The organism is Ideonella sp. FW305-24 (assembly GCF_058788035.1).
On record NZ_JBYTAI010000014.1, the window covers coordinates 53,931 to 110,789 of the forward strand.

The following is a 56,859-nucleotide window of genomic DNA, read 5'->3' on the forward strand; positions in this document are numbered from 1 at the left end:
CGACGGTTTCGGTGCCGATCAGCGCGGCTTGCGCGCTCTGCATCAAGCCGGCAAACGACAGGCTGCTTGCGAGCAGCAGGCACAGCCAACGGGTGGCACGACGGGAAGAGGACATCGGGGACTCCAGTACAGCGGGGTGCAGGCCGTACCGCAGGCCTGCCAGCTCGCCATGCTACCGGCGCCTTGGCGAGGCCGTGTACCGGTCTGTTACCGCCGCCGCACCTATGATCGCGGGTCCTGCCGCCGTGAACTTTTCGAGAGGAAGCTGCCCCGTGATTGCCGTCATCCAGCGTGTCAAGCAGGCCCACGTCGAGGTGGCCGGCCAGACCATTGGCGCCATCGGCCCCGGTTTGCTGGTGCTGCTCTGCGCCGAGCCGGAAGACGGCGAAGTGCAGGCCGCCAAGCTGCTGGACAAGTTGCTGAAGCTGCGCATCTTCAGCGACGACGCCGGCAAGATGAACCGCAGCCTGACCGACCTGGACGGCCACGGCACGCCCGGCGGCTTGCTGGTCGTCTCGCAGTTCACGCTGGCTGCCGACACCCGCGGCGGCAACCGCCCCAGCTTCACCGGCGCCGCGCCTGCAGCGCTGGGCCGCAGCCTCTACGAGGCCTTTGTCACACTGGCCCGCCAGCGCCACGCCATCGTCGCCACCGGCGAGTTTGGTGCCGACATGCAGGTGCACCTCGTCAACGACGGCCCGGTGACGATCCCGATCACGGTGCGCTGACCACACCAAGAAAAAAGCGCCCCGCAGGGCGCTCGGTTGCCGGTCCTGGCCAGGTCAGTCCGCGTACTGGCCTGCGGCCTTGATGGCCGGGCCCCATTTGTTGATCTCGGCCTCGACCCACTTCTTGTGGTCCGCGGCGTTGGTGCGGTTGTCGGTCACGACGACGGCGCCCAGCGCTTCTTCGCGCTTGTGGAACTCGGGGTCCTTCAGTGCGGTCTTCAGTGCGGCATTGAGCTTGTCCACCACTGCTTTGGGCGTGCCCTTGGGTGCGTAGAGGCCGTGCCAGATCGTCACGTTGAAGCCCTTCAGGCCGGCTTCGTCCAGCGTTGGCAGCTTGGACAGCAGGGCGCCTGGCAGGCGGGCCGGCGTGGTCACTGCAAAGGCCTTGACCTTGCCGGACTCGATCTGGCTGGTGGTGTTGGTGGTCTGGTCGCACATGATGTCGACCTGGCCACCCAGCAGGTCGGTCATGGCCGGTGCCGTGCCCTTGTACGGCACGGTGGTCATGTCTTCCTTCAGGCTTTGCTGGAACAGCAGCCCGCACAGGTGCGAGGCCGAACCCAGGCCGGCGTTGGCCAGGTTGACCTTGCCCTTGTTGGCAGTGAGCCACTTGGCCAGTTCGGCGTAGCTGGTTGCCGGCAGCGTGCTGCGGCCGATCAGCGTCATCGGCACTTCGTTGATCAGGCCCAGGTACTCGAAGTCGTCGAGCGTCTTGTAGCCCAGGTTGCGGTACAGCGCGGGCGAGGTCGCCATGCCGATGTGGTGCAGCAGCAGCGTGTAGCCATCGGGTGCCGCCTTGCTGACCTTGGTCGCGCCCAGCGTGCCACCGGCACCGCCGACGTTCTCGATCACGATCGCCTGGTTGCCCAGCGGCTTGCGCAGCGCCTCGGCAAAGTCGCGTGCGACCTTGTCGGTCGGTCCGCCCGCGGCGAACGGCACCACGATGGTGATGGCATGGTCCGGGTATTCGGCATGGGCGCTCTGCGCGCCGAGCGCAGCCAGCAACGCGGACAACGCGGCGCCGAACAAACGACGGTTCATGGAGGTGCTCCTTCTGTGGGGGCGTGAGGATGGGATGGGCGGGATGCTAGGCGCAGCAGGGGGCTGCGCCATCGCGGTTACTACGTAAGCTGACGCTACCATCTGCAGCCCCGTGAACCTCTGCGCCTTGTCATGCCCGCCATGCCCACCGTCATCCCTTTTTCGCTTGCTGAGCAGCCACCGGTGATCGACCAGCCGCGCGAATCCCGGCGCGAAGTGGGCGCACCGCAGCGCAGCACCTGGACGCTGTATGAAAGCGCGGCCGAAGGTGTGTCGGCCGGCATCTGGGACTGCGAACCCGGTCGCTGGCGGATCGAGTTCGGCCCGCACGAGCACGAGTATTTCCACGTGCTGCACGGCCGTGCTCGGGTGCATGAAGAAGGCGCCGGCTTCACCGAAGTCGGCCCCGGGCAGGCGCTCATGATCCCGCCAAATTTCCGCGGCTCCTTCGAGGTGCTGGAAGCCTTGCGCAAGCACTTCGTGATCGTCGAAAAATGAGCTGATCGCGGCGCTTGGCGCGCTGGCCGCATGGCGAAAAATACTTGGCTGGAAAAACGCACCGCAGGCGATTACGCTTGCAGCCCGCCGGCCCGAGATTGTTCAACCTGAAGGAGACACCATGTCCCTGCGCATCAACGACACTGCCCCGAATTTCACTGCCCAGACCACCCAGGGCGTCATCGATTTCCACCAGTGGATCGGCGACAGCTGGGCCATCCTGTTCTCGCACCCCAAGGACTTCACGCCGGTCTGCACCACCGAGCTGGGCTACATGGCCAAGATCGAGCCAGAGTTCACCGAGCGCAATGCCAAACTGATCGGCCTGAGCGCCGACACGGTGGACCGCCACGGCGAATGGGCCAAGGACATCGAGGAGACCCAGGGCGCTGCGGTCAAGTACCCGATGATCGGCGACAGCGACCTGGCGGTGGCCAAGCTCTACAACATGCTGCCGGCCGACGAGGTGGGCGCCGACGGCCGCACCGCGGCCAACAACGCCACGGTGCGCTCGGTCTTCATCATCGGCCCGGACAAGAAGATCAAGCTGATGCTGACCTACCCGATGACCACTGGCCGCAACTTCGACGAGATCCTTCGCGTGCTGGACTCGATGCAGCTCACCGCCAAGCACAAGGTCGCCACGCCGGTGAACTGGAAGCACGGCGACGACGTGATCATCACGCCGGCCGTCTCGAATGAAGACGCCGAGAAGGCCTTCCCCGGCTTCAAGACCATCAAGCCCTACCTGCGCACCACGCCGCAGCCGCAGTGAACGACAGCCGGCAGGCGCGGGCTGTCAGGCCTCCTCGCTCGGCAGGAAGCCTTCGATCGACAGGTAGCGCTCGCCGGTGTCGTAATTGAAGCCCAGGATGCGGCTGCCGGCCGGCAGCTCGGGTAGCTTCTGGGCGATGGCGGCCAGCGTCGCGCCACTGGAAATGCCCACCAGCAGGCCTTCCTGGCTGGCGCTGCGGCGGGCGTAGTCCTTGGCCGCCTCGGCATCGACCTGGATCACGCCGTCCAGCAATTCAGTCAGCAGGTTCTTCGGCACGAAGCCGGCGCCAATGCCCTGGATTGGGTGCGGTGCCGGCTGGCCGCCGCTGATGACCGGCGAGGCGCTGGGCTCGACCGCAAACACCTTCAGCTTCGGCCAGCGCGCCTTCAGCACCTTGGCAGTGCCCGAAAGGTGGCCGCCGGTGCCCACGCCGGTGATGATGGCGTCCAGGCCCTCGGGGAAGTCGGCGGCGATTTCTTCGGCGGTGGTGCGCACATGCACCTCGATGTTGGCCGGGTTCTCGAACTGCTGCGGGATCCACGCGCCGGGTGTCGCGTCGCGCAGTTCCTCGGCCTTGGCGATCGCGCCTTTCATGCCTTGCGCACGCGGCGTCAGCACGAAGCTGGCGCCATAGGCCAGCATCAGCCGGCGGCGTTCCACGCTCATGCTGTCTGGCATCACCAGCACCAGCTTGTAGCCCTTCACGGCCGCGACCATCGCCAGGCCCACGCCGGTGTTGCCCGAGGTGGGTTCGATGATGGTGCCGCCGGCCTTCAGCGCGCCGCTGGCCTCGGCCGCCTCGATCATCGCCAGCGCGATGCGGTCCTTGATCGAGCCGCCGGGGTTGGACCGCTCGGACTTGACCCAGACCTCATGCTGGTCGCCGAACAGGCGGTTGATGCGGATGTGCGGCGTGTTGCCGATGGTGGCGAGGACGTTGGCGGCTTTCATCGAAGAGGTTTCCTTGTTGTGGCATGGCCCAGCGTCTGGGCGACCGGGATGATGCCGCAGCGATCGGTTCCGTGTCGCGCATGAGCTTGCAACCGCGGTGCATGTCGCCAGGGGGCTTTCGCGAACCATGGGAGAATCCGCGCCGTGAAGCCGACCAGACCGCCGCTGGTGCTAGTTGCCGAAAGGCCGCACTGGAGGAAGGTCCGGACTGCACAGAGCAGCGTAGCGGGTAACGCCCGTCCACCGCGAGGTGCGAATCAGAGCCACAGAGACGAGTCAACGGCGGGAGGTCCAAAGCCTTCTTGGGAGACGGCATGCCGCGCTCCGACGCTGTTGGGTGAAACGCGGCAATCTTTACGCGCAGCAACACCAAATAGGCCAGCGATGAAGCGGCTCGCTGAGCTGGCGGGTAGGTGGCATCGAGCCAGGGTGGCAACATCCAGGCCCAGAGGAATGGCGGTCACGTCCGGGACTTCGCAAGAGGCACCGGGCGCACAGAATCCGGCCTATCGGTTGGCTTCACACTTTATTCAACCCCCGTCCGCGCGACCCGCGGGCGGCACCCGGCCCGCGGGCCGCTCGCGATGAATCCCGACGCTTCGACGATCTGGCGCGGCCCGCGCTGGCTGCTGGCCGCGCTGCTGGCCTGCCTGGGCATGCTGGGCCCGTTTTCCATCGACACCTACCTGCCGGCCTTCACCGGCATTGCGCAGTCGCTGGGCGCCACGCCGGTGGAGATGCAGCAAACGCTGTCGGCCTACCTGCTGGGCTTCGCGCTGATGAACCTGTTCCACGGCGCGCTGGCCGACAGCTTCGGCCGCAAACCGGTGGTGCTGGTCGGACTGATGGTCTTCACACTGGCTTCGATCGGCTGCGCGATGAGCCAGTCCATCGGCGCGCTGGTGCTGTTCCGCGCGCTGCAGGGCATGTCGGCCGGCTCGGGCATGGTGGTCTCGCGAGCCATCATCCGCGACATGTTCCCGCCGGCCGAGGCCCAGCGCGTGATGTCGCAGGTCACGATCTACTTCGGCGTGGCGCCGGCCATTGCGCCGTTGTTCGGCGGCTTCCTGTTCGTGCACATCGGCTGGCACGCCATCTTCTGGTTCCTGGTCCTGGTCGGCGCGCTGCTGCTGGGCGTGATGTGGCGCTTGCTGCCCGAGACGCTGTACCCCGGCCAGCGCCAGCCCTTCAATGCCCGCCACCTGATGCGCGGCTACTGGGACATGGTCTCCAGCGCGCGCTTCATGGCACTGGCGTTTGCGTCCGGCGTGCCGTTCAACGGCATGTTCCTGTACGTGCTGTCGGCGCCGGTGTTCCTGGGCGAGCACATGAGGCTCGGGCCCACGCAGTTCTTCTGGTTCTTCCTGATGACGATTGGCGGGATCATGGGCGGCGCCTGGTTCTCGGGCCGGCTGGCCGGCCGCATCACGCCGCAGCGCCAGATCCGCTGGGGCTTCATCGTGATGATCGTCGTCTCGCTGCTCAACCTGGCGCTGAACCTCACGCTGCCGCCGTCGCCGATCTGGCACCTGCCATTGATTGGCCTGTTCTCGCTGGGCTGGGCGCTGATGGTGCCAGTGGTCACGCTGCTGGTGCTGGACGAAGCACCGACCCGGCGTGGCATGGCCTCGTCGCTGCAGGCCTGCATCGGCAGCGTGGCCAATGCGCTGGTGGCCGGTGCCATCGCGCCGTTGGTGATGCATTCGACGGTGCTGCTGGCGGTAGCCTCGTCGCTGATGACGGCAGTCGGTGTGGTCGCCTGGATCTGGGTCCGGCCGCGGCTCACGCTGCCCACGCATGCCGACCTGAAGCGCGCGGCGCTGGATCTGAAGTGAGGTTGCTGGCGGCGCGCTGAAACCCGGATCAGCGCCGGAAAACCGGCCCAAGTTCGCTTCAAGCGGCGGAGGCGGCAGTCGATATCCAGCGAAGGACCTGCCCGGTCCTTGCCTGGAGCTTCGCATGTACCGCCCGATCTTCCCGCGCCACCCGCTGGCCTTCCTGAGTCCCATTTCCCGCACCGCGGGCAACTGCCGCCATGCGTTGCAGCGGCTGGCCGCGCGCATGGGGGTGACGGGCCTGTTCCCGGTCAGCCTGCTGGCCATCGGTGCGCTGGCTGCACTGGCCATGGTGGCGCCGGACGCGCGCGCCAACGAGCCTGCCTCGGCGCCCGCGCCGAAGGAAGCCAAGGCAGAGCCCAAGGCCGAAACCAGGACCGAGGCCAGGCCGGCCGCGACAGCGCAAAAGGGTGAGAAGGCCGAGAAGGCCGAGCCAGCAGACGCACCCCCCGAAGCCATGGACCGCCTGCGCGAAAAGCTGGCCCAGCGCCTGGGTGCCGTGCGCGCGCCTGGCAGCAAGTCGCCCAACGACCTGCAGGTTGCCGGCAAGAACCCCGAAGCGCCTCAGGTGCCCAGGCCGGCCGCCAAGGCCAAGCCGGCCCGTGCGGGCGCAGACGGTGCGCTGGACCCGCACGCGGTGGCACTGCATCCCGCCGGCCCGGCGCACTGGGCCTACAACGGCGCGGGCGGCCCGGACACCTGGGCCAGCCTGAAGCCCGAATTCGCCGCCTGCGGCACTGGCCAGCGCCAGAGCCCGATCGACATCCGCGATGGCATCCAGGTGCAGATGCCTGCCATCCAGTTCGACTACAAGCCCAGCGGCTTCAGCGTGATCGACAACGGCCACACGGTGCAGGTCAACCTGCCGGCCGGCAGCGGCATCACCGTCAATAACCGCCGCTACGACCTGCTGCAGTTCCACTTCCACCGGCCGTCGGAGGAACGCATCAACGGCAAGCCCTTCGACATGGTGGTGCACCTGGTGCACAAGGACCCGGAAGGCAAGCTCGCCGTCGTCGCGGTGCTGCTGGAGCGCGGCAGCGCGCAGCCGGTGGTGCAGGCGGTTTGGAACGCCTTGCCGCTGGAGAAGAACGAGGACACGCCAGCGCCCGGCAGCCTCGACGTGAGCCAGCTGCTCCCGAAGGACCAGCGCTTCTACACCTACATGGGCTCGCTGACCACGCCGCCTTGCAGCGAAGGCGTGTTGTGGCTGGTGATGAAGCAGCCGATGCAGTTGTCGCCCGAGCAGCTGAACATCTTCTCGCGCATGTACCCGATGAATGCGCGGCCGATCCAGCCGAGCGGCGGGCGCATGATCAAGGAGTCCAGCTGAGCCCTTCAGGGCTTGCCTGTCCCACAAGGCTGGCATGGCCTTGGGCGCGGGATTGACAGCGTCGCCAGCTGAGCGATGCTGCCTGTCTGTTCGCGCCTGATATTGCGTGTAGTTTGAACGTAAGGCGGCGTTCAGCACATTCACCGCATATCAAGGGGAGACCTCATGCTGGAATCATTGCGCCCGGACCCGACCTTCCATCCGTCCGCCAAACTCGCCATGGAGGCGCCGCCCGAGCGCCTGGCCTACACCGCCTTGCTGTCGCCCGACGGCTCTCGCCCCGACGCACTGGCCGTCGTCGACGTGGACCCGGCCTCCGAAGCCTATGGCAAGCTGCTGTACCGGCTGGACATGCCGTACCGCGGCGACGAGTTCCACCACTTCGGCTGGAACGCCTGCAGCTCGGCGCTTTCGCCGATGTCCGGCCACAGCTTCCTGCGCCGCCGCTACCTGATCATTCCCGGCATCCGCTCGTCGCGCATCTACGTGATCGACACCCAGCCCGACCCGAAGCGGCCAACCATCCACAAGGTCATCGAGCCCGAGGAGGTGTTCAAGAAGACCGGCTACTCGCGGCCGCACACGGTGCATTGCGGGCCTGAAGGCATCTACGTGAGCACGCTTGGCGGTGGCGGGAAAGACGGCACCGACGGCCCGCCCGGCATCTTCCTGATGGACTGCCAGACCTTTGATGTCATCGGCCGCTGGGAGATCGAGCGCGGCCCGCAGAAGCTGCACTACGACTTCTGGTGGAACCTGCCGCGCGACTACATGGTCAGCAGCGAATGGGGCCTGCCGCCGCAGTTCGAGAACGGCCTGGACGCAGAAGGCCTGCTGGCCAACAAGTACGGCCACGCCATCCATTTCTGGAACCTGCGCGAACGCCGCCATGTGCAGACGCTGGACCTCGGCGCCAACCACCAGATGGCGCTGGAGCTGCGCCCGGCGCACGATCCGACCAAGGAATATGGCTTCCTCGGCGTGGTGGTGGACACCACCAACCTCGAAGGCTCGATCTGGACCTGGTACCGCGAAAACGGCCAGTTCAAGATCGCCAAGACCGCCGTCATCCCGCCCGAGCCGGCACCGGCCGACCAGTTGCCACCGCTGCTGCAAGGCTTTGGCGCCGCGCCGCCGCTGATCAGCGACATCGACCTCTCGCTGGACGACCGTTTCCTCTACGTCGCCTGCTGGGGCACAGGCGAGCTGCGCCAGTACGACGTGAGCGACCCGCTGCACCCCCAACTCACCGGCAGCGTGCGCGCCGGGGGCGTGGCCAAACACACACCGCGCGCCAGCGGCAAGCCCTTTGGCGGCGGCCCGCAAATGACCGAGATCAGCCGCGACGGCAAACGCGTCTACTTCAGCAACTCGCTCTACAGCAGCTGGGACAAGCAGTTTTACCCCGAGGGCGTGCCCGGCCTGCAGCTGATGGCGCACGTCGGCCCGAACGGCGGGCTGACGCTGGACCCGAAGTTCGAAGTCGAGTTCGGTGCCGAGTACGCCTCGCACCAGATCCGCCTCGAAGGCGGCGACTGCTCGACCGACTCGTTCTGCTACCCGTCCGCATGAGCGTTGACCTTGCCACGGCCGGCCTGTGGGCCGCCGTGCTGGGCCTGGGCGCGTACCACGGACTGAACCCGGCCATGGGCTGGCCGCTGGCGGTCGCCAACGGCCTGGCCGAGCGCCGCGGCCACGCCGTCTTCGCCACGCTGCTGCCGCTGGGTGCCGGCCACCTGGCGGCGATGGCGCTGGCGCTGCTGCCGTTTGCGCTGCTCAGCTGGTACGTCGAATGGAGCCGACCGCTGCGCATTGCCGCTGGCCTGCTGCTGGCGCTGTTCGGCCTGGGCCTGCTGATCCTGCGCCGGCACCCGCGCTTCCTGGCGCGCGTGCCACCGTCGCGGCTGGCCTGGTGGTCCTTCCTGGTGGCCAATGCGCATGGCGCCGGGCTGATGCTGCTGCCGATCAGCCTGGGCCTGTGCGGCGCCGCGGGCGGCAGCATGGCCACGCTGCAGGCCAGCGCAGGCACGGCGCTCGCAGTCGCGCTGGTGCACACGCTGGCGATGATGCTGACCGGCCTGGCCATCGCCTGGCTGGTCTACCGCCACCTGGGGCTGCGTTTCCTGAAGCAGGGCTGGTTCAACCTGGACGCGGTGTGGGGCGCGAGCTTGGTGTTGACGGGTGGGCTGAGTGCGGCGCTGGCCTGGTAAGGACGTCCTTTCTCAGGCCAATCTCCCTGGAGCTTGTGGCATGCTTATCGTTCTGTGAACAGAACGAGGTGTGCGATGACCATCCCGATTGAAGTGCTCGAGGCTGAGGCGTTAAGCCTGCCGCAGGCGGACAGGTCGAGGCTTGTAGACCGACTTCTGGCCAGTCTTGGACACGACCCGGAATGGGAGGAAGCTTGGTCCGAGGAGGCTGACCGACGGGAAGCGCGCATCGCTGATGGCCAAGCGCAGTGGGTCAGCGGACCTGATGCGGTAGCGCGTATCCGTGCTTCGCTGAAGTGACCTATGTACTCACGCCGGAAGCTGAAGCCGAGTTGTCAGACGCGGCCTCCTTCTGCAGGCGACAGTTCGGAGCCTTCGCCGCGGAGAACTTCCTCGCCACCTTCGAAGCGAAAGCTTGCCTGATCGCTGAGTTTCCAGGTGTCGGGACAGCAACTTCAAAGGGCCGCTACCTGTTTCCAATCGGACGGTATCCGTTCTCGATGCTTTATCGAGTCGAAGGTGGAGCCGTCCGCATCAGCGCTGTCGCACATCATGGTCGGCGACCAGGATACTGGCGCAAGCGGCGATGATCAGGAAACGCAGGCCCTTCTAGGACAGCGCCATCACGGCTGGCGCCAGGCCGAGTTTCTTGGCCGCCGGGCAAACTTGCGGTCGTCGAATGGGGCGACGTCGCGTCTTGGCACCCGCTTCATCGTTGTTGTCGTGGCGGGCCAGGACGTTGGTGCTAAGGCCGGTCATCGTTTGACCACGCGCTTCGCCAAAGTGGCGAGATCGAAGTCCGTTGGCACGGCAGCGCGCCGGCTCTTGAGCATGCCAAATCCGCTGCTGGCCTCGCCAGGCGGTGAACTGCGGACTCGCATCCCGATGTGATCGTCGACCAGCAGGAACTCGACGAATCAACGCGCAGGTTTCTTCGGCCGACGGTCAAGGCCAGACCCCTAGAACACGCGCTGTTACCGCATCGTCAGGACTTCGACACGGGAGCGTCATCGACACTCGCCAAGCTCGCCGGCTACCCAGACCAAGTGGAGACCGTCCCCGTCATGAAACTCAATCCCATCCTCGCCGCGGCCCTGCTCGCGGCCTCGGCTTCGGCCAGCTTTGCGTCCACCAGCGGCGTCGTCATCAGCCAGGCCTATGGCGGCGGTGGCAACAGCGGTGCCACGCTGAAGAACGACTTCATCGAGCTGTACAACGCCGGCTCGGCAGCGGTCTCGCTGAACGGCTGGTCGGTGCAGTACAACTCCACCACCGGCACCAGCACCTGGCAGACCACGGCGCTCAGCAACATCACGCTGCAGCCCGGCCAGTACTACCTGGTGCAGGAAAGCGCCGGCACCGGCGGCACGCAGAACCTGCCCACGCCTGACGCTACCGGCACGCTGGCGCTGAGCGGCACCGGCGGCAAGGTTGCGCTGGTCAGCAGCACGACGGCGCTGACCGGCGACAAGCCGAGCTCGGCCAGCATCGTCGACCTGGTCGGCTACGGCAGCGCCAATTACTTCGAAGGCAGCGCCGCAGCGCCCGCCACCACCAACACCACCGCCGTGCAGCGCGCGGCCGCCGGCTGCACCGACACCGACCAGAACAGCGCCGACTTCGCCGCCGGCACGCCCGCGCCGCGCAACACCGCCAGTCCGGTCGGCACCTGCACCGTCAGCGGTCCGACGCAGCGCACGATTCCCGAGATCCAGGGCAGCGGCAGTGCCAGCCCGTTTGTCGGCGAGAAGGTGCAGACCAGCGGCGTCGTCACGCTGGTCACCAACAACAGCTTCTACATGCAGGACCTGAACGGCGACGGCAATGCCGCCACGTCCGACGGCATCCTGGTCTACACCGGCAGCGCGCCCACCGTGGTCGTTGGCCAGCTGGTGCAGCTGCAAGGCACCGTCGCCGAGTTCAATGTGGGCGCTGCGAGCAATGCCGACACGCTGGCCCACACCGTGACCGAGCTGACCGGCATCAGCGGCATCACCGTGCTGTCCAGCGGCAATGTCGTCACGCCGACGGTCGTCACGCTGCCCGAGAGCGTGGACGGCGAGCTGGAGCGTTACGAGGGCATGCTGGTCACGATCAACGGCCCGTTGACCGTGCAGCAGAACTACTTCCTCGGCCGCTATGGCCAGCTGTCGCTCGCGGTGAACGGCCGACAGGAACAGCCGACTAACCGCTTCCGTCCGGGCGCAGACGCGCAGGCGCTGAACGACGCCAACAACCGCGCCCGCATCCTGCTGGACGACGGCACGTCCGTGCAGAACCCGAACCCCACGCCCTACATCGGCGCTGACAACACGGTGCGCGCCGGCGACACCATCGCCACGCTGACCGGCGTCATCGACTACGGCCTGGCCACCTCCAGCAACACCGACTACGGCGACTACAAGATCCAGCCGGTCGGCGCGGTGGCCATCACCCGCGCCAACGTCCGCCCCACGGTGCCCGCCACCACCGGCGGCAACCTGCGCGTGGCCAGCTTCAACGTGCTGAACTTCTTCACCACCTTCACCGACGGCACCACCGCCGACGGCCAGAGCGGCCAGGGCTGCACGCTGGGTGACAGCACATCGGCCTCGAACTGCCGCGGTGCCAACAACGTCGCCGAGTTCGAGCGCCAGCGCGCCAAGATCGTCGAAGCCATCGCCGCGATCGACGCCGACGCGCTGGGCCTGATGGAGATGCAGAACAATGGCTCGACGGCAGTGCAGAACCTGGTCGACGCGCTGAACGCCAAGGTCGGCGCCGGCACCTACGCCATCGTGCCGGACCCGGCCGCCGGCACCGGCACCGACGCGATCAAGGTCGCGATGATCTACAAGCCGGCCCGTCTGGCACCGGCCGGCCTGGCCTTGTCGGACACCGATCCTGTCAACAACCGCCCGACGCTGGCGCAGACCCTGGTCGCTGCCAACGGCCAGCGATTCACGTTGGCGGTCAACCACCTGAAGTCCAAGAGCAGCTGCCCGGCGGTGGGCGACGCCAACTACGAAGGCAACTTCGACAGCGGCGACGGCCAGGGCTGCTGGAACGCCCAGCGTGTGCAGCAGGCCCAGCGCCTGATCACCTGGGTCAACAGCCTGAGCGCGGGCGCCGGCACGACCGACGCGGTGCTGCTGGGCGACTTCAATGCCTACGCCCAGGAAGACCCGGTGGCTACGCTGGTGAACGGCGGCTTCCAGGACCAGATCGCGCGCTTCAACAGCTTCGGTTATTCGTACGTGTTCAACGGCGTCTCGGGCCGGCTGGACCACGGCCTTGTCAGCCCGTCGCTGGCGGCGAAGGTGACGGACGCGACCGACTTCCACATCAACGCCGACGAGCCGGCCATCATCGACTACAACACCGAGTTCAAGCAGCCGGCCTGCCCGACCTGCGGCCCGGACTACTACAGCGCCACCGAGTACCGCTCGTCCGACCATGACCCGATGGTGATGGGCCTGTCGCTGCTGACCACCATCCAGGGCACTGACAGCCGCGAGGAGATCATCGGCACCGCGGGTGACGACGTGATCATCGGCGGCGGAAAGATCGACAAGATCACCACCGGCGCTGGCAAGGACCTGGTCGTCATCAACGCCGTGGCCGACGCGATGGACCTGGTGACCGACTTCGTGCCGGGCGAAGACCGCGTCGACCTGCACGGCCTGCTGGCCAGCATCGGCTACACCGGCAGCGACCCGATCGCCGACGGCACGATCCGCGTGGCCGACGGCCAGCGCGGTGCCAAGGTCCAGCTGAAGACCGCGACCAGCCGCACCGGCTACCAGACCATGGTGTTGCTGCAGGGCGTGTCGGCAGCCGACATCGTGCCCTCGCGCGACCTCGTGCTGAGTGGCCCCACGCTGCAGAAAAAGCGCAGCCGCAAGTCGGTGCACTAAGACCCGGCTGAGCCCGGGCGGCGGTGGCAATCCGCCACCCCGCCCCGATGACCCCATGCGACCCACCGGTTACATGGGGTCATCTTCTTGGGGCTTTCCCCTGCGGACAGTGCGGATCGCCAGCCGCGCCGGGCGAGAATTGCGCCAGCGGTGCCCGGCAACGGCGGGCCGGAAGGAACAAGGCAAATGGCGCAGGAAGAACACAAGAGCGGCGTGCTGGAGACGCTGATGCACGGCCTGGTGGCCGGCGTGGCCGAGGGCATGGTGCGCGAGGAAGAGCACGCGCCAGCGACGGCCGTGGCCGGCTATCCGCACCTGGTGGCCGACATTGGCGGCACCAACGCCCGCTTCGGCCTGGTGCACGGCCCCGGCCAGCAGGCGCGGCAGGTCCGCAAGCTGCCGGTGGCCGAGCATGCCGGTCCAGCCGAGGCGGCGCGCGCCTACCTGGACGCGCTGGGCGCCGACAGTGGCGGCAAGGCGCCGAAGCCGCACCGCGCTGCGTTTGCCGTCGCAACGCCCACGCGCGACGATCGCATCGTGCTGACCAACAGCCACTGGAACTTCTCGCGCCGCGAGGTCGAGGCCACGCTGGGCCTGGAGGTGCTGCTGATGCTCAACGACTTCGAGGCGCTGGCGCTCTCGCTGCCGCGCCTGCAGGCGGCGCAGTTGCAGCCCATCGGCCCGCTGGCGCCTTTTGCGGCGTCGGCCCCGGGCGAGGGCGGCACGCTGGCCGTCGTCGGCCCTGGCACCGGCTTGGGCGTGGGTGCGGTGATCGACAGCCGCCATGGCTGGATCGCGCTGCCGGGCGAGGGCGGCCACGTCACGCTGCCGGCGGCAGACGACTTCGAGGCCGCGCTGCTGCAATGGGCGCGCAAGGAATTCCCGCACGTCTCCGCCGAACGCTTCCTGTCGGGCATCGGCCTGCCGGTGCTGTACCGCGCGGTGGCCGGCGTGCTGGGCGTGGCCGACCGTGGCCTGGCCGCCGAGCAGATCGTTGAACAAGGCCTGCTGCCGCCGGACGCCGGGGGCGACGTGGCCTGCGAACGCGTGCTGGACGTGTTCTGCGCGATGCTCGGCGGCGTGGCCGCCAACCTGGCGCTGACGGTGGGCGCCCGCAACGGCGTGTACATCGGCGGCGGCATCGCGCCCCGCCTGGGCGACTACTTCTTCCGCTCGCGTTTCCGCGAACGCTTCGAGGCCAAGGGCCGTTTCCAGGGCTACCTGTCGCAGATCCCGACCGCGCTGATCATCGACACGCTGGCCGCGCTGACTGGCGCGGCGCTGGCGGTGGAACAACACGGGCGCTGAGATCGGCAAGCAATGGCCAAGCTCGGCTGTTGCGTGGCGACGCGCCGAGGTTTCGCACAAATAAATGGGGTCAGAGTCGATTTATCCTCGCAGTGGTCGCGGCAAGACCGCGTTATTGCCTGGATAAATCGACTCTGACCCCATTTATTTGCTGACCCCATTTATTTGAGGCACCGTCGGTGGCAGTGCAGCGGTCAAAAACATGGAAACCGCAATCAAGGCCCCGCCAGCCTCACCACATCGGCCTGCAAGGGCCCGCTGACACTGGCCACCAGCGTGCCGTTCGGCGCCAGCGAAAACGAGCGGAAGCGGCGCAGCCAGCCGGCGGGCAGTGTGAAGGCCAGCGTCTCGTGCTGGCCGTCGGCGTCCAGGCGCACGACGCGGTCCTGCTTCTTGCCGCGCAGCACCAGCCACAGCGCGCCGTCATGCCACTGCCAGTTGCCCCAATCCTCAGGGCTGAGGCCGGCGTGCACGCGCTGTGCGGCGCCGCTGCCGCCTTGCGTGTCCAGCGGGCGGCGCCACAGGCCGGCTTCGTTCTGCCGGGTGTAGTAGAGCCAGCGGCCGTCGGGCGCTTGCACTTCCTGGCCGAACTGGCCGTGGTCGTCGGTCAGGCGCAGGAACTGGTGGCTGGCAAGGTCGAAGCGCCAGAGCTCGCGGCGGCCGCCGCGGTCGCCGGCCAGCAGCAGGCTGCGCTTGTCCAGCGCCCAGGTGACGTTGCCGTAGTTGCCGTCCAGCGGGATGGCCTGCGGCGGTTCGTCGCGATTGAGCCGGCCCAGCAGCAGCAGGTCGGTGGCCGAGCCGGGGGGGCGCAGCGTGGTGGCCCAGCGCGGCTCGTCTGCCGCGCAGCCGGCGGGCTCGGGTGTGCCTGGCGGCAGCGGCAGCTCGCGCGGCGCCTGGCCGGGACGGTCCACGGTCCACAGGCCGATGCGCCCGCTGCGGAACGAAAGAAACAGCACCTGGCCGGCACTGGGACAGGCCTGGGCGTAGAGGTTGCGGCTGCTGGCGGCCAGGATTTCGCGCAGGTGGCCGTCGTGGCCGTCCAGCAGCTCGATGCTGTCGGCGAACTTGTAGACCGAGGCGGCCACCGCGTTGGGCTCGCCCGGCAGCGTGGCCAGGTGGATGGCGGTCTGGGCGCGCGAGAACAGCGTGGGCTCGCCGCCCTGGGGCGAGATGCGCCAGGTCGCCTGGGTGCCGTCGCGGGCGGAGTTGAAGGCGATGCCGCGGTCGTCGGCCAGCCAGGCCATGCCGCCCAGCGGCGCGTCGTCATGGGTCAGGCGGGTGGCTTCGCCCTGGGTCGCATCCGTCACGTCGGCCAGGAAGACGTCGCCCACGGTGATGCTGCCGCGCATGAAGGCGAGCTGCTTGCCGCTGCGCGAGAAGGCGGGTTGCACGTCGGTCTCGCCGCCGCTGGGGTGGGTCAGCTGGCGCTCCTGGCCGGTGGCGATCTCGTGCAGGAAGATCGCACCGCCGCCGGTGTCGTCCTGGCCGCTTGCCTTCAGCGGCCGCGCCAGCGCCAGCCAGCGGCCGTCGGGCGACGCATCCACGAAGCCGATGCGGAACTGGTAGAAGCAGCTGGCCAGCTTCTCGGGTTGGCCTTCAGGCAGCGTCAGCGCGACGATCTCGCAGTCCTCGCCTTCGCGGGCCCTGGCGTAGGCCAGCCGGTCCGGGCCCAGCCACATGGGGCTGGCCAGGTGCATCTCGGCCGGCTCGCGCAGCTCGATCACCGGCGCCTCCGGCCGGTTGCGCTCGACGATGCGCAGCCGCACGTCGCCCTCGCCGCGCGACCAGACAAAGGCCAGGCGCTGGCCGTCCGGGCTGATGGCGGGGTAGTTCTCCACCCCGTCCAGCAGCGTCATCGGCTGCGGCGGCGTGCTGTCCACGCCGGCCGTTGCTTTTTCCTTGCCCGGCTGCAGCCACCAGGCGGCGCCTGCGGCGATGGCCAACACGAGGACCAGCACCAGCGCGCCAGCCATGGCCGCGAGGCGACCGAACGGGGCCTTGTTGGCCGAGGTGACCGGCGCGGCCTGCGCCTCGGGCATCGCGGGTGCCTCGCTGATCGGCAGGGATGCAGCGGCGGGCGCAGGTTCCGCCACGGCCGGCAGCCGCAGCTGGTAGCCGGTCTTGGAAATCGTCTGGATCGCGCTGGCGGCTTCGTCGGCGGGCGCGCCCTGGTCAGCCGGCGCATCGTCCAGTGCCCGGCGCAACTGCCAGACGGCATGCGTCAACGCGCGCGAGCCGGTGTAGGTGTTGCCGTCCCAGACTTCGGTGATCAGCCGCTCGCGCAGCACCACGTCGCCGCCAGCCTCGGCCAGTCGCTGCAGCACGGCCGCGGTCTTGACCGACAGTTGTTCGCCGGCGCCCTGGCCTGAGCTTTCGCTGTCCACCAGGCGACGCGTCGTGGCATCGAAAAGGAAACGGCCGACGCGCCAGCGGCGGTGGGGCAACGCGGCGGCCGGATCGGCTGCGCCCGGCACTGCTGGGCGGGAGTCGAGTTGCACGTCAGGGCCTGTGGAGCAAAGGCAAGGCGGCGCGGCCGCAGGCTGTTGGCGTCACGCAAGTCATTGATTTGAAAGGATCAATTAAACATCGAGAAAAAACCGAGAAAAGCTCGGCAGCCATTCCATTGTGGGGCGGCGCGGCACTCTGTGTAATCGCCGGCAGATCTCATCCCCGCTTTTCATCGGAGTCCTGCCCATGTTGTTGAACTCGCGTTTTTGGCGCCCGGCCTCCCGCCTTGCGTTGACGGCTACCGCCCTCGCTTCGGCGCTGCTCGTGCCCGCCGCACGTGCCGACGTGCTGGGCGTGTTGACCGACGCCGTCACCGGCCAGCCCTTCCCCGAAGGCCTACCCTTTGTGCAGCTGCTGAGCTGCCTGAACACCGGCGACAAGCTTTGCAGCGGCTGGATCGCTGCGGTCAACCCGGACGCTTCGGGCGCCTTCCGCTTCGACGGCAGCACGCTGGCGCCCGGCAGCTACCAGGTCACCGGCTGGTCCGATGGCCATGAGCAGAAGCGCAGCAAGCCCTTCACCATCACCGGCACCGAGGACCACAGCGTGAACCTCGCCCTGGCGATGGTGCCTGTGACGGTGTCCGACATCCAGGGCTGCGAAACGCTGGAAGCGGGCGGTTACTGCACGGTGCATTACCGGTTGACCAGCCAGGCAAGCGAGCAACTGCAGTTGCAGGTCTGGGCCATGGTGGACGCCAGCAGCGCGATTCCAGCCGGCTGGTCCGAGTACGAATGGGGCAACGACAGTGCCAAGCCCATGGTGGTCACGCTGGGCGCCGGCAAGAGCAAGGCACTGAGCCAGCGCATCTACGTCGGCACCGGCATGCCCAGCGGTGCCTACAGCTCGTTGTCGCTGTTCGTTTCGCCCAAAGGCAAGCCCCAGGAGACGCTGATCACCGAGATGCTGCCGACCGTGCTGTTCACGGCCACTGGTGGCGGCGGCAATGGCCTGCGCATCGAGACCGATTCACGCGCCAAAGCGCAGGCGATGGCGGCCATGAAGCAGGCTCGCCTGGTGCGCAAGGGCTGGGAAGGCAAGGCCCAGGTGCAGGCTGCGGCCAGCGGCAAGCTGACGATCTACGGCCAGGTGATCGGTGCCGACACCGGTGCCGCACTGCCGGTGGAAGACAAGCCGCAGGTCGAGCTGATGCGCTGCGAGATGCCCGACGACACCTACTGCCGCTGGCTGCAGAGCGACCCGGCAACGCTGGACGAGACCGGCAAGTTCACGGTGCACATGACCAACGCGCCGGCTGGCCGCTACCAGCTGCATGTGATTGCCGGTGCCCACTACGGGCAGTCGGTGCAGCCGGTGTTCGACCTGCCGGGTGCGGAGGGCACCAAGCTGCTGAAGGTCACGCTGCCGCGCCTGGCGATTGACCTGGACGCGGTGGAGCGCTGCACCGCAGCACCCGCCGACAACTGCCCCATGCGCTACACGCTGCGCAACACCACCAGCCAGGACATCAGCGCCGCGGTGTGGCTCTACACCTATGGGGTGCAGAGCAAGTCGCAGTCGGGCACGCCCATCTACGACATCGGCCAGAACGGCAAGGCCCATGGCCAGAAGATCCTGGTGACGGTACCCGCCGGCCAGACCTACGACCTGGCCAGCAAGCTGGACCTGTCGGACCTGGCGCCGGGCTCTACCGGCTGGATGCGCCTGTTCATTGGTGACCCCAACGACGCGGCCCAGGCCATCTCGTACACCCACATTGGCAACTACACCGTCAGCGCCGGCGCCGAAGGCCGCACGCTGACCGTCGTCCCACGTCCCGACGTGATCATCCACTGAGACCCAGAACCTGCATGAACGCTTCTTTCGCTCTTTCCGCCACGGCCCTTGCCACCACTGTGTTGTTCACCGGCGCAGCCTCCGCCGCCCAGCCCACCGGCCGCCTGAACGATACCGGCGCGTCGATGTGCCTGGACGCCGCTGGCGGCAGCACCTGCAGCAACCACCAGGACGCGCTGGTCGGCCGTGACGTGACCCATCCTGACCCCACCGACGGGCGGCTCGGCTTTTCGTTCCAGAAGTTGGACGCGCAAGGCGGCAAGCTGCCCGCCACGGCCGCCGACTGGGCCTGCGTGCACGACCGCGTGACCGGCCTGATGTGGGAAATGAAGACCGCCGATGGCAGCGTGCACGACGCCACAAAGCAGTTCACCAACCTTGGCGACGGCAGCGCCACCGACAGCAGTGCGCTGGTCGCCCAGGCCAATGCCGAAGGCCTGTGCAGCCGGCACGACTGGCGCCTGCCCACGCGCAACGAGCTGATCAGCATCGTCGACTACAGCACCGTCTACCCCGGCCCCACGGTCGATGCCGACTGGTTCCCGAACAGCACCGCCTACAGCGTCTGGACCTCGAACGAGCAGGTCGGCAACACGGCACGCAGCTGGTACGTGAACTTCATGGACGGCTACAGCGCCACGCTGGACAAGGGCTATGCCTTTGGCCAGGTCCGCCTGGTCAGCGGCACTGCGCCCGCCCCGTCGCCGCGCTTCCAGGTGCTGGACGGTGGCGCCGAGGTGCTGGACGCGTTGACCGGCCTGACCTGGCAGCGCTGCTCGGTGGGCCAGAGCTGGAGCGGCAAGACCTGCACCGGCCAGGCCGCGGCGATGGACTGGTCGACCGCACTGCAGACCGGCACCGACACCGCAAAAAGCAGTGGCAAGGCCTGGCGCGTGCCCAATGTGAAGGAACTGGCCAGCATTTCTTCCGACGACCGCGTCCAGCCGTCGGTCGACACGGCGACCTTCCCGCGCACGCCCAGCGAGCTGTTCTGGACGGCCACGCCGTACACCGCGTCCGGCCCGTTTGGCGCCTATGCCTGGACGGTCTATGGCTACGACGGCTCGGCCACCTCGCAGTTGACCACCGAAGGCTCCCGGCTGCGCCTGGTGCGCAACAAGTAAGCCGGCGGGTTCATGGCTGCACGGTCCGCCGCGGGCGGGCCTTTCGCCCCGGCGCACCGCGTGCGTCGGGGCCTTGTCGCTGGTGGCGGCAAGCGCCACGCGTGAGCTAAAGTAACGGCGCGCTGCACGCGTTCCCGGCTGCGTTTGCCGGAGCTCCCGGCCCCTGGCCGCATGCAACAAAACGGAACAGCTTGCGGGCATGGTTCACGTTTCTCCCGGCGCGCACCAGCCGCTCCCCGCAGGTCCACTTGCGAGAGAGAGCTGAGTATTCACTTTCACTGCCACTCGCAAGCACTTGTTTTTGAAGAGCCTTTTATTTCAGGCTTCTTCACATACACCCCTAAGTACCTGATTTCATTGATTTTTCCCCTTGGGTTTCGTTGACCCGTCCCCGAGTGGTGGGTTAAAGTGGGGTGAAATGCATTTTTGTGGGGTGATGTGTCCGAATTGGTGCTTCAGGGCGAGTCTGAGCTGACGCTGGACGGCAAAGGGCGGGTGACCGTGCCTGCCCGTTTCCGCGACACGCTCAATGCGCTCTGCGGGGGCCAGATGACGGTCACCAAGCACCCCACGCGCTGCCTGCTGCTGTTCCCGCGCCCGGCCTGGATCGATTTCCGCACCAAGCTGCTGGGCCTGCCGATGGACGTCGAGGCCTGGCGCCGGATCTACATCGGCAGCGCGATCGATGTCGACATCGATGGCGGCTCGCGCGTGCAGCTCTCGCCCGAGCTGCGCAAGTGGGCCGGGCTGGACAAGGAGCTGACGCTGGTCGGCATGGGCAGCCGGATGGAAATCTGGGACCGCGAGCGCTACACCGCGCTGGAAGAAGCGACCCTTGCTCAGCCCATGCCCGAGAGCATGCGGCACATGGTGATGTGAGATCTGATCGCCGCCATGAAAGATGTTCTTCAAACCAAGCTGAGCGGGCCGAGCGCCGGGCCGCTCCCAAGCCGGCCCGAATCCCCTTGGGGCATCGCCCGACGTATTCGTCGGTCGAGGGGCTGACATGACTCTTGCCCATACCACCGTGCTGCTTCAGGAAGCAGTCGATGCGCTGCTGCTGCAGCCGCATGAAGACGCGCCCGATCCGGCCGCCGGCACCTATGTCGACGGCACCTTCGGCCGCGGCGGCCATTCGCGTGCCTTGCTGGCCCGCCTGGGCCCGGCCGGCCGGCTGATCGCGTTCGACAAGGACCCGGAAGCGGTGGCCGCGGCCACCACCGGCGACAACGCCATCACCGACCCGCGTTTCGAGATTCATCACGCCAGCTTCGCCAGCATGGCCGAGGTGCTGGCCCAGCGTGCACCGGCCGGAGCCGATGGCGTGCTGATGGACCTGGGCGTCAGCTCGCCGCAGATCGACAACCCCGCCCGCGGCTTCAGCTTCCGCTTCGACGGCCCGCTGGACATGCGCATGGACACCACGCGCGGCGAAAGCGCGGCGGACTTCCTGGCGCGTGCCGACGAGCGCCAGATTGCACAGGTGATCCGCGACTATGGCGAAGAACGGTTTGCTGTCTCGATTGCAAAGGCGCTTGTGGCTCGCCGCGAGGGCGGAAAACCACCGCGAACCACTGCCGAGCTGTCCGAGCTCGTGGCTGGTGCGGTCAAGACCCGCGAAGCCGGCCAGAACCCCGCCACACGCACCTTTCAGGCTCTTCGGATTTTCGTCAACGCCGAGCTTGAAGAGCTTGAGCAAGGCTTGCGGGCTGCGCTGAGCCTGCTGAAGACGGACGGGCGGCTGGCAGTGATCAGCTTCCATTCGCTGGAAGACCGCATCGTCAAGACTTTCATCCAGCACGAGAGCCGGGTGGAGGTGGACCGCCGCGCGCCGTTTGCGCCGCCCAGCCGCGCGCTGCGCCTGCAGCCGCTGGGCCGCATCAAGCCGTCCGAAGGCGAAGTGCGCGAGAACCCGCGCTCGCGCTCGGCCGTGCTGCGCGTGGCACGCCGGCTGTCGGCAGAGGAGAGCGGGCTGTGACGCGGTTGAGCCTCGTTCTTTTGCTGGCGCTGATGGGCAGCGGGCTGTACCTGGTCAAGGTCAGCTACGAAGCGCGCAAGCTGTTTGCCGACATCGAACGCGCCAAGGCCGACGAGCACCAGTTGGCCGCCGAGGCCACTCGGCTGGACGCCGAGCGCCGCAGCGAAGGCACGCACCTGCGTGTCGAACGCGACGCGCGCGAGAAGCTGCAGATGCGCTTGCCCACGCCGGACGCGACGTTGTATGTCGCCGAGACGCGTGCGGCCTCCGGGGGGGCTCGGTGATGGCGAAAAAGGCGACGAACTCGGTTCGTGGGGTGAACTACTCGACCAGCCCGCTGCTGGCCTCGAAGACGCCGCCGTGGCGCAGCCGTTTCCTGGTGCTGCTGGTGGGCGGCGCCTTCCTGGTGCTGATCGCCCGCGCGCTGTACGTGCAGGTGCTGGAAGCCGAGTTTTTCCAGAAGAAGGGCGAGGAGCGTTTTGCCTCCACGCTGAGCCTGTCGGCCAGCCGCGGCCGCATCCTGGACCGCAATGGTCAGATCCTGGCCATCAGCGTCAACGCACCCACGATCTCGATCAACCCGCAGCAGTTCAAGGCCAATGCCGACCAGAAGCGCCAGCTGGTGTCGCTGCTGGGCATGAAGCCGCAGGAGCTGGAGACCAAGCTGGCCGAGGACAGCGCTTATGCGGTGCTGCGCCGGCAGATCGACGGTGGCGTGGCGCAAGAGATCCGCAAGCTCGGCATCAAGGGCATCACGCTGGAGCCGGGCTACCTGCGCCGGTATCCGGAAAACGAATCGGCTGCGCACGTGGTCGGCTTCACCGACATCCAGGACGAAGGCCAGGAAGGCATCGAGCTGACCTTCCAGAAGCAGCTGCAGGGCCATGGCGGTTCGCGCAGCGTGGTCAAGGACAGGCTGGGTCGCATCGTCGAGGACCTGGGGGAGCCGGTGGACCCGCGTGACGGCAGCGACGTGCAGCTGACCATCGACTCCAAGGTCCAGGCCCTGGCCTACCAGCGCATCCGCGATGCCGTGCAGCAGCACCATGCCAAGGCCGGCAGCGTGGTGGTGCTGGACGCGCAGACCGGCGAGATCCTGGCGCTGGCCAACTACCCCAGCTACCTGCCCGAGGAGCGCCACAACCGCACTGGCGCCCAGCTGCGCAACCGCGCGGTGACCGATGTGTTCGAGCCCGGCTCGACGATGAAGCCGTTTGTCGTCTCGAAGGCGCTGGAGCTGGGCCTGGTCAAGCCCGACATGATGATCGACACCAGCCCGTTCATGGTCGGCCCGCTGCGTGTCAACGACGACCCGCACCCGCACCCGGCGCTGACCGTCTCGCAGGTGATCCAGAAGTCCAGCAACGTGGGCACGGTGCGCATCTCGCAGAAGATCGAGGCGCGCGACATGGGCGAGATGTACCAGGCGCTCGGCTTCGGCAGTAAGCCGCAGATCGGCTTCCCCGGCGCCGCTACCGGCAAGCTGCGGCCCTGGCGCAGCTGGAAGCCGGTCGAGAAGGCGACGATGAGCTACGGCTATGGCCTGTCGGCCTCGCTGCTGCAGATTGCCCGCGCCTACACCGCGATTGCCCGCGACGGCGAGCTCGCGCCGCTGACGCTGGTCAAGGGCGAAGAGGCCACCGCTTCGGTGCAGATCTTCCAGCCCGAGACGGTGCGCACCATGCGCCAGATGTTGCGCGGCACCGTGCAGCCCGGTGGCACCGCGCCGCTGGCGCAGCCGCTGGGCTATTCGGCTGGCGGCAAGACCGGCACCGCGGAAAAAATGGAAAACGGCCGCTACAAGAGTGGCAACTACCGCGCCTGGTTCACCGGCATTTCGCCGATCGACAAACCGCGCGTGGTCGTGGCCGTGATGCTGGACGAGCCCAAGCCGATCTATTTCGGTGGCCTGGTCGCCGCGCCGGTGTTCAAGGGCGTGGTCGAGCAGACCTTGCGCACGCTGGGCGTGCCGCCGGACCTGGAAGTCAAGCCGCAGGTGGTCGCCCAGATCGGCGGCACCGAACCCAACAAGACGACGTCCCACTGACATGCCGTTGACCCATCTGAGAAGTGCCGATGCCGCCGCCCGCTGGCTGACCTCCTGGGTCACCGGTGCGCTGCGCACCGACAGCCGCCTGGTGCAGCCCGGCGATGCCTTCATTGCCTGGCCCGGCCAGCGCAGCGATGGGCGGCAGTTCGTCGAGGCCGCGCTGGCGGCAGGCGCTTCCACCTGCCTGGTCGAGCACGAAGGCATTGGGGCCTTTGGCTTTCAGGACGCCCGCGTGGCCACGCTGCCGGGCTTGAAGGCGGCGACGGGCCTGATCGCCGATGCGTTCTACCGCCACCCCAGCCAGGCGCTGAAGGTGGTGGCCGTCACCGGCACCAACGGCAAGACCTCCAGCGCCTGGTGGACCGCGCAGGCGCTCAGTCTGCTGGGCCAGCGCTGCGGCGTGGTCGGCACGCTGGGCGTGGGCGAACCGCCGCGGCCACGCGCGCATGTGGCCGGTGCGGACAACGCAGCGGATGCCGGCAGCATCGAATTCACCGGCCTGACCACGCCGGACCCGGTGGTGCTGCAGGCGGGTTTTCGCCGCATGGCCGACGAGGGCTTTGCCGCCTGCGCAATCGAGGCTTCGTCCATCGGCGTGGTCGAGCAGCGACTGGCCGGCACGCGGCTGGAAGTCGCGCTGTTCACCAACTTCACGCGTGACCACCTGGACTACCACGGCAGCATGGAGGCCTACTGGGCCGCCAAGCGCCTGGTCTTCGCCTGGCCGCACCTGAAGGCCGCGGTGATCAACGTGGACGATCCGCAAGGTGGGCTGCTGGTAGCCGACCTGGCCGGCAAAGGCCCGGCGCTGTGGACCATCTCGGCCCGCGACGAGGCCCGGCTGCAGGCCCAGGACGTGGGCTACACCGGCCAGGGCCTGAGCTTCACGCTGGTCGAATCTTCCGCGCGCGTGCCGGTGCAGACCCGGTTGATCGGCGACTACAACGTGTTGAACCTGCTGGGCGTGATCGGTGGCCTGCGCGCCCTGGGCGTGCCGCTGGCCGATGCCGCCGCCGCCGCGGCCCAGGTCACGCCGGTGCCGGGCCGCATGCAGCGCGTGCCGCTGCCAGCGGGCGCCGTGGCATCACCCGAGGTGGTGGTGGACTACGCCCACACGCCGGACGCACTGGACAAGGCCATCTCGGCGCTTCGCCCACTGGCGCAGGCGCGTGGCGGCCAGCTGTGGTGCGTGTTCGGTTGCGGGGGTGACCGGGATGCGACCAAGCGCCCGCTGATGGGCGAGATCGCCCAGCGCCTGGCCGACCGCGTGGTCGTTACCAGCGACAACCCGCGCGGCGAATCGCCCGAAGCCATCATCGGCCAGATCATCGAAGGCACGGTCGAGGCGCGCAGCCTGGCGCCGGTGCAGACCGAACCGGACCGCCGCGCCGCGATCTTCCAGACCCTGGCCGCTGCCGCACCGCAGGACGTGGTGCTGATCGCCGGCAAGGGCCACGAGGACTACCAGGAGATCAACGGCTTCAAGCATCCGTTCTCCGACGCCGCGGTGGCCACCGCCGCACTGCAATCGCGGAGCGCGAACTGATGATGCCGCTCACGCTCGCCACGGCCCACGGCTTGTTGCCGGACGCCTTGCGCGTTGGCCCGGCCGTGGCTGGCGGCGATGAGCGGCTGGCGCTGCGCCGCGTGCACACCGACACCCGCACGCTGGCCCCGGGTGACCTGTTCGTCGCGCTGAAGGGCGAGCGCTTCGATGCGCACGACTTCCTGCCGCAGGCCGCCGCGGCCGGCGCCGTGGCTGCCATCGCGTCGCACGGTCTGGCCGAAGCCGGCCTGCCCGGCCTGCAGGTGGTCGATCCGTTGCGCGCGCTGCAGCAACTGGCCACCGGCTGGCGCGAGCAGCTGGCGCTGCCGGTGATCGCGGTCACCGGCAGCAACGGCAAGACCACGGTCACGCAGATGATCGCCTGCATCCTGCGCGCGGCGCAGGGCGAAGCCGCGCTGGCCACCGCTGGCAACCTGAACAACCACATTGGCGTGCCGCTGACGGTGCTGCGGCTGACCGCGGCGCACCGCCTCGCGGTCATCGAGCTGGGCATGAACCACCCGGGCGAAATCGCCGAGCTGGCCGCCATCGCGCAGCCCACGGTGGCGCTGGTCAACAACGCGCAGCGCGAGCACCTGGAGTTCATGCAGACGGTGGCCGCCGTGGCGCAGGAAAACGGCAGCGTGATCAGCGCGCTGCCGGACAACGGCGTGGCCGTCTTCCCTGCAGACGACGCGCACAGCGCCACCTGGCAGGCGCTGGCCGGCACGCGCCGCGTGCTGCGCTTCGCACTGGGCAGCAATGAGTGCCCCCAGGGCCGGACTGCGCCCAGCCCGCCCCCCGAGGGGGACAAGAAAACTTGGGACGGCCCGGCGTTTTCTTGCGAGACCGGCGCCGACGTTAGCGGCAACGCGCGCTGGGCGGGTGACCACTGGGTGCTGCAGATGCACACGCCCGTCGGCGAGGCCGGCCTGGCGCTGCGCGTGGCAGGCCGGCACAACGTGAAGAACGCGCTGGCCGCGACGGCCTGCGCGCTGGCAGCCGGCGTGCCGCTGGGCGCGGTGGTCGCCGGGCTGCAGGCCTTCGAGCCGGTCAAGGGCCGCTCGCAGGTCAAGTTGTTGGCCAATGGCCAGACGCTGATCGACGACAGCTACAACGCCAACCCCGATTCCGTGCGCGCCGCCATCGAGGTGCTGGCCGAGCTGCCGGCGCCGCGCTGGCTGGTGCTGGGTGACATGGGCGAGGTCGGCAACGAGGGCCAGTCCTTCCATGCCGAGGTTGGCGCGCTGGCGGCAGAGCGTGGCATCGAGCACTTCTGGAGCACTGGCGAGTTGTGCCTGCACGCCGCGCGGGCCTATGGCCAGTCGGCGCGGCACTTTGCCAGCGTGGCCGAACTGCTGGCCGCGGCGGATCGGCCGGCGGCACGCGCGGTGGTCGTCAAAGGCTCGCGCTTCATGAAGATGGAACAGGTCGTCGCCGCGCTGCAAGCGGCCGGCGCGCAAGACAAAGGGGAGGCCGCATGCTGCTGAGCCTGTCGCAGTGGCTGCAGGGCCTGTACCCGGAGCAATTCGGTTTCCTGCGCGTGTTCCAGTACCTGACCTTCCGCGCAGTGATGGCCGCGTTGACGGCGCTGGTCATCGGCCTGGTGTTCGGCCCGTGGGTCATCCGCCGCCTGACCGAGCTGAAGATCGGCCAGCCGATCCGCGAATACGGCATGCAGAGCCACTTGGCCAAGCGCGGCACGCCGACCATGGGCGGCGCGCTGATCCTGATCGGCATCGGCCTGGCCACGGTGCTGTGGAGCGACTGGAGCAACCGCTTCGTCTGGATCGTGATGCTGGTGACCTTCGGCTTCGGCGCCATCGGCTGGACCGACGACTGGCGCAAGGTGGTCGACAAGAACCCCGAAGGCATGCGCTCGCGCGAGAAGTTCATCTGGCAGTCGCTGATCGGCCTGGTCGCCGCGCTGTACCTCGCGTTCAGCGTGTCCGAGACCAACAACCTGCGCGTGCTGGAGCTGTTCCTGCGCTGGGTACAGAGCGGCTTCTCGAACGACCTGCCGCCCAAGGCCGACCTGATGCTGCCGTTCTTCAAGACCATCAGCTACCCGCTGGGCGTCTTCGGCTTCATCGGCCTGACCTACTTCGTCATCGTCGGCGCCAGCAACGCGGTGAACCTGACCGACGGGCTGGACGGCCTGGCCATCATGCCGGTGGTGCTGGTGGCCGGTGCGCTGGCCATCTTCAGCTACGTGGTCGGCAGCGCGGTCTACAGCAAGTACCTGCTGTTCCCCTACATCCCCGGCGCCGGCGAGCTGATGATCTTCTGCGCCGCGATTGCCGGTGCCGGCCTGGCCTTCCTGTGGTTCAACGCGCACCCGGCGCAGGTCTTCATGGGCGACGTGGGCGCGCTCTCGCTTGGCGGCGCGCTGGGCACGGTTGCGGTCATCACGCGGCAGGAAATCCTGCTGGGCGTGATGGGTGGCGTGTTTGTCGCCGAGGCGCTGTCGGTGATGCTGCAGGTCGGCTGGTTCAAGTACACCAAGAAGAAGTACGGCGAAGGCCGGCGCATCCTGAAGATGGCACCGCTGCACCACCACTTCGAGAAGTCCGGCTGGAACGAGACCCAGGTGGTGATCCGCTTCTGGATCATCACGATGCTGCTGTGCCTGATCGGCTTGGCCAGCCTGAAGCTCAGGTAGTCCATGAATCAGCTGCGCGACCTGTCCATCCTCATCCTCGGGCTCGGTGACTCCGGCCTGGCGATGGCGCGCTGGTGCGCGCGGCACGGTGCCGCGCGCATCCGCGTCTGGGACTCGCGCGAAGCGCCGCCGCAGGCCACTGCTTTGTTGACGGATGTGCCTGCCGCCGAGCGTTTTTCCGGCGCGCTGGACGCCGACCTGGCGACTGGCTCGCTGTCCGACGTGCAACTGGTGCTGAAGAGCCCCGGCCTTGCGCCTGCCGACACGCGCATTGCGCCGCTGCTGGCCGCCGCGCGTGCCAAGGGCCTGGCGCAGCAGAACGAACTGGACTTGTTCGCCCGTGCGCTGGCCGACCTGAAGGCCGACCGCGGCTACGCGCCCAAGGTGCTCGCCATCACCGGCACCAACGGCAAGACGACGACCACCGCGCTGACCTCGATGCTGGTGGAGCGCTGCGGCAAGCGCGTGGGCCTGGCCGGCAACATCGGCCCGACGATGCTGGACACGCTGTCTGCCGCGCTGGACCTGGAGCCGCCGCCGTCTGCTGAGGCCGATGAAGCGGTGCTGGCCGAGCCGGCCGAGGAGCCGAACGCAGCTGCCGAAGCCGAGCCGCTGGACGAGTCCGCGGAACCGGCGGAGGTGGAAGCCGAGGCCGAACCCGAAGCACTGCCGCTCGACGACGAAGATGCGCTGGCACCGCCGGTCGTGCTGGCCCCACCGCCGCCCAAGATGCCGGTGTTCGAGCACCTGCCCGACGTGTGGGTGCTGGAGCTGTCCAGCTTCCAGCTCGATGGCGTGCAAGGCTTCGAGCCCAATGCCGCGACCGTGCTGAACGTCACGCAGGACCACCTGGACTGGCACGGCACGATGGCTGCCTATGCCGCGGCCAAGGCCCGCATCTTCGGCCAGCACGCGCTGATGGTCATCAACCGCGACGACACCCTGGTCGAGGCCATGGTGCCGGCGGCCGTGGTCGTGGCCGGTGGCCGCGGCAAGCCGAAGAAGCTGGTGGGCCGGCCGGTCTGCCGCTTCGGGTTGGACGCACCTCAAAAGCCCGGCGACTTCGGCCTGGTCACCGGCGGCGGCATGGACTGGCTGGTCCGCGCGATGCCCGCCGACGAGACCATCAAGAAGCGCAAGGGCGACGACGAGGAAGAACTGCTGCTGCAGCGCCTGATGCCGGCCGACGCGCTGCGCATCCGTGGTCGGCACAACGCTGCCAACGCGCTGGCCGCGCTGGCGCTGTGCACCGCCATTGGCCTGCCGCTGGCGCCGATGCTGCATGCACTGCGCGAATACCGCGGCGAGCCGCACCGGGTCGAGATGATCGGGCAGATCGGCGGCGTCGAGGCTTTCGACGACAGCAAGGGCACCAATGTCGGCGCCACCGTGGCTGCGCTGGATGGCCTGGGGCAGGACTGCGGCGGCAAGCTGGTCGTCATCCTCGGTGGCGACGGCAAGGGCCAGGACTTTTCGCCGCTGGCCGCACCGGTGGCGCGCCACGCCCGGGCGGTCGCCACCATCGGCCGCGATGCCGGCGCCATCGAAGCCGTGCTGGCCGACAGCGGCGTGCCGCTGCAACGCCACGCCACGCTGGAAGCCGCCACGCGCTGGTGCTTCGAGCAGGCCCAGGCCGGTGATGCCGTGCTGCTCAGCCCGGCCTGCGCCAGCCTGGACATGTTCCGCAACTACGCCCACCGCGCCGAGGTCTTCATCTCGGCAGTGCAGGACCTGGCGGCCGAGCGCGGGGAGATCCTGACGTGAGCTTCGCTGACGCACTCCGTCAACCCTTCGCCGGCCTGCGTGAACGCGCCGGAGCACTGCTGGGCCGCGCCGGTGGCGAGCGTTTGCCCATCCGCGACTGGATCGGCGGCGTGTCGGCCAAGCCGGTGCAACTCTCGGGCTACGACACCGGGCTGATCTGGGTCACCGCGCTGCTCTTGGCGCTGGGCCTGGTGATGGTTTATTCGGCCTCGGTTGCAATGCCGGACAACCCGCGCTTCTCGCGCTACGTGCCGACCTTCTTCCTGAGCCGGCAGGCAATGTTCATCGGCGTGTCCTTCGTGGCCGCGCTGGTCACGCTGCAGATCCCGATCGCCGTCTGGGAAAAGTGGGCGCCGTGGCTGTTCGCCGCCACGCTGGCAATGCTGATCGTCGTGCTGGTGCCTTTCATCGGCAAGGGCGTGAACGGCGCGCGGCGCTGGATTCCGCTGGGCGTGATGAACTTCCAGCCCAGCGAACTGGCCAAGCTGGCAATGGCCATGTACGCCGCGAGCTACATGGTGCGCAAGATGGACGTGAAGGAGAACTTCGTCAAGGCGGTCTGGCCGATGGCGGTCTCGCTGGGCGTCGTGGGCGTGCTGCTGCTGGCCGAGCCGGACATGGGCGCCTTCATGGTCATCGCCGCGGTCGCGCTGGGCATCCTGTTCCTGGGCGGCGTGAATGGCCGCATGTTCTTCCTCAGTGTGGCGGTGCTGGTCGGTGCGTTTGTGCTGATGATCGTCTTCAGCGAGTTCCGCCGCCAGCGCATCTTTGCCTATCTGGACCCTTGGAACCCGGACTATGCCCAGGGCAAGGCCTACCAGCTGACGCACTCCTTGATCGCCTTTGGCCGCGGCGGCGTGTTCGGCCAGGGCCTGGGCGCGTCGATCGAGAAGCTGCACTACCTGCCCGAGGCGCATACCGACTTCCTGCTCGCGGTGATCGGCGAGGAGCTGGGCTTCATCGCCGTGCTCGCGGTGATCCTGGCCTTCTTCTGGCTGACCCGCCGCATCTTCGTGATCGGCCGCCAGGCCATCGCGCTGGATCGGGTTTTTGCCGGGCTGATGACGCAAGGCATCGGCATCTGGTTTGGTGGCCAGGCCTTCATCAACATGGGTGTGAACCTGGGCGTGCTGCCGACCAAGGGGCTGACGCTGCCGCTGCTGAGCTATGGCGGCTCGGGCGTGCTGCTGAACCTGGTGGCGCTGGCCATCGTGCTGCGAGCCGATCTGGAAAACAGGCAGCTCATGCGAGGAGGCCGCGCATGACCGGGACCACCTCGATGGCTTCCACGCGTCACCTGGTCATCATGGCCGCGGGGACCGGCGGGCATGTGATTCCCGGCCTGGCCGTGGCGCGCGAGATGATGACCCGCGGCTGGTCGGTCAGTTGGCTGGGCACCGAGGGCGGCATGGAAAACAGGTTGGTGCCGGCCACCGGCATTCCGATGGACCGGCTGTCGTTTTCCGGCCTGCGCGGCAAAGGCCTGCTGCACACGATGACCGGCGGCCTGCGCCTGCTGAAGGCCTTCTGGGACAGCGCGCGCATCCTGCGCCGCCGGCATGCCGACGCGGTGCTGGGCATGGGCGGCTATGTCTGTTTCCCCGGCGGGCTGATGGCGGCGGCGCTGGGCAAGCCGCTGGTGCTGGTGAATGCCGACGCCGCGCTGCTGATGAGCAACAAGGCCTTGCTGCCGGTGGCCGACAAGGTGGCCTTCGGCTTCGACGGCCCGGCGGCCGACAAGGTCAAGCGCTCGCTGGTGACCGGCAATCCGGTGCGCGCCGAGATCGAGGCGATGCCGCCGCCCGAACAGCGTTTTGCCGGCCGCGAAGGCCCGCTGCGCGTGCTGGTGGTCGGCGGCAGCCTGGGCGCCCGCGTGCTGAACGAAACCGTGCCGGCGGCGCTGTCGCAGATGCCCACCGAGTTGCGACCGCAGGTCACCCACCAGACCGGCGTGAGCAACCTCGATGACGTGCGCAGCCGGTACGCCACGCTGGGCCTGCAGGCCGAGGTGCTGCCTTTCATCGACAACATGGACCAGCGCCTGGCCGACTGCGACCTGATCGTCTGCCGCGCCGGCGCGATCACCGTCAGCGAACTCTGCGCGGCCGGTGTGGCCAGCGTGCTGGTGCCGCTGGTCGTGTCGACCACCTCGCACCAGCGCGACAACGCGGCCTGGATGGCGGAACGTGGCGCCACGCTGCACCTGCCGCAGGCCGAGATGAATCCGCAGCAACTGGCCCAACTGCTGCAGCAACTGAATCGAGACACGCTGCTTGCCATGGCCCAAAAGGCCCGCATGCTGGCGCGTCACGGCGCGGCCGGCAAGGTCGCCGATGAGATTGAAAGGCTGATCAAGCCATGAAACACGCGGTCAAGCACATTCACTTTGTCGGCGTCGGCGGCGCCGGCATGAGCGGCATTGCCGAGATCCTGCACAACCTGGGCTACAAGGTCTCCGGCTCGGACCAGGCCGACAGCGCGACCACGCGGCGGCTGGGCGAGCTGGGCATCCAGATCTTCATCGGGCATGACGCGGCGCACATCGCCGGTGCCGGTGCAGTCGTCACGTCCACCGCGGTGCATGGCGACAACCCGGAGGTGATCGCCGCCCGGTCGCACCGCGTGCCGGTGGTCCCGCGTGCGGTGATGCTGGCCGAGCTGATGCGGCTGAAGAAGGGCATTGCGATTGCCGGCACGCACGGCAAGACGACGACCACTTCGCTGGTGACCTGCGTGCTGGCCGAGGCCGGTGTGGACCCGACCTTCGTGATCGGAGGCAAGCTCAACTCGGCAGGCGCCAACTCGCGACTGGGCTCGGGTGATTTCATCGTCGTCGAAGCCGATGAGTCGGACGCTTCGTTCCTGAACCTGATGCCCATCCTGTCCGTCGTCACCAACATCGACGCCGACCACATGGACACCTACGGCCACGACTTCGCGAAGCTGAAGGGCGCGTTTGTCGACTTCGTGCATCGCATGCCGTTCTACGGTGCGGCCATCCTGTGCGGCGACGACCCTGGCGTGAGAAGCATCATCCCGATGATCTCGCGCCCGGTCATCACCTACGGCATGGGCGAAGACGTGCAGGTGCGTGCGGTCAACGTGCAGGCGCTGCGCGGCGGCCAGATGCGCTTCACCTGCCAGCGGCGCAATGGCAGCGTGATGCCGGACCTGGACATCACGCTGAACCTGCCGGGCGAGCACAACGTGCGCAACGCGCTGGCTGCGATCGCGGTGGCGACCGAGCTGGAGCTGCGCGACGAGCCCATCGTCGCCGCGCTGGCCGGCTTCACCGGCGTGGGCCGCCGCTTCCAGCGTTATGGCGAGCTGCCGGCGAACGGAGGTGGCGCGTTCACGCTGATCGACGACTACGGCCACCACCCGGTCGAGATGGCCGCGGTGCTTGCCGCGGCCCGCGGTGCCTTCCCGGGCCAGCGCCTGGTGCTGGCCTTCCAGCCGCACCGCTACACCCGCACGCGGGACTGCTTCGAGGACTTCGTCAAGGTCATGGGCCAGGCCGACGCGGTGCTGCTGACCGAGGTCTATGCAGCCGGTGAATCGCCCATCGTCGCGGCAGACGGCCGTTCGCTGGCACGCGCCCTGCGTGTGGCCGGCAAGGTCGACCCGGTGTTTGTCGACGAGGTGGCGCTGCTGCCGGAAGAGATCCGGGCCTTTGCACGCGATGGTGATGTCGTGATCGCGATGGGCGCAGGCTCGATTGGCGCAGTGCCGGCGAAGGTTGTCGAGTTGAGCGGAGGCGCGGCATGACCGCCATTGACGTGAAGAGCTTCGGCAAGGTTGCGGTGCTGATGGGCGGGGATTCCGCCGAGCGGCCGGTGTCGCTGATGTCGGGCGAAGGCGTGCTGAAGGCACTGCTGTCGCAGGGCGTGGACGCACATGCCTTCGACCCGTCCGAGCGCGGCCTGCATGAACTGAAGACCGAAGGCTTTGCGCGTTGCTTCATCGCGCTGCATGGCCGACACGGCGAAGACGGCTCGGTGCAGGGCGCGCTCGAATTGCTGGGCATTCCCTACACCGGCTCCGGCGTGATGGCCTCGGCGGTGGCGATGGACAAGGTCATGACCAAGCGCGTGTGGATCGCCGAGGGCTTGCCCACGCCGAAGTTCCGCCGCCTGCGCCGCGGCGAGCATGGCCGCGAGGTCACGCGCGAGGTGCCGGACACGCTGGGCCTGCCGCTGATCGTCAAGCCGGCAAGAGAAGGTTCCTCTTTTGGCGTGACCAAGGTGCCGGGGTATTCAGGGATGCATGAAGCGGTGGCCTTCGCCGCACAATTCGACCCTGACGTGCTGTGCGAAGAATTCATCGAAGGCGACGAAGTCACCTGCCCGGTGCTGGGAGAAGGTGACGCCGCCGTCGCGCTGCCGGTGATCCGCATCCAGGCCCCCGACGGCAAGTACGACTTCGAGCACAAGTACCACTCCGACGAGACGCAGTACCACTGCCCCAGCGGCCTGCCCGAGGCCGAGGAACGCGAGATCCAGCGCATCGTCGTCGAGGCCTATCGCCTGCTGGGCTGCCGCGGCTGGGGTCGCGCGGACCTGATGATCCGCGCCAGCGACCGCCAGCCCTTCCTGCTGGAGATGAACACCTCCCCGGGCATGACCGGCCATTCGCTGGTGCCGCGCTCGGCCCAGGCTGCCGGCATGAGCTACGAGCAACTGTGTGTGCACCTGCTGGCCGGTGCCAGCTTGGACAACCCGCCCGCCAAGGCCTGAACGCTGCCATGAACGCCGCCGCCAACTTCACCGCCCGCTTTGCTCGCAGCCCGCTGCGCGCCGAGTTGCCGCTGGACGTGCGGGTCATGAACTCGACCACTGCCGCCGTGGTGCTGCTGGCGGTGGTGGTGGCCGCGGGTGCGGCGGCCGGCTGGATCGCGCGCCAGCCATATTTCACGATACGCGGCATCCGCCTCGAAGGCGACGTGACGCGCAACAGCGTCGCGACCATCCGCGCCAACGCCGCGCCGCGGTTGGCTGGCAGTTTTTTCACGATGGACCTGCAGGCCGCGCGCCAGGCCTTCGAGGCCGTGCCCTGGGTGCGGCATGCGGTGGTGCACAAGGTCTGGCCGAACCGGCTGCTGGTGCGGCTGGAAGAGCACAAGCCGGTGGCGGTGTGGCTGGGCGACGAGGGCAATGACCGATTGGTGAATTCCCATGGCGAGATCTTCGACGCCAACGTGGGCGATGTGGACGACGAGCGGCTGCCGGAGTTCGATGGCAACGAAGGCCAGGCGCCTGCAATGCTGGCGATGTACCGGCGGCTCACCGCGGTGTTCCGGCCGATGGACCTGAGCCCCGTGCGGCTGGCGCTGTCGGACCGCGGCTCCTGGGAGGTTGAGCTGGACAACGGCGGCGTGGTCGAGGTGGGCCGCGGCTCGGAAGACGAGGTGATCGCGCGCTGCGAGCGCTTCGTGCGCACCGTCTCGCAAGTGGCCACGCGCCAGCACCGGGCCTGGAACCACGCCGACCTGCGCCACGCCGACGGCTATGCGTTGCGACTGAACACAGCGGCCGACACCGGCACGCGCACCAACTGAGGAAGGCATGGCCAAGGAATACAAGGATCTCGTCGTCGGGCTGGACATCGGCACCGCCAAAGTGATGGCGGTGGTGGCCGAGGTCCTGCCCGGTGGCGAGCTGCGTGTGGCCGGCCTGGGGGTGGCGGCGTCACACGGCTTGAAGCGCGGCGTGGTGGTCAACATCGACGCCACGGTGCAAAGCATTCAGCAGGCACTGAAGGAAGCCGAGATGATGGCCGCCTGCAAGATCGAGCGCGTCTACACCGGCATCACAGGCAGCCACATCCGCGGCCAGAACTCGACCGGCATGGTCATCGTGCGCGACAACCGCGAGGTCACGCCGACCGACGTGGCGCGCGTGATCGAGACCGCCAAGGCGATCAACATCCCGAACGACCAGCGCCTGCTGCTGGTCGAGTCGCAGGAGTTCGTGATCGACGGGCACGAGGTCAAGGAGCCCATCGGCATGAGCGGCAGCCGGCTCGAAGTCAAGGTGCACATCGCGACCGGCGCCCAGAGCGCGGCCGAGAACATCCTGAAGTGCGTGCGCCGCTGCGGCCTGGAAGTCGAGCAGCTGGCCTTGAGCCCGACGGCCTCTGCGGCTGCGGTGCTGACCGAAGACGAGATGGACCTGGGCGTGGCGGTGGTCGACATCGGCGCCGGCACGACCGACGTGGCGATCTACACCGGGGGCTCGATCCGCCACACCGCGGTGATCCCGATTGCCGGTGACCTGATCACCAGCGACATCGCGATGGCGCTGCGCACGCCCACCAAGGATGCGGAAGAGATCAAGGTCGAATACGGCGTGGCCAAGCAGCTGCTGGCCGACCCGAGCGAGCAGCTCGAAGTGCCGGGCCTGGGCGACCGCGTGCCGCGCATGCTGTCGCGCCAGGCGCTGGCCGGCGTGATCGAACCGCGGGTCGAGGAGATTTTTTCGCTGGTGCACCAGGTGATCCGAGAGTCCGGCTACGAGGAGCTGCTCTCGTCGGGCATCGTGATCACCGGCGGCACGGCGGTGATGCCGGGCATGGTCGAGCTGGGGGAGGACATCTTCCTCAAGCCGGTCCGCAAGGGCCTGCCGACCTACTCCGGTGCGCTGTTCGACATGGTGGCCAACCCGCGTTCGGCCACCGTGATGGGTTTGCTCGAAGAAGCACGCCTCGCCCACACCCGCGGCCACAAGGCTGCGCAGCAGGCGGGGTCCGTCAAGACAATGTTTGGGAAAGCCCGGGACTGGTTCCTGGGCAACTTCTAGGGATGTGGGTCCCGGATCAAGAGGCTCGCTTGAAGCCTCGCCAGAAGTGATTGAGTGAATTCAGGTTTTTTCAGATAACGGCAACTGCAACGCGACGACGAAGGAGGTTCCAATGGCCATCGAGATGATCGAAGAATTTGACCAGGGCACGCAGATCAAGGTGATCGGCGTGGGCGGCGGCGGCGGCAATGCCGTCGAGCACATGATTGCCCAGGGCGTGCAAGGCGTGGAATTCATCTGCGCCAACACCGACGCCCAGGCGCTGAACCGCAGCGCCGCGGCGCAGCTGGTGCAACTGGGCTCGACTGGCCTGGGCGCGGGCTCCAAGCCCGACGTGGGCAAGACTGCGGCCGAAGAAGCCGAGGACCGCATCCGCGTGGCCATCACCGGCGCGCACATGCTGTTCATCACCGCCGGCATGGGCGGCGGCACCGGCACCGGCGCGGCGCCGGTGATCGCCCGTGTGGCCAAGGAAATGGGCATCCTGACGGTGGGTGTGGTCACCAAGCCCTTCGACTTCGAAGGCGGCCGGCGCTGCAAGCAGGCCGATGCCGGCGTGGCCGAGCTGGAAGCCAACGTCGACTCGCTGATCGTGGTGCTCAACGAGAAGCTGCTGGAAGTGCTGGGCGACGACGTCACGCAGGACCAGGCCTTCGCGCATGCCAACGACGTGCTGAAGAACGCGGTCGGTGGCATCAGCGACATCATTCACATCCCCGGCCTGGTCAACGTCGACTTCGAAGACGTGAAGACCGTGATGAGCGAGCCGGGCAAGGCGATGATGGGCACCGCCATTGCCAGCGGCCCGGACCGCGCGACCAAGGCGGCGGAAGCCGCGGTCGCCTGCCCGCTGCTGGAAGGCATCGACCTGTCCGGCGCGCGCGGCGTGCTGGTGCTGATCGCTGCGTCGCGCAACAACTTCAAGCTCTCCGAGAGCAAGAACGCGATGAACGCGATCAAGCGCTACGCCGCCGATGAAGCCCACATCATCTATGGCACCGCCTACGACGAAAGCCTGGGCGACCAGCTGCGCGTCACGGTGATCGCCACCGGCCTGTCCTCGGCCCGCCGCGCGCAGGCGCCGCTGACGGTGGTGCAGACCCAGCCGGTGCTGCGCACCGGGACCGACAACCTGCCGCTGCTGAACACGCCGATGCAGGCCGGCATGGCCGGTGCGGCGCATGGCATGAGCCACGGTGCAGCGCCCGCGCCCGCGGCGCACGACTACGGCCACCTGGCCACGCCCAGCGTCTGGCGCACTGGCCGCACGCAGGCAGCAGCCAAGGTCGAGGCGCTGAGCTCGAACGGCATGGACGAAATCGAAATCCCGGCCTTCCTGCGCAAGCAGGCCGATTGAATGGGGCACCCGGCTCGGAGGGTACGCCGAGCCACCCTCCGGGAGGGTCGCGGGGCCGCTTGGGAGCGGCCCGGCGCTGGCCCTGCCGGAGGGGGACACCGCGGCTGCGCGGTGGTGTTGTCGTTGTAGAAGTTGCGGTGATGTTTCGGGGCGCTTGGACGCCCCGTTTTTCGTGCGGTCTGCACAGGCCTGGGTCGGAAACTGTCCCTTGAAGCAGTGACGAAGGCGCAGGGCACCGGCACGCCGTCGGCGAGTCCCTACACTGCGCACCATGACTGCATTGACTGTCGTGATCGTTGAGGACGATGAACGCTTCCGCGCCGCGTTCAGCGCAATGGTGGCCCAGGCGCCTGACATGCTGCTGGCCGGCACCGCTGCCGACCTGCCGCAGGGCCTGCAGCTGCTGCAAAGCGTGCGCCCGGACGTGTTGCTGGTCGACCTGGGCCTGCCCAGCGGCAGCGGCATCGAGTTGATCCGCTTCGCGCACGACCACCTGCCGCAGACCGATGTGATGGTCGTCACGGTGTTCGGCGACGAACCGCATGTGATGGCCTCGCTGGAAGCCGGGGCGACCGGCTATCTGCTGAAGGACAGCCGGGCCGAGGACCTGGTCGAGCAGATCCGCGCGCTGCGTGCCGGCGGCAGCCCCATCAGCCCGGTGATCGCGCGCCAGCTGCTGCTGCGCCTGGCGCCCGAGCCGCAGCCCACCGCGGCCGACGACGCCTTGCTGTCGCCGCAGGAGCGGCAGGTGCTGACACTCAGCGCCAAGGGCTTCAATTTCGAAGAGATCGCCCGCATGCTGAATGTTTCGCGGCACACGGTGATGACTTACGTCAAGCGCAGCTATCGCAAGCTGCAGGTGCATTCCAAGACCGAGGCGATCTACGAGGCCCGCAAGCTGGGCCTGGTGCGTGACTGACAGCGCACTGCCGGCGCCGCCCGCCTTGGGGCGACGCCGGGCCTGGTGGGCCGTGGTCGGGATGATCGCGGTGCTGCTCTTGCTCGGCGGTGCGGTGGCGCTGCTGGTGATGGCGGTGGGCGCCGCGCCGTCGCCAGGCCCGCTGCGCGATGCGATGCAGGACAAGGCGCTGCTTCACCGTGAAGCCTTGCCGGCCGACCTGCCTGCCGATTTGCCCGAGGCCCAGTTCGAAGGGCGCGAGCGGTTGCTGCTGCAAAGCCTGCCGTCGCCAGACGCCGCCGGCTGGCAGCCCGCCAGCCTGCCGGCGCTCAAGCAGGCGCCGCTGGGCGATTCGGTTGCGGGCGGCAGCCTGTCGGTCTGGTGGTACAGGGTGCAGGTGGTCGTGCCGGCCCTGCCTGCGGACGGCACCGGCTCGCGCACGCCGATGGTGCTCTATGTGCCGCGCGTCTCGGGTGGCGCGGTGCTGCTGGCGCAATATGGCGGCGAGCTGGGCGGCGAGACCGTCAGCGCCGCGCCGCGCTGGCAGTTGCGTTGGGACGGCAGTGCCGGCTGGCGCGAGCAGTGGAACCGGCCGATCTGGGTCGACCTGGGCGCCCAGGCGCCAGGTACGCGATTGACGCTGGCGCTGGGTATCGTGCGGGCGCCGGAGCGCTCGCACCGGCTCAGCCGGCTCTACGTCGGTCCGCGCGAGCTGCTGACCCGGCGCCTGGAGCTGCGGTTGCTGTTGCAGCAGGCCGCGCCGCAGGTGGCCAGCCTGACCTTCCTTGCGCTCGGCTTGGTGGCGTTGATCTACTGGCTGGGCCGGCGCGGCAACCGGCCTTACCTGTTGTTCGCACTGACCTCGGTGGCCTGGACACTGCGCAACCTGCACTACTACGTGCAGTTCCCCACGAGTGACACCAGCCTGGAGTGGTTCTGGTGGATGAGCAACGCATCGCTGTCGTGGGTCATGGTGCTGATGTACATGTTCGCGATCCGCTTCGACCGGCGGCGCCACCGTGGCCTGGAGCGCGCGCTGGTGGCCTTCGTGGTCATTGCCACCTTGCTGGCCATGCCCGGCTCGCCGCTGCGGGCGGTGTCGCAGGTCCACCTGGTCAATGCGGTGGTGGCGCTGGGCGTGGGCCTGACCATGGGCTGGCTGGCCTGGCACGACGGTGGGCGGGACTTCCGGCTGATCACGCTGGCGCTGTGGGTGACGAATGTGTTCGGCCTGCATGACCTGCTGCTGGTCTCGGGCGCGATCACGCCGGAATCGGTCTACCTGCTGCCGTTTGCGATGCTGCTGATGTTCCTGGCCTTCCTGCATGCGGCGCAGCACCGCTACTCGATGGCGATGGACCAGGTGGCCCAGGCCAACACCATGCTGGAGCAGCAGCTGGCCACGCGCGAGGCCGAGCTGCGCACCAACCACGAGAAGCTGCGGGCGGTCGAGCGCGAGCAGGCGCTGCTGCTGGAGCGCCAGCGCCTGATGCGCGACATGCACGACGGACTGGGCTCGACATTGATGTCCTCGCTGGTGCTGGTCGAGCAGGGCCGGCTGGAGGCGCCGGCGGTGGCCCTGCTGCTGCGCGAGTGCGTGGACGACCTGCGGCTGGTGATCGACTCGCTGGAGCCGATTGGCCACGACCTGATCACCTTGCTGGCGTTGCTGCGCCACCGCCTGGGCCGCCGGCTGGAAGCGGCCGGGCTGCAGCTGGCCTGGGAGGTGGACGACCTGCCGCCGCTGAACTGGCTGTACCCGCCGGATGCGCTGCAGATCCTGCGCGCGGTGCAGGAAGTGCTGACCAATGTGCTCAAGCACGCTGGGGCCCAGCACATCCGCATTGCCACGCTGCAGCTGGGCGACAGGGTGGAGGTGCTGATCGAGGACGACGGCTGCGGTTTCGACACCGAAGAAGCGCCGCGCGGCCGTGGCCTGCGCCACCTGGCCCAGCGCGCCGCCAGGCTGGGCGGCGAGGTGCACATCGACAGCGCACCGGGCCGCGGCACCCGTGTCAGGCTGCACCTTCCTTTACAGCGGGATTTGGCCGCTTGACGGACAATCCAGGGCTGCGCCGCAGTCCGCGATGCACCTTGCCAAGCCCGTCGCCATGCTCAAGCAACGCACCCTGAAGTCCCTCACCCGCGCCGTTGGCGTCGGGCTGCACAGCGGCCAGAAGGTCGAGCTGACGCTTAGGCCGGCGGCGCCCAACACCGGCATCGTCTTTCGCCGGGTCGACCTGCCGCAGCCGGTCGACATCCCCGTGCGGCCCAGCTCGGTCAGCGACACCCGCATGGCCTCGACCATCTCGCCCGGCGGTGATCCGGGCGCGCCCAAGGTCCAGACCATCGAGCACCTGATGTCGGCCTGCGCCGGCCTGGGGCTGGACAATCTTTATGTCGACATCACGGCCGACGAGGTGCCCATCCTCGACGGCTCTTCGGCCGCGTTTGTGTTCCTGTTGCAGAGCGCCGGCATCGAACTGCAGAACGCGCCCAAGCGCTTCCTGAAGGTCAGGAAGGCGGTGGAGATCCGCGAAGGCGAGGGCGCGCGGCTGATGTGGGCCCGGCTGGAGCCGTACCACGGCTTCAAGCTGACCTTCGAGATCGATTTTGGCCACCCTGCGGTGGATGCCACCGGCCAGCAGGTCAGCTTCGACATGGGCTCGGGCCGCTACAAGCAGGAAATCGCCCGCGCCCGCACCTTCGGCTTCACCAAGGATGTGGAGGCCATGCGGGCACGCGGCCTGACGCTGGGCGGCAGCATGGACAACGCCATCGTCATCGACGACTACCGGGTGCTGAACAGCGACGGCCTGCGCTATGACGACGAATTCGCCAAGCACAAGATCCTGGATGCGATTGGCGACCTGTACGTGGCCGGCGCACCGCTGCTGGCGGCCTACACCTCGTTCCGCGGCGGCCATGCGCTGAACAACAAGCTGCTGCGCAAACTGCTGGCCGACGAGACGGCGTTTGAGTACGTCAGCTTCGAGGACGAAACCCGGGCGCCGGCAGGCTTTGCCCAGCTTGCTCCAGCCTGGTAGTCAAGAAAAGATGCTGCTTTTCCGTCTGATCGTCGGCCTGCTGCTGGTCGCTGGCCTGTTGTGCTTCGCCGTCTTCGTTGCCACCGGCCGCCCGATCTGGCGTCGGCGGTCCATCCTCATCATCAAGTGGACGCTGGTGGCGCTGCTGGGTTTTGCGGCAGTGCTGGTGCTGGAGCGGATGACGGTGCTGCTGTAGCCGGCAGCGCAAGGCCGGACAGGAACTGCTGCACCGACGCGTCGCCGACCTCGATCAGCGCAAACGCCGCCGGGTTGCGCGTCCACTGGCGCAGCAGGCCGTCCATCAGGGCCAGCAAGCCCAGCGCGATGGTGCGGGTGTCCAGCGGCGTCTTGATCTGGCCCTTGGCCATGCCGCGTTGCAAGGTGGCTTCGAGCCGGTCCAGGAAGGCATTGAGGCTGGCTTCCTTGCGCTCGCGCACCGGTGCCATGTCCTCGGCGTTGTACTCGGTGGCGTGCATCGCGATCGTGAAGACGCGGCGGCCGTGCTCGTCATGCACGACGGCGTGCAGCGGCATCAGGACCATGCCCCGCAGCTCGCTGACGGTGTCGCCGACGCGCAAGCCCATGGCCACCGCCCAGGGCATCTCCAGCGGCGTTTCCCAGGGCAGGGTCACACGCTCCATCATCGCGCTGAAGAGCTCGGCCTTGTCCTTGAAGTGCCAGTAGATCGCGCCGCGGGTCACGCCAGCGGCCGCCGCCACGTCCTGCAAGGAGGTGCGGGCCACGCCGCGGTCCTGAAACACTTGCTCGGCAGCATCCAGGATCTGATTGCGGGTGATCTGCGCGTCTGCCTTGGTGCGCCGTACCATGTTTGAAAGACCCCGTATAAACCCGGTGATTGGACATACATTCTAGTTTGTATGTAAACTCGTTTCACTCTATTTCAGACAAATCCCTTCCATTGGCGTTGCCAGCTGGTGGAGGGGATTTGCTTGCGTTCATCCAGAAGGACTTTCATGGCCCACACGCCCTCCGCTTCTCTCGATGAGGTTTCGTCTCCGTGCACGCTGAGCAAGGCCTGGCGCTTGGCACCCCAGGCCGCGTGGCCGTTGGTGTCGTTGGGCTCCACTGCGCTGGTGCTGCTGTCGCTGGCAGCCTGCGGTCAAAGCGGTGATGCGGCCCATGCCGGCGGCCAGATGCCGCCGCCGCAAGTGGGTGTGATCACCGTGCAGCCGGCCTCGATCGAACTCGCGACCGAGTTGCCAGGTCGGCTGGAGGCGGTGCGCACCGCCCAGGTCCGTGCGCGAGTCACAGGGGTGGTGCAGAAGCGGCTGTTCACCGAAGGCAGCGTGGTCAAGGCTGGCCAGAGCCTGTTTGCGATCGATGCCGCGCCTTACCGCGCCCAGCTGGACAGCGCTGCCGCAACGCAGGCCCGTGCCGACGCTGCGCTGGCCAACGCCCAGGCCACCTACGACCGCTACAAGCCGCTGGCCGACGCCCGCGCCATCAGCCAGCAGGACTGGGTTGCTGCGCAGGCAGCGCAGAAGCAGGCCGTTGCCGACGTGGCCGCCGCCAAGGCCGGCGTGACGCAGGCCAGGCTGAATGTGGACTACGCTGCGGTGATCTCGCCCATCACCGGCCGCATCGGCCGCGCCGAGGTCACCGAAGGCGCGCTGGTCAGCGCCACCGAAGCCACGCTGCTGGCCACGGTGCAGCAGATCGACTCGCTCTACGTCAACTTCACCCAGTCGGCCACCGAGGCGCTGCGCCTGAAGCGGGCGATGGAAGCCGGCAAGCTGCAGTCCAGCAGCAGCACCAAGATCAAGGTGCTGCTGGACGACGGCAGCGAGTATCCGCTGCCGGGCAAGCTGCTGTTCAGCGACCTGACGGTGGACCCGACCTCCGGCCAGGTCACGCTGCGCGCCGAGCTGCCCAATCCCAAGGGTGAGCTGCTGCCAGGCTTGTATGTGAAAGTCCGCATCGAGCAGGCGCGCAGCGACGCCGCCATCCTGGTGCCGCAGCAGGCGGTGACCCGCGGCACTGCCGGCGACACCGTGCTGGTGGTCAATGCCGAGAAGCAGACCGAGCCGCGCCCGGTGCAGCTGAGCGGCACGCATGGCAACCAGTGGGTGGTGCTGAGCGGCCTGAAGGCTGGTGAGCAAGTCGTCGTTGACGGCTTCCAGAAGATCCGCCCCAAGACACCCGTGAGCCCCGTGCCTTGGACGCCAGCGGGCGCAGCCTCCGGCGCCCCGGCGGCACCAGCGGCATCCGGTGCCGCGCCGGCCGCCTCGGCTGCAAGCCATTGAGCGGAGTGCCCAGCGCATGAATTCCCGCTTCTTCATCGACCGACCCATCTTCGCGTGGGTCCTCGCCTTGTTCATCGTGGTCATCGGCGCGGCAGCCATCACCCGGCTGCCGGTCGCCCAGTACCCCACGGTGGCCCCTCCGTCCATCGTCATTTCGGCCGCCTATCCCGGCGCTTCGGCCCAGGTGCTGGAAGACAGCGTGCTGACCGTCATCGAGCAGGAGCTCAATGGCGCGCCGGGCATGATTTACATGGAGTCCAGCGCTGAAGCCACCGGCGCCGGCACCATCACCGTCACCTTCGAGCCGGGCACGGACGTGTCCATTGCCCAGATCGAAGTGCAGAACCGCCTGAGCCGCGCCACGCCGCGTCTGCCCAGCGCGGTCACGCAGCAGGGCGTGCGCGTCGACAAGGCGCGCTCGAACTTCCTGCTGTTCGTGATGCTGACGTCCAAGAACCCGGCCTATGACCCGGTGGCGCTGGGCGATTACGCGGCCCGCAACATCGTGCCCGAGCTGCTGCGGGTGCAGGGCGTCGGCCAGGCCCAGCTGTTCGGCACCGAGCGTGCAATGCGCGTGTGGATCGACCCGGCCAAGCTGGTCGGCTTCGGCCTGTCGGCGGCGGATGTCAACAACGCGATCCGCGCGCAGAACCTGCAGGTTTCGGCCGGCAGCATCGGCGCCTTGCCGACCGTGGCGGACCAGACACTGTTCGCGTCCATCAACGTCAACGGCCAGCTGGCTTCCATCGAGCAGTTCGGCCAGATCATGCTGCGCGCCAACGCCGACGGTTCGACCGTGCGCCTGAAGGACGTGGCGCGCATGGAACTGGGCGGCCAGAGCTATGCCAGCTCCTCGCGCCTGAATGGCGTGACGGCGACCGGCGTCGGCATCCAGCAGTCGCCGGGCGGCAACGCGCTGGCCACGGCCACCGCGATCAAGGCCCGCATGGTCGAGCTGCAGAAGTTCATGCCCGAAGGCGTGAGCTACGACGTGCCGTACGACAGCTCGAAGTTCGTCAAGATCTCGATCGAGGAAGTGGTCAAGACGCTGGCCGAAGCCATCGTGCTGGTGTTCATCGTGATGCTGGTGTTCCTGCAGAACATCCGCTACACCATCATTCCGACCATCGTCGTGCCGGTGGCCCTGACCGGCACCTTCGCGGTGATGCTGGCGCTGGGCTTCTCGATCAACGTGCTGACGCTGTTCGGCATGGTGCTGGCCATCGGCATCCTGGTCGACGATGCGATCGTGGTCGTCGAGAACGTCGAGCGGCTGATGGCCGAGGAAGGCCTGTCGCCGCGTGACGCGACGGTCAAAGCCATGGGCCAGATCACCGGCGCCATCATCGGCATCACCGTGGTGCTGGTCTCGGTCTTCGTGCCGATGGCCTTCTTCAGTGGCTCGGTGGGCAACATCTACCGCCAGTTCTCGCTGGCGATGGTGGCGTCCATCCTGTTCTCGGCGACGATGGCGCTGACCCTGACGCCAGCGCTGTGTGCCACGCTGCTCAAGCCGGTGCCGCACGACCACCACGAGAAGAAGGGCTTCTTCGGCTGGTTCAACCGTGGCTTCAAGCGCACCACCAAAAACTACGAGTCGCTGGTTGCGCGCATCCTGCCGCGCGCAGGCCGCTTCCTGGTCATCTATGCGGTGATCCTTGGTGCCGTGGGCCTGATGTACACCCGCCTGCCCACGTCCTTCCTGCCCAATGAAGACCAGGGCTACCTGATCGTCAACGTGCAGCTGCCGCCCGGCGCGGCGCTGTCGCGCACCGAGGCGGTGATGAAGCAGGTCGAAGGATTCTTCCTGTCTCAGCCCGAAGTGGACAAGGTCGTGGGCGTGCTGGGCTTCAGCTTCTCGGGTTCCGGCCAGAACGCTGCGCTGGCTTTCGTGCCGCTCAAGCCCTGGGACGAACGCAAGGGCAAGGAGCACAGCGCGCAGGCGCTGGCTGGCCGTGCCTTCGGTGCGCTGATGGGCATCCGTGATGCGTTCATCTTCCCGCTGTCGCCGCCGGCCATCCCTGAACTTGGCACCGCGACCGGCTTCAGCTTCCGGCTGCAGGACCGCACCGGCCAGGGCCACACGGCGCTGCTGAACGCTCGCAACCAGTTGCTGGGCATGGCCTCGCAGAACAAGATCCTGGCGGGCGTGCGGCCAGACGGCCTGGAAGACGCGCCGCAGCTGCAGCTTGACGTGGACCGCGAACGCGCCGCGGCGCTGGGCGTGACCTTCGACAGCATCAGCACCGTGCTGTCGACCGCGCTGGGCTCCAGCTATGTGAACGACTTCCCGAACGCCGGCCGGCTGCAACGCGTGGTGGTGCAGGCCGAGGCCAGCGCGCGCATGACGCCGGAAGACGTGCTCAAGCTCTACGTGCCCAACAGCAAGGGCCAGCAAGTCCCGCTGTCCGCGTTCACGTCGACCCGCTGGGTCAACGGCCCGATCCAGACCGTGCGCTACAACGGCTACCCGGCGATGAAGATCAGTGGTGACGCGGCACCGGGTTATTCCACCGGTGCGGCGATGGACGAGATGGAAAAGCTCGCGGGCCAGTTGCCGGCCGGCTTCGGCTTCGAGTGGACCGGCCAGTCGCGCGAAGAAAAGCTCTCGGGTTCGCAGGCCACCATCCTGCTGGCGTTCTCGATGCTGGCGGTTTTCCTGTGCCTGTCGGCGCTGTACGAAAGCTGGAGCATTCCAGTGGCCGTGCTGCTGGTCGTGCCGCTGGGCGTGCTGGGCTCGCTGTCGGGTGTGTGGTTGCGCGACATGCCCAATGACGTGTACTTCAAGGTCGGCCTGATCACCATCATCGGGCTGTCGGCGAAAAACGCGATCCTGATCATCGAGTTCGCCAAGGACCTGCAGGCCGAGGGCAAGAGCCTGCTGGCGGCCACGCTGGAGGCCTGCCATTTGCGCTTCCGTCCGATCATCATGACCTCGTTCGCCTTCATCCTCGGCGTGCTGCCACTGGCGATTGCCAGCGGTGCCGGCTCGGCCAGCCAGCGTGCCATCGGCACCGGCGTGATCGGCGGCATGATCACCGCCACGGTGCTCGCTGTGCTGCTGGTGCCGGTGTTCTTCGTCGTCGTGCGCCGCATCTTCAAGGGCGGCCATGAACTGCGCCACCATGGCGCCGTCATCTCGAGTTCGCACGCCGACCCCGCGGCCGTTGCCGCGATCACCGACAAGCAGGAGGGCCGTTGATGCGCCGCCATCGTTTCGCCTTTTCCGCGCTGCCGCTGGTCGCGAGCCTCTTGCTGGCCGGCTGCATCAACCTGACCCCCGAGCTGCAGCGTCCGGCGCTGCCGGTGCCGGCCACGCTGCCCGGCGGGGCGGATCCGTCTGCCCCGCTGGCGCTGCCGGCCTGGCATGACCTGGTGCGCGACGACCGGCTGCGCCAGGTCGTCGAGCGCGCGCTGGCCGCCAACCGAGACCTGCGCGTGGCGATGCTGCAGGTCGAGCGCAGCCGCGCCCAGCTGCGCATCACCGACGCCGACTTCCTGCCCACCGTCAGCGGCGCGCTGCAGTACGAGCGTGCGCCCAACAGCAGCGGCGTGCAGGCCACCACGGTGACCGGCGGCCTGGCCGTCAGCAGCTACGAGCTTGACCTGTTCGGCCGCATCCGCAGCAACTCCGACGCCGCCAACGCGACGCTGCTGGCTACCGAAGCCGGTGGCCGCGCGGCCCGGCTGTCGCTGGTCACGCAGGTCATCAGTGCCTGGCTCACGCTGGCTGCCGACGAAGAGCAGCTCACGCTGGCACGCCAGACCCTGGCATCGCGCGAGGACACGCTGAAGCTGACCAGCCTGCGGGCCCAGGTTGGCGCCGCTTCGGACCTGGACCTGCGCGCCGCCCAGTCGCTGGCCGCCCAGGCCAAGGCCACGCTGGCCCAGTACCAGCGCCTGCGCAACCAGGACGAGACCGCGCTGAACCTGGCCGTGGGCGCCGCGCTGCCGGCCAACCTGCTGCCCGGCCCGGCACCACTGTCCACCGCCGCGACCGTGGCCAACACCGCGACCCTGGCCACCGGCGAGTGGCTGGCGGACGTGCCGGGCGCCGCGTCGTCCGAGTTGCTGCTGGCCCGGCCGGACCTGATCCAGGCCGAGCAGGCGCTGCGCTCGGCCAACGCCAACATCGGCGCGGCGCGTGCCGCCTACTTCCCGAAGATCCTGCTCAGCGGCAGTTTCGGGGGCGTCAGCGACTCACTGTCCAACCTGTTCGACAGCGCCACCAAGGCCTGGACCTTCACCGCGCAGGCGGCGCTGACGCTGTTCGATGCCGGCCGCAACCAGGCCAACGTCAAGGTTGCCGAGGTGAACCGCGACATTGCGGTGGCGCAGTACGAGAAGGCGGTTCAGACCGCGTTCAAGGAAGCTGCCGACGCGCTGAACGGCCAGAGCGAATGGCACCGACAGGTTGAAGCCCAGCAACTCTTCCTGGACGCCGAGCGCGAACGCACCCGGCTGACCAGGATGAAGCTGGACGCCGGCGCTGCCAGCCTGCTGGAACTGCAGGACGCCGAGCGCACACGCGCCGCGGCCGAGCAGGCGCTGGTGCAGTACCGGCTGTCCGAGCTACTGAACCGCGTGGCGCTGTACAAGGCGCTGGGTGGCGAGGAGCGGGCCAGCGAGCAGACGGCTTCGGCCGCGAAGTAAAGCCAGGCGCCCGGTGGCGCCGCATGAAAAACCCCGGCAGGTGCAGCTCACCTGGCCGGGTTTTCTTTTTGCGGTTCGGAAACCTCAGTACAGGTGCTGGGCCAGGAAGGCCAGGCTGCGCCCGTAGGCCAGCGTGGCGCTGCGCGGGTGGTAGCTGCCGCGGGCCCAGCAGTTGAAGCCGTGGCCGGCGCCGGGGTAGACGTGGAACTCGGTGCCCTTGTGGTCGGCCATGGCGCCGCGCACCTGCTCCACCGCGCTGAGCGGAATGTGGTCGTCCTGCTCACCGTAGTGGAACTGCATGGGGCAGCGCACCTGCGGCGCCAGCGCGAGCTGGTTCTGGATGCCGCCGCCGTAGTAGGCGACCGCCGCGTCGACCGGCATCATCGCCGCGGCGCTGAAGGCCAGCCGGCCGCCCATGCAATAGCCGATCGCGCCGACCTTGCCGCTGCACTCGGCGCGGCCCTTCAGCACGCCCAGCGTGGCCTTCATGTCGCCCAGCACCTGGTCAGACTTGACGGTGCCCATCAGCTCGTAGGCGCGCTTGGCGTCGTCTCCGTCATAGCCCAGCTCGACGCGTGGCGCGTGGCGCCAGAACAGGTCCGGCGCCAGCACCACGAAGCCGTCCTGCGCGTACTGCTCGGCCACGCTGCGGATGTGCGGGTTCACGCCGAAGATCTCCTGCAGCAACAAGAGGCCCGGGCCACTGCCGCCGGGTGGCAGTGCCAGGTAGGCGCCGAAGCGGCCGTCCGGGCTGTCGACGTCCAGCCATTCGGTGGTGATGGGATGAGGCATCGAAAATCCTATAGGGTATTGGGTATGTGATCCCGCCTGCACATCAGCCAAGCTGCTGTCCAAAGAAGCGCAGGGTGCGGTCCCATGCCAGTTGGGCCCAGGCGGCGTCGTATTGGGTCATGGCGATTCGGCCGGGGCCTACGGCGGTCTCGTTGGCGAAGGCGTGCTGCGCCAGGTAGCGGTAGCCTTCGTATGGCACCTGGGCCTCTTTCAGCTTGGCCTCCAGGGCGTCGACGCCGCTCAGCGCGAAGGCCTGGTCCTGGGTGGCCCAGTGGGCCATCAAGGGGCGAGCGCCGATCTTGCTGGCGTCGATGAATTCCAGCGGCGGATAGCCGTACCAGACCACGGCCGCATCCGCCTCGGGTGCCATCACCATGGACAGCAGGCTCAGCGCACCGCCCATGCAGTAGCCGGTGACCCCGACCTTGCCGCTGCCCAGGCCCTGGGCCTTGAGGTGTTGCACCGCACCGCGCACGTCGTTCGCTGCCGCGTCGCCGAAGTCCAGCCCGGTCATCAAGTGGTGGGCCTCTTCCTGCTCCACGGTGCTTTTTCCCTTGTAGAGATCGGGCACCAGCGCAGTGAAGCCGGCAGCGGCCAGCCTGTCGGCCACGCCGCGGATCTGGTCGTTGATGCCCCACCACTCCTGGATCACCACCACCGAGGCCACGGGCTCTGGCGCTTCGGCGCAATAGGCCTTGGCGCTGCGGCCATCGGCGCGCTTGAATTCGATGAGGTGTCCCATATGGAGTGTCCCGTTCGGAGGAGCAATTGACCTGACGTTAAGCGTAACTCAATGCCATTTGATGCCTTGCGCAGGGGTTGGGCCAGCCACGGCGCCAAGGCCGGGGTGGCATGTCGCGTCCCGCCGATTGTGTGCAAAACCGCCCGGCCGTGTCGCCTATTCAGGGTCGGCCCCGTTGTTGCTGACCCGCGCCCATCCCACAATGTTTTGACCAAGCCTGAAGCCAGGTGCGAGGGGGGACTCACCGATGAAGGACGATGATCGACCGCTGATGGCCGAACTCCTGGGCGTGGACGCGCCCTGGAAAGTGATGGATGTGCAGCGCAGCAGCGGCACGCAAACCGTCACCGTTCACATCGAGCGGCCACCGCCTCACCCGGGGCTGTTTAGCCGGCGCGCCGTGGTCCCCGTGCGGCGGCAGTTGCGCTGGGAGCATGTGACCCTGGCCGGATGGCGCTGCCGCGTGCAGGTGGGCTTGCGTGATGGCGACGCCCTGCCTGCCACCGCCTGGACGGGTGAAGAAGCGCCCGGCTACACGCGCGGCCTGCAGCGCCTCATCATGGACTTGCTGCTGGCCGGCGCCACCACCGAGCAGCTTTCGGTGTTGTTGAAGCTGCCCTTTGCGGACCTGTGGCGCCACAAGTTTCGGCTGGACCAGGGCCGCAACACGACTGCGCTGCCCGCGCCTTCCGGCCTGCCGGCGGAAGGTTCGCCGCTGTGGCCTGCGCTGCTGATGGGCCGCGTGTCCCTGGATGTGAAGGCCCTGGGCCTGAGGCTGCTGCTGGCCAAGCTGCAGCGCGAGGCGGCGCTGCATGGCGACGCGGACCTGCACCGCCAGGCTGCGCAGGAACTGCATCGCTATTTCCTGCGCAGCCAGGCCGTGTTGCGCCATGAGATCGCGCAGCTGCCCGGTCTGACGGCGCAGGTCCCGGCGGCGATGGAGCGCGCGGTGGCCGCGCCAGTGGCCCGGGCGGCGGCCGTGTCAGCCGCCGGCATGCGTTCTTCCGCCGCGCAGGGCTTCGAGCTGCCGGACGCCACCGATCCTTTGTGGCTGGCGCTGCTGGAGGGGGAGTGCTCGCTCGATGTACGGGCCCTGGGCCTGCGCCTGCTGCTGACCCAACTGCGCTCGCAGATCCGCGTCATCGAGGACAGCGATGTGCGCATGCTCAAGCTCGTCGAGATCCATCGTTACTTCTCACGCCACCAAGGCGCGCTGGGCTACGAGATTTCCCAACTGCGCAACTGGCGCGCCCACTGAAGAATCGGCCCGGCATGAGCACCAAGACGAGCTTGCAACACCGCCTGATGAGCCTGGCGCAGGCCACAGAGCTGATCCGGGCCGGACGCCCCTGCTGCATGGCAGCAGACGAAGCGCTGCTGCGGCACCTGCCGCGCGGCCCCTGGATAGGCGGCACGATTCCCTACTTCATGGCCGAGCGCGGCACCACCACGCGAGACGCACTTTTCGTCACCGAGCTGCCCATCGCCGGCAGCGGCCCGCGCATCATGCGCTACGACCGCAAAAGCCTGGAGCGGGTCTGCACGGACGGGCCCGAGCATGGCTTCACGCTCATCGTGATGCCGGCCTTCAGCAGCGCCCACGAGGCCTTTGCACAGGAGGCGCCGGGCTACGCCGAGATGTACCTGCGCCCGCTGGTGGGCTGGGTCTCGGGCGTGCATCTGGATGACCTGGGCCGGGTCAAGCCCCTGGTCTTCGACGGCAGCACCGGACTGGCGCTGGAGGATGGCGCGGTGGCCATGCATGTGCCAGTGCCCGCTGACAAGATGGTGCATGTGGACATCGTCAACCCCGTCTCGCCCGAAACCGGGCCGGCCATCGAGTTCACGCAGGGCGGGTTTTCAGCAGGCGATTGCCGCATCGATGGCCGCAGCCACAACCTGCACGACTGGATGGTCGAGCGCCGCTTCAACACCCAGCTGCCCTTGGTGGCCGACTACTGCGGCGCGCTGGTGAACGTGTGCATCAAGAAGCTCGATGCCCAGTCCCGGCGAGTGGAGTTTTATGCGCCGGTCTTTCCCGGCACGGTCTACCGGCCGGCGCGGCCTGTGGGCAACTATGTGAGCGCGTTTGCCTCGGCACTGGCCAGCCACCAGATCCCGGGCGAACAGGTGTTCAGCTGCAATTGCGTGCTGAACTATGCCTACGGCGGCCTGGAGGGGCAGACCGTCAGCGTGCAGGGCCCGGCCACCTTCGGCGAGATTGCCTACCAACTGCTCAACCAGACCCTGGTCTACCTCTCTCTGGTGGACGAAGGGCAGTAGACCCTTCCCCCGTTCGCCGTGCGCGGCTCAGCTGCGCTGGCGGGGCAGTGCCACGCCCAGGGCGTGGCCTTGGCCGTCGAAGGGCTGTTGCGTCACTCGCCCGCCCAGCTGCGCGCTGAGCTGCGCGACGATGGCCAGGCCCAGCCCCGCATGGCCACCGCGCCCCTTGCCAGGGCCCATGCGCACAAAGGGCTGCAGCGCTTCGCTCAAGCCTGCGGGCGGCAGGCCGGTGCCGGCATCCCGCACCCAGAGCCTGCATTCGTCGGCATCCCCCTCCGCGACGATGCACACCGGCGGCCGGCCATGGGCCAGCGCGTTGTCCACCAGATTGCCCAGCAGGCGCTGGATGGCGAGGTCGGGGTAGCCGGTGCGCTCGGCAGCTGCGCTGTCCTCGATCTGCAGCTGAACACCTTGTGCCGCGTACTGCGTGGCCAGCGCACGCAGCTGCGCGGCCAGGAGCCGGGGTTGGCCCAGGCTGATCTCGGCGCTGCCGCGGGCGAAGCCCAGGAACTGGCCGACAAAGCACTCGACCGCGTCAAAGTCCGCTGCCATGCCCTCGGCCACCATGGCGGGGCATTCGACATCCACCCGCAGCCGCAGCCGCGCCAGCGGTGTGCGCAGGTCGTGGGAGAGACCGGCCAGCAACTGGCGGCGGCTGGCCTGGGCCTGCATCAGCGCCGCCACCAGCCCGTTGAAGGCGCTGATCAGCGGTTGCAGCTCGCGGCCGGCCGCAGGCGGCGCTTCCAGCGGGCGCAGCGTCCCTGCCCGCTCGGTCATCGCGTCGGCAATGCGGGCAATGGGCCGGGTGATCAGGCGGATGCCCAACACCAGGGTCAGGGCTGCCGCGAGGCCTACCGCCGCCAGGGCGGCCAGCAAGGGCAGTAGCGGGCCGCCTGGCGGTGGCGTGTGGGTGGGCAGCAGCAATTGCCAGTCTTCTCCGTTCACCTGGAAAGATGCCTGCAGATGCGTTGTGGCGTCAGCGCCTGCATCAGGCGCCGTTTGCCGCGTCAGCCGCACCTCCGGGCCCAGGAGGGCCTGCAGGCGGGCCATCAGTGGATCGGCGGGGTTTTGGGAGGCAGGAGGCGGCGCTCGGCGCAGATGCAGGCCCAGCGCTTGAAGTTCTTCGGCCAGCGCCTGGCGCTGATCGGCGGGTGCGCGCTGGAGCATCAGGCGTGCTGTCGCGATCTGGCGCCGCAGGGCCTCGGTCAGGTCCTGGCCCAGCGGGTCGATGGCGCGAAAGATCAATGCGCCATTGAGGGCCAGCGACAGCAGCCCCACGGCCACGGCCAGGCCGATCAGCCGGTGCACGATGGAGAAGCTGGCGCCCCCCGGTGCGGCACTCACGCTGGCTGCAGGCGGCGGGGGGCTTCAGGGGCGGTGACGGTCTCCGCCGTGTGCGGCACGAACATGTAGCCATGGCCACGCACCGTCTGGATGAAGCGCGGCGCGGCCGGGTCCGGCTCGATCAGCTTGCGCAGCCGCATGATGGCCGCGTCGATGGCGCGCAGCAGCACCGCGTCCTGGCTGTTGTGCGAGGCGGCCAGCAGCTGCTCGCGCGAGACGGTGCTGCCGGCGTGGCGCGTGAGCGTGTGCAGCAGCGCGTATTCGACGGTGTTCAGCACCCGCACTTCGTCGCCGCGCTGCAGGCTGCGCTGCGCTGGCGAGAAACGGAAGGCGCCAATGGCCAGCGGCCGCTCGGCTGTTGAGGCCGGCAGTGGGCCGGCATCTGTGCGGCGCAGCACCGCGCGGATGCGGGCCAGCAGCTCGCGCGCCGAAAACGGCTTGCCCATGTAGTCGTCTGCGCCCATCTCCAGCCCGAGGATGCGGTCCACCTCCTCGGTGCTGGCGGTCAGCAGGATGATGGGCAGGCGGTCGCCCTCGGCGCGCAGGCGCTGGCAGGCCTGCAGGCCGCTCATGCCTGGCAGGCCCACGTCCAGCACCACCAGGTCGGGCCGCGGCGAAGCCTCGTGGCGCAGCCGCGCCAGCAGCTCCTCGGCGCTGCCCAGCGCGGTCACCTGCTGGCCCTGGCGCTGGAAATAGAGCTGCAGCATGTCGCGCAGCTCCGGGTCGTCTTCAACCACGAACAAATGGGCGGGGCGGGAACTGCTGTACATGAAGGGCGATGCGGGCTGAGAAGGCGATGCGAGGGAGGCAACACACGGCGACATGATTGCCTCGCTTGCTTGAGGCAGTGTTGCTGGCCCATGAACCTTCGTGACACAAAGCGACATGAACCGCGCAAGCGTGATGGATCACCAGAAGGAAAGGCTGTCGCTCAGCACGCGCTGGATCCAGCTGCGCTGCGCCGCGTCCGACACCTCGCCGCGGCCCACTACCTCGACCCTGGCGTTCACCGCGTCCGACGAGGCCACCACGTTGCCCGCCTTGATGTCGCGCGGGTTCACGATGCCCGAGAAGCGCAGCACGCTGACCCCGCCGTTCAGCGCAATGCTGCGGTCGCCGGCCACCACCAGGTTGCCGTTGGGCAGCACGTTGATCACCGTGGCGGCCACCTGCGCGCTGAACTTGCTGGTGTTGTCGGTGCTGCCGTCGCCCTTGAAGCTGTTGCTGCCGGTGGCGCTGGCGTCCTGGTTCAGGATGGACGACAGCAGCTTGTTGCCCGAGTTGCTGCCCGGGCCCTTGGAGGCCATCGCGCGGTCGCCGCTGGTGGCGGTGCTGGCCTTGTGGCTGGCGCTCAGGCTCTCGGCAATCTCGACCTTCAGCGTGTCGCCGATCTGGCGCGGCTTCTTGTCGCGGGTGTAGAGCGTGTCGGCCGACATGCCGGCCTGGTAGATGGCGCCGGTGCGGGCGCGCTCCACGTTGGCCGGGCGGGGCAGCGGCGCGGCGGCCAGCGGGCCCGGCACGGTGCTGTCGGGCGTGCTGGCGCAGCCGCTGAACAACAGCACCAGCAGCGCGCCGCAGGACCAGCACAGCAGGCACAGCAGCTTGAGGGTGGCGGATTCGCTGAGGACGATGGGGGTGTTCATCGGAAGGGGCTCCTGGGTGGGGTCAGTTTTCGAAGCCGGTGACCAGTGCGCTGACGACCGGGGCCACCTTGCTGCGCGTGCTGCGCCACTTGCCCCAGCCGAGGCGGTTGTCCACCTCATAGCGGCTGCTGGAGAGCACGGCGCCGTCGGCGTCGCGCAAGGTGAGCGCCAGCGTGCTGAGGTAGGCCTGGTAGCCGCCACCCAGCGGCGGCACTTCCCAGCCGATGGCGGCCTCATAGGCCAGCGAGACGCTGCAGCGCTCGGGCAGCACGCCTTCGTAGACGCGGGTCTCGATCTGGTGCAGCCGCAGCTCGGCCTGCAGCGCCGGCACCAGGCCCTGGGCTGGCGTGTCGGGGTTGAAGGCGATGCACAGCGTGTGGAATCGCGGGTGCAGGTGGTAGACCGTGTCGCTGGCCTTGGGCTCGCCGTAGGGCAGCGCCATGCTGGCCACGGTGCCACCGGCCTTGGCCAGCTCCCACAGCGGCACCGGGCTGAACAGCGAGCAGCCGGTCTGCGACAACACCAGGGTGGCCGCAGACAGCGAAGAGGCAATCAGTCGCATGGCATCGGGTCCGGTCAATGCGGGCGCTCACGCCCTGAGCACCGACAGGCCCATGGCCACGTAGCTGGCCGCGCCGTCGACCATGTCGCCCAGCGTGTCGGTCACGGCCGAGGCGGCGTCCTCCACCGACTGCGCGACCGAACTGGCGGTGTCGGCCACGCTGTGTTCGACGGACTGGCCCCAGGCATAGGCCTGTTGCACGGCGTCCTGGATGTCGCTGCCGATCTCGCTGGCCTCGTCCATCACGCTGTGATAGCCGTCTGACAGGCCCTGCTCGATGCCCTGGGCCAGGTCGTGCACGCTGGCCACGGTGCCGTCCCAGGCGGCACCGGCCGCGTCGGCGAGTGCGTCGCCAGCGTCGTGCAGGCGCTTCAGCGCTTCGGCGCTGAACGACACGCCCGCATGGGCGGCTTCACCTGTGGCCTGGGCCACGCCCATCGCGGTGGCCACCACCGGGCCATATTGTTTTGAAT

50 protein-coding genes and 1 other RNA gene (2 of these 51 running past the window's edge) are annotated in these 56,859 nt (G+C 68.2%); 39 read left to right on the plus strand and 12 right to left on the minus strand.

The window, feature by feature from the left end; all coding sequences use genetic code 11:
- Positions 1 to 115: the 5' end (the start) of a PA2779 family protein gene (locus AC3WR5_RS27205; RefSeq protein WP_492488585.1), read on the minus strand. The gene continues 308 nt to the left of window position 1, outside the view; 115 of the gene's 423 nt are visible here — the first part of the coding sequence; its start codon is at positions 113 to 115; its stop codon lies beyond the left edge, outside the window.
- Between the two features lie 157 nt (positions 116 to 272).
- On the opposite strand from AC3WR5_RS27205, the gene dtd reads away from it, so the two are divergent.
- Positions 273 to 728 carry a D-aminoacyl-tRNA deacylase gene (gene dtd / locus AC3WR5_RS27210; protein WP_492488587.1) on the plus strand — a complete coding sequence of 152 codons (456 nt, stop codon included), beginning with the start codon at positions 273 to 275 and terminating at the stop codon, positions 726 to 728.
- A gap of 54 nt (positions 729 to 782) precedes the next feature.
- Here the strand turns inward: dtd and AC3WR5_RS27215 are convergent, their stop codons facing one another.
- Positions 783 to 1,769, minus strand: a complete 987-nt coding sequence (locus tag AC3WR5_RS27215) for a tripartite tricarboxylate transporter substrate-binding protein (protein ID WP_492488588.1) — start codon at positions 1,767 to 1,769, stop codon at positions 783 to 785.
- A 132-nt stretch (positions 1,770 to 1,901) separates the two neighbouring features.
- Between AC3WR5_RS27215 and AC3WR5_RS27220 the strand changes: the two genes are divergently transcribed.
- Positions 1,902 to 2,267: a cupin domain-containing protein gene (locus AC3WR5_RS27220; RefSeq protein WP_492488590.1), complete on the plus strand. Its 366-nt coding sequence runs from the start codon at positions 1,902 to 1,904 to the stop codon at positions 2,265 to 2,267.
- 121 nt (positions 2,268 to 2,388) lie between these two features.
- Complete coding sequence (locus AC3WR5_RS27225) at positions 2,389 to 3,042, plus strand: peroxiredoxin (protein ID WP_492488592.1); 654 nt, start codon at positions 2,389 to 2,391, stop codon at positions 3,040 to 3,042.
- 24 nt (positions 3,043 to 3,066) lie between these two features.
- Here the strand turns inward: AC3WR5_RS27225 and cysK are convergent, their stop codons facing one another.
- On the minus strand, positions 3,067 to 3,993 hold the full coding sequence (gene cysK, locus AC3WR5_RS27230) for a cysteine synthase A (RefSeq protein ID WP_492488594.1): 927 nt from the start codon (positions 3,991 to 3,993) through the stop codon (positions 3,067 to 3,069).
- 146 nt (positions 3,994 to 4,139) lie between these two features.
- On the opposite strand from cysK, the gene rnpB reads away from it, so the two are divergent.
- The 10 genes from rnpB (at position 4,140) to glk (ending at position 14,575) form a co-directional block, all read left to right on the plus strand.
- An RNA gene (rnpB, locus tag AC3WR5_RS27235) (RNase P RNA component class A) lies at positions 4,140 to 4,518 on the plus strand.
- 59 nt (positions 4,519 to 4,577) lie between these two features.
- Complete coding sequence (locus AC3WR5_RS27240; RefSeq protein WP_492488596.1) at positions 4,578 to 5,828, plus strand: multidrug effflux MFS transporter; 1,251 nt, start codon at positions 4,578 to 4,580, stop codon at positions 5,826 to 5,828.
- A 124-nt stretch (positions 5,829 to 5,952) separates the two neighbouring features.
- The gene (locus tag AC3WR5_RS27245) at positions 5,953 to 7,161 is read left to right on the plus strand and encodes a carbonic anhydrase (protein ID WP_492488598.1); all 1,209 of its coding nucleotides are present in this window, start codon (positions 5,953 to 5,955) and stop codon (positions 7,159 to 7,161) included.
- A 165-nt stretch (positions 7,162 to 7,326) separates the two neighbouring features.
- A complete protein-coding gene (locus AC3WR5_RS27250) occupies positions 7,327 to 8,733 on the plus strand; it encodes a selenium-binding protein SBP56-related protein (RefSeq protein ID WP_492488600.1) in 1,407 nt (468 codons plus the stop codon).
- Positions 8,730 to 9,371, plus strand: coding sequence for a hypothetical protein (locus AC3WR5_RS27255; RefSeq protein ID WP_492488602.1), 642 nt, complete (start codon positions 8,730 to 8,732; stop codon positions 9,369 to 9,371). Before AC3WR5_RS27250 ends, AC3WR5_RS27255 begins: the two co-directional genes overlap by 4 nt.
- A gap of 75 nt (positions 9,372 to 9,446) precedes the next feature.
- The gene (locus AC3WR5_RS27260) at positions 9,447 to 9,671 is read left to right on the plus strand and encodes an addiction module protein (protein WP_492488604.1); all 225 of its coding nucleotides are present in this window, start codon (positions 9,447 to 9,449) and stop codon (positions 9,669 to 9,671) included.
- The gene (locus AC3WR5_RS27265; protein ID WP_141289826.1) at positions 9,668 to 9,961 is read left to right on the plus strand and encodes a type II toxin-antitoxin system RelE/ParE family toxin; all 294 of its coding nucleotides are present in this window, start codon (positions 9,668 to 9,670) and stop codon (positions 9,959 to 9,961) included. Before AC3WR5_RS27260 ends, AC3WR5_RS27265 begins: the two co-directional genes overlap by 4 nt.
- Positions 9,924 to 10,262 carry a hypothetical protein gene (locus AC3WR5_RS27270; RefSeq protein WP_492488606.1) on the plus strand — a complete coding sequence of 113 codons (339 nt, stop codon included), beginning with the start codon at positions 9,924 to 9,926 and terminating at the stop codon, positions 10,260 to 10,262. The genes AC3WR5_RS27265 and AC3WR5_RS27270 overlap by 38 nt, the downstream gene beginning before the upstream one ends.
- A 173-nt stretch (positions 10,263 to 10,435) precedes the next feature.
- Positions 10,436 to 13,267: an ExeM/NucH family extracellular endonuclease gene (locus tag AC3WR5_RS27275; protein WP_492488608.1), complete on the plus strand. Its 2,832-nt coding sequence runs from the start codon at positions 10,436 to 10,438 to the stop codon at positions 13,265 to 13,267.
- Positions 13,268 to 13,453: 186 nt separating this feature from the next.
- Positions 13,454 to 14,575: a glucokinase gene (gene glk, locus AC3WR5_RS27280; RefSeq protein WP_231012556.1), complete on the plus strand. Its 1,122-nt coding sequence runs from the start codon at positions 13,454 to 13,456 to the stop codon at positions 14,573 to 14,575.
- Between the two features lie 215 nt (positions 14,576 to 14,790).
- Here the strand turns inward: glk and AC3WR5_RS27285 are convergent, their stop codons facing one another.
- On the minus strand, positions 14,791 to 17,073 hold the full coding sequence (locus tag AC3WR5_RS27285; RefSeq protein ID WP_492488610.1) for a winged helix-turn-helix domain-containing protein: 2,283 nt from the start codon (positions 17,071 to 17,073) through the stop codon (positions 14,791 to 14,793).
- A 196-nt stretch (positions 17,074 to 17,269) separates the two neighbouring features.
- Here AC3WR5_RS27285 and AC3WR5_RS27290 point away from each other — a divergent pair, with 196 nt between their 5' ends.
- The 21 genes from AC3WR5_RS27290 (at position 17,270) to AC3WR5_RS27390 (ending at position 42,299) form a co-directional block, all read left to right on the plus strand.
- Positions 17,270 to 18,880 (plus strand): hypothetical protein, encoded by a 1,611-nt coding sequence (locus tag AC3WR5_RS27290; RefSeq protein ID WP_492488612.1) that lies wholly within the window; start codon positions 17,270 to 17,272, stop codon positions 18,878 to 18,880.
- 14 nt (positions 18,881 to 18,894) lie between these two features.
- Entirely contained in the window at positions 18,895 to 20,004 is a 1,110-nt protein-coding gene (locus AC3WR5_RS27295) for an Lcl C-terminal domain-containing protein (protein WP_492488613.1), read from the plus strand.
- A gap of 450 nt (positions 20,005 to 20,454) precedes the next feature.
- A complete protein-coding gene (locus AC3WR5_RS27300; protein WP_141288902.1) occupies positions 20,455 to 20,883 on the plus strand; it encodes a division/cell wall cluster transcriptional repressor MraZ in 429 nt (142 codons plus the stop codon).
- A 127-nt stretch (positions 20,884 to 21,010) separates the two neighbouring features.
- Entirely contained in the window at positions 21,011 to 21,982 is a 972-nt protein-coding gene (rsmH, locus tag AC3WR5_RS27305; RefSeq protein WP_492488615.1) for a 16S rRNA (cytosine(1402)-N(4))-methyltransferase RsmH, read from the plus strand.
- A complete protein-coding gene (ftsL, locus tag AC3WR5_RS27310; RefSeq protein ID WP_492488617.1) occupies positions 21,979 to 22,266 on the plus strand; it encodes a cell division protein FtsL in 288 nt (95 codons plus the stop codon). The genes rsmH and ftsL overlap by 4 nt, the downstream gene beginning before the upstream one ends.
- Positions 22,266 to 24,029, plus strand: a complete 1,764-nt coding sequence (locus tag AC3WR5_RS27315) for a peptidoglycan D,D-transpeptidase FtsI family protein (RefSeq protein WP_492488619.1) — start codon at positions 22,266 to 22,268, stop codon at positions 24,027 to 24,029. Before ftsL ends, AC3WR5_RS27315 begins: the two co-directional genes overlap by 1 nt.
- Position 24,030: 1 nt before the next feature.
- On the plus strand, positions 24,031 to 25,578 hold the full coding sequence (locus AC3WR5_RS27320; RefSeq protein ID WP_231012592.1) for a UDP-N-acetylmuramoyl-L-alanyl-D-glutamate--2,6-diaminopimelate ligase: 1,548 nt from the start codon (positions 24,031 to 24,033) through the stop codon (positions 25,576 to 25,578).
- 2 nt (positions 25,579 to 25,580) lie between these two features.
- Positions 25,581 to 27,068 carry a UDP-N-acetylmuramoyl-tripeptide--D-alanyl-D-alanine ligase gene (locus tag AC3WR5_RS27325; protein ID WP_492488740.1) on the plus strand — a complete coding sequence of 496 codons (1,488 nt, stop codon included), beginning with the start codon at positions 25,581 to 25,583 and terminating at the stop codon, positions 27,066 to 27,068.
- A complete protein-coding gene (gene mraY, locus AC3WR5_RS27330; protein WP_141290650.1) occupies positions 27,059 to 28,240 on the plus strand; it encodes a phospho-N-acetylmuramoyl-pentapeptide-transferase in 1,182 nt (393 codons plus the stop codon). Before AC3WR5_RS27325 ends, mraY begins: the two co-directional genes overlap by 10 nt.
- A gap of 3 nt (positions 28,241 to 28,243) precedes the next feature.
- Complete coding sequence (locus tag AC3WR5_RS27335) at positions 28,244 to 30,004, plus strand: Mur ligase family protein (RefSeq protein ID WP_492488621.1); 1,761 nt, start codon at positions 28,244 to 28,246, stop codon at positions 30,002 to 30,004.
- Positions 30,001 to 31,269 carry a putative lipid II flippase FtsW gene (ftsW, locus tag AC3WR5_RS27340; protein ID WP_492488622.1) on the plus strand — a complete coding sequence of 423 codons (1,269 nt, stop codon included), beginning with the start codon at positions 30,001 to 30,003 and terminating at the stop codon, positions 31,267 to 31,269. Before AC3WR5_RS27335 ends, ftsW begins: the two co-directional genes overlap by 4 nt.
- Positions 31,266 to 32,366 carry an undecaprenyldiphospho-muramoylpentapeptide beta-N-acetylglucosaminyltransferase gene (gene murG / locus AC3WR5_RS27345; protein ID WP_492488624.1) on the plus strand — a complete coding sequence of 367 codons (1,101 nt, stop codon included), beginning with the start codon at positions 31,266 to 31,268 and terminating at the stop codon, positions 32,364 to 32,366. Before ftsW ends, murG begins: the two co-directional genes overlap by 4 nt.
- Positions 32,363 to 33,772, plus strand: coding sequence for a UDP-N-acetylmuramate--L-alanine ligase (gene murC / locus AC3WR5_RS27350; protein WP_492488626.1), 1,410 nt, complete (start codon positions 32,363 to 32,365; stop codon positions 33,770 to 33,772). Before murG ends, murC begins: the two co-directional genes overlap by 4 nt.
- On the plus strand, positions 33,769 to 34,740 hold the full coding sequence (locus tag AC3WR5_RS27355) for a D-alanine--D-alanine ligase (RefSeq protein ID WP_141288468.1): 972 nt from the start codon (positions 33,769 to 33,771) through the stop codon (positions 34,738 to 34,740). Before murC ends, AC3WR5_RS27355 begins: the two co-directional genes overlap by 4 nt.
- Before the next feature lie 8 nt (positions 34,741 to 34,748).
- The gene (locus AC3WR5_RS27360; RefSeq protein ID WP_492488627.1) at positions 34,749 to 35,561 is read left to right on the plus strand and encodes a cell division protein FtsQ/DivIB; all 813 of its coding nucleotides are present in this window, start codon (positions 34,749 to 34,751) and stop codon (positions 35,559 to 35,561) included.
- Positions 35,562 to 35,568: 7 nt separating this feature from the next.
- A complete protein-coding gene (gene ftsA / locus AC3WR5_RS27365) occupies positions 35,569 to 36,801 on the plus strand; it encodes a cell division protein FtsA (protein WP_141288466.1) in 1,233 nt (410 codons plus the stop codon).
- A 112-nt stretch (positions 36,802 to 36,913) separates the two neighbouring features.
- Entirely contained in the window at positions 36,914 to 38,158 is a 1,245-nt protein-coding gene (ftsZ, locus tag AC3WR5_RS27370; RefSeq protein ID WP_141288465.1) for a cell division protein FtsZ, read from the plus strand.
- A 271-nt stretch (positions 38,159 to 38,429) separates the two neighbouring features.
- Positions 38,430 to 39,077, plus strand: coding sequence for a response regulator transcription factor (locus tag AC3WR5_RS27375; RefSeq protein WP_325655110.1), 648 nt, complete (start codon positions 38,430 to 38,432; stop codon positions 39,075 to 39,077).
- Positions 39,070 to 41,112, plus strand: a complete 2,043-nt coding sequence (locus AC3WR5_RS27380; protein WP_492488629.1) for a sensor histidine kinase — start codon at positions 39,070 to 39,072, stop codon at positions 41,110 to 41,112. Before AC3WR5_RS27375 ends, AC3WR5_RS27380 begins: the two co-directional genes overlap by 8 nt.
- 55 nt (positions 41,113 to 41,167) lie before the next feature.
- The gene (lpxC, locus tag AC3WR5_RS27385; RefSeq protein WP_492488631.1) at positions 41,168 to 42,103 is read left to right on the plus strand and encodes a UDP-3-O-acyl-N-acetylglucosamine deacetylase; all 936 of its coding nucleotides are present in this window, start codon (positions 41,168 to 41,170) and stop codon (positions 42,101 to 42,103) included.
- A gap of 10 nt (positions 42,104 to 42,113) precedes the next feature.
- Positions 42,114 to 42,299: a hypothetical protein gene (locus AC3WR5_RS27390; protein WP_141289794.1), complete on the plus strand. Its 186-nt coding sequence runs from the start codon at positions 42,114 to 42,116 to the stop codon at positions 42,297 to 42,299.
- Here AC3WR5_RS27390 and AC3WR5_RS27395 read toward each other — a convergent pair.
- Entirely contained in the window at positions 42,226 to 42,930 is a 705-nt protein-coding gene (locus AC3WR5_RS27395; RefSeq protein ID WP_492488633.1) for a TetR family transcriptional regulator, read from the minus strand. The genes AC3WR5_RS27390 and AC3WR5_RS27395 overlap by 74 nt on opposite strands.
- A 147-nt stretch (positions 42,931 to 43,077) precedes the next feature.
- Between AC3WR5_RS27395 and AC3WR5_RS27400 the strand changes: the two genes are divergently transcribed.
- Genes AC3WR5_RS27400 through AC3WR5_RS27410 form a run of 3 tightly spaced genes read left to right on the plus strand, consistent with a single transcriptional unit; the run spans position 43,078 to position 49,020 of the window.
- A complete protein-coding gene (locus AC3WR5_RS27400; RefSeq protein WP_492488634.1) occupies positions 43,078 to 44,367 on the plus strand; it encodes an efflux RND transporter periplasmic adaptor subunit in 1,290 nt (429 codons plus the stop codon).
- Positions 44,368 to 44,383: 16 nt separating this feature from the next.
- Positions 44,384 to 47,569, plus strand: a complete 3,186-nt coding sequence (locus AC3WR5_RS27405; protein ID WP_141290382.1) for an efflux RND transporter permease subunit — start codon at positions 44,384 to 44,386, stop codon at positions 47,567 to 47,569.
- On the plus strand, positions 47,569 to 49,020 hold the full coding sequence (locus AC3WR5_RS27410; RefSeq protein WP_231012622.1) for an efflux transporter outer membrane subunit: 1,452 nt from the start codon (positions 47,569 to 47,571) through the stop codon (positions 49,018 to 49,020). Before AC3WR5_RS27405 ends, AC3WR5_RS27410 begins: the two co-directional genes overlap by 1 nt.
- Positions 49,021 to 49,104: 84 nt before the next feature.
- Here AC3WR5_RS27410 and AC3WR5_RS27415 read toward each other — a convergent pair whose 3' ends face one another.
- A complete protein-coding gene (locus tag AC3WR5_RS27415; protein WP_492488636.1) occupies positions 49,105 to 49,812 on the minus strand; it encodes a dienelactone hydrolase family protein in 708 nt (235 codons plus the stop codon).
- A 43-nt stretch (positions 49,813 to 49,855) separates the two neighbouring features.
- Positions 49,856 to 50,554: a dienelactone hydrolase family protein gene (locus AC3WR5_RS27420; RefSeq protein ID WP_141290663.1), complete on the minus strand. Its 699-nt coding sequence runs from the start codon at positions 50,552 to 50,554 to the stop codon at positions 49,856 to 49,858.
- Between the two features lie 247 nt (positions 50,555 to 50,801).
- On the opposite strand from AC3WR5_RS27420, the gene AC3WR5_RS27425 reads away from it, so the two are divergent.
- On the plus strand, positions 50,802 to 51,812 hold the full coding sequence (locus tag AC3WR5_RS27425) for a hypothetical protein (RefSeq protein WP_231012624.1): 1,011 nt from the start codon (positions 50,802 to 50,804) through the stop codon (positions 51,810 to 51,812).
- A gap of 14 nt (positions 51,813 to 51,826) precedes the next feature.
- Positions 51,827 to 52,837, plus strand: a complete 1,011-nt coding sequence (locus tag AC3WR5_RS27430) for a DUF6976 family protein (RefSeq protein WP_492488637.1) — start codon at positions 51,827 to 51,829, stop codon at positions 52,835 to 52,837.
- 27 nt (positions 52,838 to 52,864) lie between these two features.
- Here the strand turns inward: AC3WR5_RS27430 and AC3WR5_RS27435 are convergent, their stop codons facing one another.
- The 5 genes from AC3WR5_RS27435 to AC3WR5_RS27455 all read right to left on the minus strand — a co-directional run.
- Positions 52,865 to 54,181 (minus strand): sensor histidine kinase, encoded by a 1,317-nt coding sequence (locus AC3WR5_RS27435; protein ID WP_492488639.1) that lies wholly within the window; start codon positions 54,179 to 54,181, stop codon positions 52,865 to 52,867.
- Positions 54,178 to 54,951 (minus strand): response regulator, encoded by a 774-nt coding sequence (locus AC3WR5_RS27440; protein ID WP_492488641.1) that lies wholly within the window; start codon positions 54,949 to 54,951, stop codon positions 54,178 to 54,180. The genes AC3WR5_RS27435 and AC3WR5_RS27440 overlap by 4 nt, the downstream gene beginning before the upstream one ends.
- 138 nt (positions 54,952 to 55,089) lie before the next feature.
- Positions 55,090 to 55,824, minus strand: a complete 735-nt coding sequence (locus AC3WR5_RS27445) for a flagellar basal body L-ring protein FlgH (RefSeq protein WP_492488643.1) — start codon at positions 55,822 to 55,824, stop codon at positions 55,090 to 55,092.
- A 22-nt stretch (positions 55,825 to 55,846) separates the two neighbouring features.
- Positions 55,847 to 56,386, minus strand: coding sequence for a cell division protein FtsI (locus AC3WR5_RS27450; RefSeq protein WP_492488645.1), 540 nt, complete (start codon positions 56,384 to 56,386; stop codon positions 55,847 to 55,849).
- 27 nt (positions 56,387 to 56,413) lie between these two features.
- A protein-coding gene (locus AC3WR5_RS27455) for a hypothetical protein (RefSeq protein ID WP_492488647.1) crosses the window boundary here: on the minus strand, positions 56,414 to 56,859 show its 3' portion. The gene runs 88 nt beyond the window's last position; 446 of the gene's 534 nt are visible here — the last part of the coding sequence; the start codon falls outside the window, past its right edge — the gene reads right to left on this strand; it ends in the stop codon at positions 56,414 to 56,416.

Coding starts and splice junctions, on each gene's coding strand:
- AC3WR5_RS27250 (WP_492488600.1), top strand. CDS start 7,327: ATGCTGGAATCATTGCGCCCGGACCCGACCTTCCATCCGTCCGCCAAA.
- AC3WR5_RS27215 (WP_492488588.1), bottom strand. CDS start 1,769: ATGAACCGTCGTTTGTTCGGCGCCGCGTTGTCCGCGTTGCTGGCTGCG.
- murG (WP_492488624.1), top strand. CDS start 31,266: ATGACCGGGACCACCTCGATGGCTTCCACGCGTCACCTGGTCATCATG.
- AC3WR5_RS27325 (WP_492488740.1), top strand. CDS start 25,581: ATGCCGCTCACGCTCGCCACGGCCCACGGCTTGTTGCCGGACGCCTTG.
- AC3WR5_RS27270 (WP_492488606.1), top strand. CDS start 9,924: ATGGTCGGCGACCAGGATACTGGCGCAAGCGGCGATGATCAGGAAACG.
- AC3WR5_RS27400 (WP_492488634.1), top strand. CDS start 43,078: ATGGCCCACACGCCCTCCGCTTCTCTCGATGAGGTTTCGTCTCCGTGC.
- rsmH (WP_492488615.1), top strand. CDS start 21,011: ATGACTCTTGCCCATACCACCGTGCTGCTTCAGGAAGCAGTCGATGCG.
- AC3WR5_RS27445 (WP_492488643.1), bottom strand. CDS start 55,824: ATGAACACCCCCATCGTCCTCAGCGAATCCGCCACCCTCAAGCTGCTG.
- AC3WR5_RS27335 (WP_492488621.1), top strand. CDS start 28,244: ATGAATCAGCTGCGCGACCTGTCCATCCTCATCCTCGGGCTCGGTGAC.
- mraY (WP_141290650.1), top strand. CDS start 27,059: ATGCTGCTGAGCCTGTCGCAGTGGCTGCAGGGCCTGTACCCGGAGCAA.
- AC3WR5_RS27255 (WP_492488602.1), top strand. CDS start 8,730: ATGAGCGTTGACCTTGCCACGGCCGGCCTGTGGGCCGCCGTGCTGGGC.
- AC3WR5_RS27405 (WP_141290382.1), top strand. CDS start 44,384: ATGAATTCCCGCTTCTTCATCGACCGACCCATCTTCGCGTGGGTCCTC.
- AC3WR5_RS27415 (WP_492488636.1), bottom strand. CDS start 49,812: ATGCCTCATCCCATCACCACCGAATGGCTGGACGTCGACAGCCCGGAC.
- AC3WR5_RS27260 (WP_492488604.1), top strand. CDS start 9,447: ATGACCATCCCGATTGAAGTGCTCGAGGCTGAGGCGTTAAGCCTGCCG.
- AC3WR5_RS27225 (WP_492488592.1), top strand. CDS start 2,389: ATGTCCCTGCGCATCAACGACACTGCCCCGAATTTCACTGCCCAGACC.
- AC3WR5_RS27430 (WP_492488637.1), top strand. CDS start 51,827: ATGAGCACCAAGACGAGCTTGCAACACCGCCTGATGAGCCTGGCGCAG.
- murC (WP_492488626.1), top strand. CDS start 32,363: ATGAAACACGCGGTCAAGCACATTCACTTTGTCGGCGTCGGCGGCGCC.
- AC3WR5_RS27410 (WP_231012622.1), top strand. CDS start 47,569: ATGCGCCGCCATCGTTTCGCCTTTTCCGCGCTGCCGCTGGTCGCGAGC.
- AC3WR5_RS27295 (WP_492488613.1), top strand. CDS start 18,895: ATGAACGCTTCTTTCGCTCTTTCCGCCACGGCCCTTGCCACCACTGTG.
- glk (WP_231012556.1), top strand. CDS start 13,454: ATGGCGCAGGAAGAACACAAGAGCGGCGTGCTGGAGACGCTGATGCAC.
- AC3WR5_RS27240 (WP_492488596.1), top strand. CDS start 4,578: ATGAATCCCGACGCTTCGACGATCTGGCGCGGCCCGCGCTGGCTGCTG.
- AC3WR5_RS27440 (WP_492488641.1), bottom strand. CDS start 54,951: ATGTACAGCAGTTCCCGCCCCGCCCATTTGTTCGTGGTTGAAGACGAC.
- AC3WR5_RS27420 (WP_141290663.1), bottom strand. CDS start 50,554: ATGGGACACCTCATCGAATTCAAGCGCGCCGATGGCCGCAGCGCCAAG.
- ftsA (WP_141288466.1), top strand. CDS start 35,569: ATGGCCAAGGAATACAAGGATCTCGTCGTCGGGCTGGACATCGGCACC.
- ftsZ (WP_141288465.1), top strand. CDS start 36,914: ATGGCCATCGAGATGATCGAAGAATTTGACCAGGGCACGCAGATCAAG.
- lpxC (WP_492488631.1), top strand. CDS start 41,168: ATGCTCAAGCAACGCACCCTGAAGTCCCTCACCCGCGCCGTTGGCGTC.
- AC3WR5_RS27450 (WP_492488645.1), bottom strand. CDS start 56,386: ATGCGACTGATTGCCTCTTCGCTGTCTGCGGCCACCCTGGTGTTGTCG.
- AC3WR5_RS27355 (WP_141288468.1), top strand. CDS start 33,769: ATGACCGCCATTGACGTGAAGAGCTTCGGCAAGGTTGCGGTGCTGATG.
- AC3WR5_RS27425 (WP_231012624.1), top strand. CDS start 50,802: ATGAAGGACGATGATCGACCGCTGATGGCCGAACTCCTGGGCGTGGAC.
- AC3WR5_RS27220 (WP_492488590.1), top strand. CDS start 1,902: ATGCCCGCCATGCCCACCGTCATCCCTTTTTCGCTTGCTGAGCAGCCA.
- AC3WR5_RS27390 (WP_141289794.1), top strand. CDS start 42,114: ATGCTGCTTTTCCGTCTGATCGTCGGCCTGCTGCTGGTCGCTGGCCTG.
- AC3WR5_RS27360 (WP_492488627.1), top strand. CDS start 34,749: ATGAACGCCGCCGCCAACTTCACCGCCCGCTTTGCTCGCAGCCCGCTG.
- AC3WR5_RS27275 (WP_492488608.1), top strand. CDS start 10,436: ATGAAACTCAATCCCATCCTCGCCGCGGCCCTGCTCGCGGCCTCGGCT.
- AC3WR5_RS27245 (WP_492488598.1), top strand. CDS start 5,953: ATGTACCGCCCGATCTTCCCGCGCCACCCGCTGGCCTTCCTGAGTCCC.
- AC3WR5_RS27320 (WP_231012592.1), top strand. CDS start 24,031: ATGCCGTTGACCCATCTGAGAAGTGCCGATGCCGCCGCCCGCTGGCTG.
- AC3WR5_RS27375 (WP_325655110.1), top strand. CDS start 38,430: ATGACTGCATTGACTGTCGTGATCGTTGAGGACGATGAACGCTTCCGC.
- AC3WR5_RS27315 (WP_492488619.1), top strand. CDS start 22,266: ATGGCGAAAAAGGCGACGAACTCGGTTCGTGGGGTGAACTACTCGACC.
- AC3WR5_RS27290 (WP_492488612.1), top strand. CDS start 17,270: ATGTTGTTGAACTCGCGTTTTTGGCGCCCGGCCTCCCGCCTTGCGTTG.
- AC3WR5_RS27395 (WP_492488633.1), bottom strand. CDS start 42,930: ATGGTACGGCGCACCAAGGCAGACGCGCAGATCACCCGCAATCAGATC.
- cysK (WP_492488594.1), bottom strand. CDS start 3,993: ATGAAAGCCGCCAACGTCCTCGCCACCATCGGCAACACGCCGCACATC.